The sequence below is a fragment of the Pseudomonas palmensis genome (genome assembly GCF_017848315.1).
GTDB lineage: Bacteria > Pseudomonadota > Gammaproteobacteria > Pseudomonadales > Pseudomonadaceae > Aquipseudomonas > Aquipseudomonas palmensis.
In genome coordinates this window covers 113,601-159,327 of record NZ_JAFKEC010000006.1, presented here as the reverse complement: position 1 = coordinate 159,327, position 45,727 = coordinate 113,601, and the positions used below count along the sequence as shown (strand labels likewise).

The window sequence follows — 45,727 nt, the reverse complement described above, 5'->3', positions numbered from 1 at the left end:
TGCTTGGCTCCTTGCCGGGTGGTATGCCTGCAGGACTCTTCGCCGGCAATGCCGGCTCCTACGTAGGAGCCGGCATTGCCGGCGAAGGGCGCTGCCCGCTTCAGCGCTGCGTCGCCCAATACCCCTGCAACGCCCGCGCCGCCGGCTCGATGGCGGCCACGCGCTGGCGATGCAGCACCACATCCAGGTCGGCAGGCAGTTCGAAGTTGTCCTGTGCGGCACAGGTCTCGATCACATCCAGTGCCACCTGCTGCGCCGCCGGCAAGGCCGGCCAGTTGGCCAGGCCTGCACCGCGCAGGTAGCCAAAGCACCACTCTTCGGCCAGCGTCAGCGGCTGGCCGTTGTGCTCGGTCTCTTCGAAGCGCGGCGAGAAACGCTCGGCCAGGTTGTTCGCGTGCAGGGTCACCAGCTCGACGAAGCGCTGGCAGTCTGCAGCGCTTTCCCATTCCGGCTGGCGACCACCGAAGATCCCCGGGAACCATTCGTCGATAGCCACAGGCGCCGGGCCGGACACCAGCGCGGTGAGGTAGCCGTCCAGTTCCGAGGCGTTGAGCACCGAATGGTCATCGCCATACTGCAGCAGGATGTCTTCGATGAACTCGAAGTCGGTGTCGTTGAGCGTCTGCATGAAAAAGGTCCTTCACATAACGGTGGGCGCAGCCAGGCTGCGCGTCAAAGGCGGGAAGGATGGCGCTTTCGCCGGTTTTTATCCAGCGTGCTCATCAGCGCTCAGAAGCGCTCGTCGAGCAGGGCCGGCAAGGTCAGCTCCTTGACGTAGCTGGCCGACGACAGGCTCAGTGCCATGCGCACCACCTGCACCACGTCGTGCACGGGGATCAGCTGGCCTTCGCCGCGTTGCTCGGCCACGTCGCGGGGCGTGCTGAGCGGGTCTTCGGTGTTGAGGTAACCCAGGTTCAGGCAGGTCACGGCCAGGCGTTGCTCGCGGTAGCCTTCGCGCAGCGCATCGGCGATGCCACGCAGGGCGAACTTGGAGGCGCCGAAGGCCACCTCGGGGCGCCCGCTCTGGGGCAGGCCGGAGGTGGAACCGGTGAGGATGATGCGCGGGGTGGCGCTGCGCAGCAGGGTGGGCAGCAGGCGCTTGATCAGCAGCAGGGTGGCGGTGATGTTGCAACTGACGATGGCCTGTACCTGCGCGTCGCTGTCGCCGAGAAAGTCGTAGGCCGGGTCGAAGGCCAGCTCTTCCCAGATGCCGAGGTTGTAGATCAGCGTGTCGAGGCCGTGCTCTGCCACAGCCTGGGCGATGGCTTGCGCGGCGCTGGCCGGCTCGGCCAGGTTGGCTTCGACCCAGTTCAACTGCACGCCGGCCTTGGCGGCGATGCCGTCGGGGCGCGTGCGCGACACGCCGACCAGCGTGTCGCCCGCCTCGCCGAGGCCTTCGATCAGGGCCTTGCCCAGCCCTTTGCTGGCACCGACTACCAGGGTTTTCATGGGGTGATTTCCTTGTCTGCACGGGGAGAGAGCGCGGATGCAAACAGAGGGCGAGGGGAATGGCAAATGGCCGGATGTATCCAGATGTGAATCTACTTGAGCGCTTAGCCTGAGCAGCCGGCTGCCGGCGATGGGCTGCGCAGCAGCCGCGAAACTCGCCATAATGCGCCCCCCGCCAAGGAGAACGCTGTGAACAACCCCGTACAAGGAAGTCCCGTTACCACCCCTTACATCGCCAGCACCACCGGCAAGCGCATCGGCCTCGCGCTGCTGGGCCTGCTGCTGTACTTCACCGCGCAGTTCGCCGGCGCCTTTCTGTTCGGCAGTGGCCTGGACTTCACCCTGGCTTTGTTCGGCGCCCACCTGGTGGCGTGTGCAGCCATCGGCGGGCTTTACCTGTTGCTGCGGCGCAACCCGCTGGCCGGGCATGCCTTCAGGGGGGCCAACTTCAGCTACAAGGCCCTCTGGCTTGGCCTGACCAGCGTGGTGGTGGTCTACCTGCTGGCCTACAACTACGCCGCCCTGGTCGACCAGCCCGCCGAGCCGTTCATGCTGCAGTTCATGACCCTGCTCGGTGCCGGTTCGCTGGCCGATCGCGTGCTGCTGACCAGCATGGTCATCGTGCTCGCCCCCCTGGGCGAAGAGCTGGCATTCCGGCATTTTCTGCTCAACCTGTTCCCGTTCCGCAAGCCGCTGTGGGCGGTGGTGGCGATCGTGGTCAGCGCCCTGGCGTTTGCCGCCATCCACCTGCAGTACACCTTCAGGTCGACCGTGGTGCTGTTGTTCATCCTCGCCCTGATGCTGGCCTATGCGCGGATCAGAACCGGCGGCCTGCTGGTGCCCATGGCGATGCATGCCTGCGCCTCGACCCTGGCACTGGCGATGTACCCGCTGTTCTATCCGTGAGCCCGCACGGTGGCTGGTGACGGTATACTCGCGGCCTGTTCCGTCTATATCCGAGTATCGTCATGGGTCTTTCTCTCTCCGCGGCGCCTGAGCGCCGTCTCGGCGCGCCACTGGTTGCGCTGTCATTGCTGGTGGTCGGCGCCGTCTTCCTGAATGCCAGCGTGGGCATCAAACAGGTGCTGCTGCTGATCGTCGGCGCCGCCCTGGGCCTCACGCTGTACCACGCCGCGTTCGGCTTCACGTCCGCCTGGCGGGTGTTCATCAATGAGCGCCGTGGCGCCGGCCTGCGCGCGCAGATGGTGATGCTGGCTATCGCCGTGCTGCTGTTCTTTCCGGCCCTGGGCGCCGGCACGCTGTTCGGCCAGCCGGTGACCGGGCTGGTGGCGCCGGCCGGGGTGTCGGTGGTGTTCGGTGCGTTCATCTTCGGCATCGGCATGCAGATGGGCGGCGGCTGTGCCTCGGGCACACTGTTCACGGTGGGCGGTGGCAACGCGCGCATGCTGGTGACGCTGCTGTTCTTCATCATCGGTTCGGTAACCGCAACCCACCACGCCGACTGGTGGTTCGCGCTGCCGTCGTTCCCGGCCACCTCCGTGGTGCAGACCTTTGGCGTGGCCCCCGCGCTGGTGCTTAACCTGGTGGTGTTCGGCCTGATCGCCTGGGGCACGGTGGTGCTGGAGAAGCGTCGCCACGGCGCCCTCGAGGCCCCGGCAGGCAGCCAGCATGAGGGCCTGCGTCGCTTCCTGCGTGGCCCGTGGCCGCTGGTGTGGGGCGCGATCGGCCTGGCGCTGCTGAACTACGCGACCTTGGCACTGGCGGGCCGGCCGTGGGGCATCACCTCGGCGTTCGCCCTGTGGGGCGCCAAGACCCTGAGCGGGCTGGGCGTGGACGTGGGCAGCTGGGCGTTCTGGCAGATGCCGGGCAACGCCAAGGCCCTGGCTGCACCGCTGTGGGAGGACGTGACCACGGTGATGGACATCGGCATCGTGCTGGGTGCGTTGCTGGCAGCAGGCCTGGCCGGGCGCTTCGCGCCGAGCCTGAGGATTCCGATGCGCTCGCTGCTGGCCGCGGTGATCGGCGGCCTGCTGCTGGGCTACGGCTCGCGGCTGGCGTATGGCTGCAACATCGGCGCGTACTTCAGCGGCATCGCCTCGGGCAGCGTGCATGGCTGGCTGTGGCTGGTGGCGGCGTATGCCGGCAACGTGGTGGGGGTGCGGATTCGCCCACTGTTCTTCGTGGCTGAACGCAAGAGCGTGGCAGCCAGCGGCGGCTGAGGCTGGCGGTACTGCATGGGAACCGGCTCGCAGTAGCCGGTTTTTTCATGCCCGCCCTTTACTGCGAATAGGCGCGCGGTGTACGGGGAGCAACTGACCGCTGTCGTACTGTTGCACTACGAACAGTTGGCCAACACTTTGTTGCCGTGCATCCAGCCATGCCGCTTTCTGTTGTGCGTAACTCATTGATTTATAGGTGAAATTCAAGTGGCATGGGTTGTGCTATCTCACGGGGGACTCTGTGTACTCATCGAGATAGATCATGACTGCCACCCCTGTTTCTGCCCACTACGACATCCGCCAGCCGGATGCCCACGTCATCCGTGACGATGCCGAAGCCATCGCCATTGCCCATCGGGTTGCCGCGCTGCTGCGCGAAGGCGCGTCCGAGCGCGACCGCAGCCGCCAGGTCCCGGCCGACGTGGTGGATGCGTTCTCCAACAGCGGCCTGTGGGGCATCACCGTACCGAAACAATACGGCGGGGCGCAGGTGTCCTTCGCCACCCTGGCCGAGGTGATCGCGATCATCTCCGCCGCCGACCCTTCGCTGGGGCAGATACCGCAGAACCACTACTGCCTGCTCGAAGACATCCGCCTGCAGGGTAGCGAAGAGCAGAAGCGCTTCTTCTTCGACCTGGTGCTGGCCGGCCACCGCTTTGCCAATGCGCTGTCGGAAACCGGCGGCAAGAACGTCAAGGAGATCCAGACCCGCATCGTGCCCCATGCCGATGGCTACCGCATCGACGGGCGCAAGGGCTACTGCACCGGCTCGTTGTACGCGCACTGGCTGGGGGTGCTGGCGCTGGACGCGCAGGACCGCTCGCAACTGGCCTTCGTGCGCCGCGATACCCCGGGCCTGGTGATCGTCGATGACTGGGACAACATCGGCCAGCGCACCACCTCCAGCGGCACGGTGCTGGCGCAGCAACTGATCGTACCGGCCTTCAACCTGTTTCCCACCTACCGCTCGTACGAAACCCCGACCCTGGCCGGCCCCTTCGCGCAACTGACCACCGCCGCCATCGACGCCGGCATCGGCCGTGCGGCGCTGGACGACGCCATCACCTTCATCCGCGAGCAGGCCCGCCCGTGGATCGATGCGGGCGTGGAGCAGGCCAGCCAGGACCCGCTGACCATCGTGCAGATCGGCGCGCTGGAGATTCGCCAGGAAGCCGCCGAGGCCCTGCTGGAGCGCGCCGGCAAGGTGCTCGACCGGGCCAGCCTGGCCCCCGACGAGGACTCGGTGGCCCAGGCCTCGGTGGCCGTGGCCAAGGCCAAGGTGCTGACCACCGAAGCGGCGATCGAGGCCAGCAACCGCCTGTTCGAGCTGGGCGGCACGCGCTCCACCCAGGTGCGCCACAACCTCGACCGGCACTGGCGCAACGCCCGCGTGCACACCCTGCACGACCCGGTGCGCTGGAAGTACCACCTGGTGGGCAACTGGGCCTTGAACGGAGCCAAGCCACAGCGTCACGACTGGAACTAGGCCGCCACCATGCCCAAGCAGATACGCCTCAATGCCTTTGCCATGAACACCGTCGGCCACCTGTCGCCGGGCTTGTGGCGCCATCCGCGTGACCAGGCCACGCGCTACACCGACATCCACTACTGGACCGAGCTGGCCAGGACCCTGGAGCGCGGCAAGATCGACGGGTTGTTCATCGCCGATGTGCTGGGCGCCTACGACGTGTACGGCGGCAACGCCGACGAGGCGCTGCGTACGGCTGCGCAGGTGCCGGTCAACGACCCGCTGCAGCTGGTGCCGGCCATGGCCGCCGTCACCGAGCACCTGGGGTTTGGCGTGACCGCCTCGGTGTCGTTCGAGCACCCGTACCCGTTTGCCCGGCGCATGTCCACGCTCGACCACCTGACCCGTGGCCGCGCCGGCTGGAACATCGTCACCTCGTACCTGTCCAGCGGGGCGCGCAACCTTGGCCAGCGCGAACAGCTGTCGCATGACCAGCGCTACGCCCTGGCCGAGGAGTACCTGCAGGTCTGCTACAAGCTGTGGGAGGCCAGCTGGGAAGACGACGCCGTGCGCGCCGACCGCGCCAGCGGGGTGTATGCCGACCCGGCCAAGGTGCACGGCATCGGCCACCAGGGCGAGTTCTTCCAGGTGCCGGGCTTTCACCTGTGCGAGCCCTCGCCCCAGCGCACCCCGGTGCTGTACCAGGCCGGTGCCTCGACGCGCGGCAGGGCGTTTGCGGCGGCCAACGCCGAGTGCGTGTTCGTTGCTGCGCCGAGCAAGACGGTGCTCAAGAACCAGGTGGCGCAGGTGCGCGCTGCGGCGGTGGCGGCCGGCCGCGCACCGGGCGATATCCTGGTGCTGGAGCAGCTTACGGTGATTGTCGCCCCCACCGATGAACAGGCCCTGGCGCGCCTGCGCGAGTACCGCGAGTACGCCAGCGCCAGCGGTGCGCTGACGCTGATGTCGGGCTGGACCGGCATCGACTTCGCCCAGTACCAGAGCGACCAGGTGCTGCGCGAAGTGCAGAGCGATGCGATCCAGTCGGCGGTGGAAGCCTTCACCCGTGCCGACCCCAGCCGCACCTGGACCACCGCCGAAATTGCCGACTATTGCGCCATCGGTGGCGACGGCCCGGTGCTGGTGGGCTCGGCGCAGACGGTGGCCGACCAGTTGCAGGAATGGGTGCAAGAGACCGACGTGGACGGCTTCAACCTGGCCAGCGTGGTGGCCCCGGAAACCTTCGAGGCGGTGGTCGACCTGCTGGTGCCCGAGTTGCAGGCCCGTGGCCTGTTCAAGCGCGATTACGCCCAGGGCACGCTGCGCAACAAGCTGTTCGACGCAGGTGACCGGCTGGGCGCGCCGCACCCGGCCGCCGCGCTGCGCAGGGGCGCTGGGCAATGAGCGAGCTGCTGGCCCATGTCAACTGGCCCGAGGTGGGCCAGGCCTGCCTCGACACCTTGAGCATGCTCGGCGTAGCGCTGGGTTTCACGGTGCTGATGGGGCTGCCGCTGGGGGTGCTGCTGTACCTCACCGGCCAGCGCCAGTTGCTGGCCTCGCCGCTGGTGTACCGCGTGCTGTCGGTGGTGGTGAACGTGCTGCGTTCGATGCCGTTCATCATCCTGCTGATTGTGCTGATCCCGCTCACCCAGGTGGTGGCCGGTACTTCGCTGGGCGTGCCCGGCGCCATACCTCCGCTGGTGATCGGCTGTACGCCGTTCTTTGCGCGGCTGGTGGAGATCGCCCTGCGCGAGGTCGACCGCGGCCTGGTGGAGGCCACCCAGTCGATGGGTGGCAGCACCTGGCAGATCGTGTGGCACACCGTGCTGCCCGAGGCGCGCACCGGCCTGATTGCGGCGGTGACGGTGACCGCCATCGTGCTGGTGGACTACACGGCGATGGCCGGGGTGGTCGGCGGCGGCGGCCTGGGCGACCTGGCGATCCGCTTCGGCTACCAGCGCTTTCAGACCGACGTGATGGTGGTGACCGTGCTGCTGCTGATCGTGCTGGTACAGGTGCTGCAGGTGAGTGGCGACCGGCTGGTGCGGCGCTTCACCCGGCGTTGAATTGTGTTTCCCGTCAGCGGCAGCCGGGTTTCGCTGCCGCCGGCCCACGTATCCCACGGCGGCCAATGTTCTACCTGTTCAGGAGCAAGCCCATGAAGAAGACCCTGGCCGTACTGGCCGCCGTGCTGTCGCTGTCGGCGCACGCCAACGAGAAACTGGTGGTGGGTGCCACCCCGGTGCCGCATGCCGAGATCCTCGAGTTCGTCAAACCGGCGCTGGCGGCCGAAGGCGTGGACCTGGACATCAAGGTGTTCAGCGATTTCATCCAGCCCAACCTGCAACTGGCCGAGAAGAACCTGGACGCCAACTACTACCAGTACCGGCCGTTCCTCGACGAATTCAACGCCACCCGCAAGACCGACCTGGTGCCGGTGGTGGGCGTGCACATCGAGCCTTTCGGTGCGTACTCCACCCGCATCAGGAGCATCGCCGAGCTCAAGGACGGTGCCAGCGTCGCCATCCCCAACGACCCGGTCAACGCCGGGCGTGCCCTGGTGCTGCTGCACGAAGCCGGGCTGCTCACCCTCAAGGACCCGAGCAACACCCTGGCGACCCAGCGCGACATCGCGGCCAACCCAAGGCACCTGAAGATTCGCGAACTCGAAGGCGCGCTGCTGGCCCGTGCGGTGAACCAGGTGGACCTGGCGTTCGTCTTCGCCAACTACGCGCTGGAGGCGGGCATCGATACCAGCAGCGCGCTGATCGTGGAGAAGGGCAAGGACCTGTACGTGGAGTACCTGGTCGCACGCCCCGACAACATCGATGACCCGCGCATCCAGAAGCTGGCCAAGGCGCTGAACTCGCCACAGGTGCGCGACTTCATCCTGACCCGCTACAAGGGCCAGATAGTGCCCGGCTTCTGAGCCCCGGTGGCCCGCGCTGGCGACAGCGCGGGCCTTGGTCGAATCGCATCCTTCGCAGGGCAGGCCTTGATCCATGGTCAGTTTCAATCAACAGCCGCTGGCAGGCGCCGTGCATATCCGCCTGGTGGGGCTCGGCAAGCAGTACCCGGGGCGCGAGCGCACTGTGCATGCGCTGCGCGACATCAACCTGGAGATACGCCGGGGCGAGGTGTTCGGCATCATCGGGCGCAGCGGCGCGGGCAAGTCGTCGCTGCTGCGTTCGCTCAACCGCCTGGAGCAACCCAGCAACGGCCAGGTGCTGATCGACGGCGAGGACATCGCCGGCTACGACACCGCGCAACTGGCCCGCCAGCGCCAGCGCACCGGCATGATCTTCCAGCACTTCAACCTGATGTCGGTGAAAACCGTCGGCGAGAACATCGGCCTGCCGCTCAAGCTGGCCGGCATTGGCCGCGCCGAGCGCGAGCGGCGGGTGAGCGAGATGCTGCAACTGGTGGGCCTGGAGGACAAGCGCGATGCCTTCCCCGCACAGCTGTCCGGTGGCCAGAAGCAGCGCGTCGGCATCGCCCGGGCGCTGGTGCTGCAGCCCGACCTGCTGCTGTGCGACGAGGCGACCTCGGCGCTGGACCCGCAAAGCACCCAGTCGATTCTGGCGCTGCTACGCGATATCAACCGGCGCCTGAACCTGACCATCGTGCTGATTACCCACGAGATGGAAGTGATCCGCGAGCTGTGCGACCGCGTGGTGGTGCTGGAGGCGGGCGAGGTGGTGGAGCAGGGCGAGGTGTGGCGGGTGTTCGGCTGCCCGTGCCACGAGGTGACCCGCACCCTGCTGCGCACCCTGCACCCTGGCGGCGCCCATGACCTGGCCCCAGCCAGCGCCGGCGACTGGCTGCTCGACCTGCATTACACCGGGGCCCGTGGCCAGGCGCCGGAGCTGAGCGCGATCAGCGCGGCACTGGGGTACCCGACCCACCTGGTGCAGGCCAATATCGAGCGTATCCAGGGGCGTATCCTTGGCCGTCTGCGCGTGCGCGTGGAGGCCCCTGAACAGGTGTGTGCGCAGGTGCTGCAGCAGGCCCGCACAGTGGCCGACAGCGTCGAGCGGGTGGCCGCACGGGCCTGAGCCGACCGGCCTGCACCGGGTAGCCCGGGCCCTGCCCGTTACTGGCTGGCGGCGGGCCTGGCCTGGCCGGCACGCACGTCGAAGGCGCCCCCGGTGAAGGCGCCATCCACCGTCACCTTGCTTTTGCCGGGCAGCAGCGGGAACACCAGTTCGGCGAAGCGGTAGGCTTCCTCCAGGTGCGGGTAGCCCGACAGCACGAAGCGGTCCACGCCCAGGGCGACGTACTCCTGCAGCCGTGCCGCCACCGTGGCCGGGTCGCCGACCAGTGCGGTGCCGGCGCCGCCACGCACCAGGCCGACCCCGGCCCACAGGTTGGGCGAGACTTCCAGCCGGTCGCGGCGCCCGCCGTGCAGCGCGGCCATGCGCCGCTGGCCTTCGGAATCCATGCTGGCGTAGTTGGCCTGTGCGGCGGCGATGGTGGCCTCGTCCAGGTGGCTGATCAGTTCCTCGGCCGCCGCCCAGGCCTGTTCACTGGTTTCACGCACGATCACATGCAGGCGCACGCCAAACTGCACCGTGCGCCCGTGGCGGGTGGCACGGGCGCGCACGTCGGCGATCTTTTCGGCCACCGCGGCGGGTGGCTCGCCCCAGGTCAGGTAGGCGTCCACATGCCTGGCCGCCAGCTCGTGCGCGGCGGCTGACGAGCCACCGAAGTACAGCGGCGGGTAGGGCGTCTGCACCGGCGCGAAGAAGTTCTGCGCGCCTTCCACCCGCAGGTGCTCGCCGTGAAAGTCGACCCGTTCGCCACTGAGCAGCTGGCGCCACACGGTGAGGAATTCGTCGGCGGCGTCGTAGCGCTGGTCGTGCGCGAGAAACACGCCATCGGCGGCCAGCTCGGTGGCATCGCCGCCGGGCACCACGTTGAGCAGCAGGCGTCCGCCGCTGGCCTGGTCGAGGGTGGCGGCCTGGCGCGCCGACGCGGTGGGGTTGCCCAGCGAGGTGCGCAGGGCCACCAGCAGCTTGAGGCGGTGGGTCACCGGCACCAGGCTGGCGGCGGTGACCCAGGGGTCGAGGCAGCTGCTGCCGGTGGGGATGAGAATGCCGTCATAGCCGAGGTTCTCGGCGGCCACGGCAATCTGGCGCATGTAGGCGTTGGTGGCCGGGCGCCCGCTGGCGGAGTGGCCGAGGTAGCGGGTGTCGCCGGAGGTGGGCAGAAACCAGAAGATATCGAGGCTCATGGTGGGGTGCTCGTTGCAGGAAGAATGGGCCACCGTCCCGGCCGGGACGGCGTGCAACGCAAGGTGGGTGAAGTCGCTGCTTGCTTGGGCAAGTCTGGGTCAGATCGACAGGTTGATGACGCGTGTGGCGTTCGGCTCCGGTGGCGGCTGGCGCTTGTTCACCACCAGTTCGCCGATGCGGATCAGCAGGGCACGGGTGACGTTGCGGCTCAGGCCGAGCAGGCGCGCGGTGTGCACCTGGTTGTAGTGGCAGAAGCGGTAGGCACTGCGCAGCAGCGCCTCCTCGACCTTTTCATGCAGCGCGCCGTGCTCTTCTTCGAACAGCTTCTGAAACGCGCGCTGCAACAGGGCGTTGGCGGATGTGTCCGGGGCGGGTGTGCCCTCGGGCCGCTCGATGCGCAGGTTGGACAGGCGCAGGTCGTCCTGCTGGATCACGCCGTCATGGCAGATCAGCAGGGTGTGGTGGATGACGTTTTCCAGCTCGCGGATGTTGCCCGGCCAGTCGTAGCTGGCCAGCTTGTGCTCGGCCTCGCTGCTCAACTGCACATCGCCATAGCCCAGGCGGGCGCTGTAGCTGGCCATGAAGTGGCGGGTCAGCGGCAGGATATCGCCGGGGCGCTCGCGCAGCGGGTGCAGCTGCAGGCTGACCACGTTGAGGCGGTAGAACAGGTCTTCGCGAAAGTGCCCGGCGTTGATCGCCTTTTCCAGCTGCACATTGGTGGCGGCCAGCACGCGCACGTTGATCGGGATGCTCTTGCGCGACCCCAGGCGCACCACTTCGCGCTCCTGCAGCACACGCAGCAGCTTGACCTGGATGGCCATCGGCAGGTCGCCGATCTCGTCGAGAAACAGCGTGCCGCCGTCGGCTTCCTCGAACCAGCCGGCCTTGGACGCCAGGGCGCCGGTGAAGGCGCCCTTTTCGTGTCCGAACAGTTCGGCCTCGACCAGCGACTCGGAGAACGCCCCGCAGTTGACCGCCACGAACGGCCCTTGGTGGCGCCGGCTGAGGTTGTGGATATGTCGCGCCACCAGCTCCTTGCCCGTACCGGTTTCGCCAATGATCAGCACGCTGGCCTCACTCGGCGCGACCTGCTGCAGGTGGGCGAGCAGCGCCTGCGACCTCGGGTCTTCGAACACCTGTGCGGTGGCCCTGATCGAGGTGGCCAGGGTTGGCGATGGCGGGAGCGTCAACAGGTGCATGGGCAGCCCTCAGGAGTAGAAGGACGGGGCGGGCACCGTCCGGTTCAGGGCCCAGTCACCCAGCTCGTGGACCTTGTAGTCCACCGGGTCGTGCAGGGTCTGGGTGCGCAGGTTGCGCCAGTAGCGATCGAAGCGCAGCGAGGCATGCGTGGCGCGCGCGCCGGTCACTTCGAACAGGCGGTTGCACAGGTCCAGGCCGGTGCGGGTGGCCGCCACCTTGGCCGCGGCGATGGACAGCGCCAGCTGCCCGCGCTCGTCGCTGCTCAGCGTGGGGCCCTTGTGCCAGGCTTCGTCGAGCTGGTTGCAGGCGCGTTCGGCCAGCAGCCGAACGCCTTCCAGGCCCACCCAGAAGTCGCCGTAGTGGCGCAGGATGTACGGGTCTTCGCTGACGTGCCGGGCGTTGGACTTGAACCACGGTCGCCCTTCCTTGAGCGTGTACTGGCGCGCCTCTTCCAGCGCCCCTTCGGCGATGCCGAGGAAGATGTGCGCAAAGTGCAGTTGCGCGATCAGCGGGCGCAGGCAGGCGAACGGAGTGCTCAGCGGGCCGGGGTCGAGCAGCAGTTCGGATTCCTCGACGCGCACGCGCTCGAAGGTGGCGCTGCCGCTGTCGGTCTGGCGCTGGCCCATGTTGTTCCAGTCGCCATGCAGGGTGATGCCGGTACGTGCCGTGGGGATGGCGGCGATCAGCAACTTGCCGCCGGCGCTTTCATCCACCGCCGAGGCGATCAGCATTTCCGAGTCGCTGGCGCCGGAGCAGAAGCTCTTCTTGCCCGAGAATTCGCGCCAGCCGTCGTACTTCTTGACCACGGTGCGGGTGTCGAGCGGGTTCAGGGCGTTGCCCCAGAACCAGTTCTTGCGGGCGGTCTGCTCGAACCAGGGCTGCCACTGGTCGGGGCTGGAGAACAGGCGCACGGTGGCCAGCATCAGGTGCTGGAAGCCGAACACGTGGGCGATGGAGCTGTCGACCCGGGCGAACTCGCGCACGATGTTCAGGGTTTCGCCCCAGCTGGCGCCCATGCCGCCGAACTGCGTGGGAATGCTCAGGGCCAAGAGGCCGCTGTGGCGAATGGCGTCACGCTCGGCCTTGGGTGTGCCGCCACGCTCGTCGCGTTCGGCGGCGGTCAGTGCGAACTCGGCGGCCAGGGCGCGCGCGGCCTGCAGCGGGCTGAGCAGGTTGGGTTCCGGTTGCTTGGCACTCATGCGGTCTGCGCCTTGGGCAGCACATCGTTGGCGATCATTTCGCCGAACGGCCCGGTCAGGTTGGTGACGCCGCGCCCGGCCAGGCTGGCGTAGGGTTCTGGCAGCAGCGGGAACACCAGCTCGGCGAAGCGGTAGGCTTCCTCCAGATGGGGGTAGCCGGAGAAGATGAAGCTTTCGATGCCCAGGTCGGCGTATTCCTTGATGCGCGCGGCCACCTGTTGCGGGTCGCCCACCAGCGCGGTGCCGGCGCCGCCCCGTACCAGGCCCACACCGGCCCACAGGTTGGGGGCGATCTCCAGCTGGTCGCGGCGACCGCCGTGCAGGGCAGCCATGCGCCGTTGGCCTTCGGAGTCGAAGCGCGCGAAGGACTGTTGCGCCGCGGCGATGGTGTCGTCGCTGATGTGCGCGATCAGGCGGTCGGCGGCCTGCCAGGCCTCTTCGGCGGTTTCGCGCACGATCACGTGCAGGCGGATGCCGAATTTCACCGTGCGCCCGTGCCTGGCGGCGCGGGCGCGCACATCTGCGATCTTCTCGGCGACGGCGGCGGGCGGTTCGCCCCAGGTGAGGTAGACGTCCAGCTGTTCGGCGGCCAGGTCATGGGCGGCGTCGGACGAGCCACCGAAGTACAGCGGCGGGTAGGGCTTTTGTACCGGTGGGTAGAGCGCCTTGGCGTTCTCGACCTTGAAGTGCTTGCCCTCGAAATCCACCGACTCGCCTTGCAGTACGCGGCGCCAGATACGCAGGAACTCGTCGGTGACCTCGTAGCGTTCGCTATGGCTGAGGTGGATGCCGTCGCCGCGGTTCTCGTCGGGGTCGCCGCCGGTGACCACGTTGATCAGCAGGCGCCCGCCGGACAGGCGGTCCAGGGTGGCGGTCATGCGCGCCGACACGGTGGGCGAGATGATGCCGGGGCGTATCGCCACCAGGTAGCGCAGGCGTTCGGTCAGCGGCGCCAGGGCCGAGGCGACCACCCAGGAGTCCTCGCACGAGCGGCCGGTGGGGATCAGCACGCCGTGGTAGCCCAGGCCATCGGCGGCCTGGGCGATCTGCTTGAGGTAGTTGAGGGTGACCGGGCGCGCGCCGTCGCTGGTGCCGAGGAAATGACCGTCGCCGTGGGTGGGCAGGAACCAGAACACGTTCACCGTTCGGCCCCGCTGGCGAGCTTGCGCTGGCTGTGGGCGTGGGCGGCGAAGAACGGTGCGGCACGCTCGGCGGCCAGGCTGACACGGGCTTGCAGCACCGGGCTGCTGACCTGGTAGTTCTGCAGGTCGCCTTCGCTGCCATACACGCCGATGGGCAGGGTCAGCGCCTGGAAGAAGCTGAACAGCGGGCGCAGCTGGTGGTCGATCACCAGCGCATGCAGCGGGCTGCCACCGGTGGCGGCCAGCAGCACCGGGGTGTCGATCAGGCTGTCCTGGCCCACCAGGTCGAACAGGTGCTTGAGCAGGCCGGGGTACGAGCCGCGGTAAACCGGCGAGGCGACGATCAGCAGGTCGGCATGCTCGATGGCCTGCAGCTGCTGTTCGACCGTGGCCGGCAGTTCGGCGCGCGACAGGGCGCCGCCTACCGGGCGGGCGATCTCGCTCAGCTCGATGAGCTGGGCGTCGATGTGCAGGTGCTTGCCCAGCTCGGCGACGATCGCCTCGGTCAGTGCCAGGGTGCGTGAGGGGCGATAGGCGCCGCCGGAAACGGCGACGACCTTGAGTGCTGCGGTCATGTGTGCGTCCTGTGGTGTGGCCCTGCGCTCAGAGCGTTACCCAGGCTTGAGCAAGAGCCGTACCACAGTCGCAGGCCCCGTTTTTGCTGGGCCTGGCGCGGTAGTGAGGTGGCAATGGTGTTGGTGCGGGAGGTTTTTGTTGGCTGGCTGTTGCTGGGGCAACAGTTGCTGGGCAGACAGTTGGCTATCTGTGTAGGCCTGGCGCGCTACTGCTTGGGTTGCAGCGAATCGTGTTGCATCAACTTGCCGCGTTGGCGAAGTACTGGCTGGGCGCCGCGCCCAGCACGCGCCGGAACACACTGGTGAACGCACTGGGGCTGCTGTAGCCAAGGTCCGTCGCCACCCGCGTGATCGCCTCGCCATTGCCCAGGCGCACCACCGCCGCCATCAGGCATGCCTGCTGTCGCCATGCCACGAAGCTGATGCCGGTGTGCTGGCGAAACAGCCGGGTGAAGGTGCGCCGGCTCATGCCCACCTGGCGGGCCATGTCATCGATCCCTGTATCCAGCGAGGGCTGTGCCAGCAAGTGCTGGCAGGCCCGGGCGAGCCTGGGTTCGCTGGGCAGCGGTGCATTCAGCGACAGCGCCGGCATGTCGGCAATCTCGTGCAGCAGCAGGTTCATCAGGTAGCCCTCGCGGCTGCCTTCGGCATACAGCGCCGGCACATCCCGGGCGCGCAGCAGCAGTTGGCGCAGCAGTGTCGACACACCGAACACCTGGCAGTGTGCGGGCAGGCCCAGGCGGGTGGCGGCAGGCTGGCGCACATAGGTGTTCAGCATCGTCACCGGGCCGTTCATGCTCATCTCGTGGGGCACGCCTGCGGGCACCCAGATGGCCCGCTGCGGCGGCACCACCCAGTTGCCCTGGCGGGTGAACACCGTGATCACCCCGCAGGCCGCATACGCGAACTGCCCACGCTGATGGGTATGCAAGGCAAAGTGCTGCCCGTCGCCATAGTCGTTGGCCGTGACCACGGCGTCGCGGGGGGTGTGTTCATAGGGGTCGATGTCGATTTCGCGCATGGCCCGAATTTAATGATCTATGACCTGATAGTGCAAGCGAGCCAGTGTGCTCATTGCGCATAGTGGCGCCCTGACTTTCGGGATAGGTACGCCATGCAAAAGAAACATCTGGCCCTGGCCGTGCTGGTGACGGCGGTGTGGGGGTTCAACTTTCCCATCACCAAGCTCGGCCTGGCCGCAATTGACCCGCTGCTGTTGACGGCGTTGCGATTCACCCTGGCGGCGTTGCCGTGGGTGTTCTTCATCCGGCGCCCGGCGGTCGGCCTGGGCTGGGTGGTGGCATACGGGTTGATCTTTGGCGTGGCGATGTGGGCGTTGATCAACCTGGGTATCGAGCTGGGCGTGCCGCCGGGCACGGCGGCGTTGCTGGTGCAGTTCAGTGCGTTTTTCACCCTGGGTTGGGGCGTGTTGCTGTTTCGCGAACGCCTTGGCGTGGAGCAGGGCGTCGGGGTGGGGCTGGCAGTGCTGGGGCTGGTGTCCATCATCAATGGCAGGCCCGGCGATGGCTCGGTGGTGGGTTATGGCTTGTTGCTGGTGAGTGCGTTCAGCTGGAGTGTGGGCAACGTCATCATCAAGCGCTCGAAGGTGCGCGAGATGTTTGCCTTTGTGGTGTGGGCGAGCCTGTTCGCACCGCTGCCTCTGGTGTTGCTCACCTGGCTGATGCATGGCACCGCGCCGTTCTCCGGTGTGGCTGCGCAGGTGGGGTGGGTGGCGGTGTTTTCGCTGGTGTTCCAGGTGTATGCGGCGACGCACTTCTGTTACTGGGGGTGGAACCTGCTGCTGCGTGAGTACCCGGTGTCGAAGGTGGCGCCGTTGTCGTTGCTGATCCCGGTATTCGGGGTGGCAGGGTCGATGGTGCTGCTGGGGCACCGGGTGGATGCGCACGAGGCGGTTTCGATCGGGTTGATTCTGGCGGCGCTGGGGGCGGGGTTCGTGAAGTGGCCTGGGCGGGCGCATTCGCCAGCAAGGCTGGCGCTTACAGGGGAGCGCGAGACGGTGTAGGCGCCAGCGTTGCTGGCGAAGGGAGGTGACATGCTCTTGCAGCTGCAATAGCTGGAGGTTTTTTAACCTTGGGAAATGTACCGCTTCAAATAAGGAATTGTCTTGTTCCAGAGGCATGCGCAAGCGCCCATCGTATTCCAGTTGCTCGTTCGAAAGGCGAGCGATTCACCGGCAGTCTGGTAAGCATCCAAACGTGATGTTGCTTGCCAGCCTGTATCCGTAGGGATACATTCAGGGCCTGATGTGATCTATTCCATAGAACAGACTTTGGCATTCAGCGGCTGGCTTCTGGCGCTACGCGATGTACGAGCGAGGATCGCCATTGGTCGACGCATCGAACGTGCGCTTGCGGGCAACTTGGGGGATACGAAGGCGGTTGGTGATGGTGTTTCAGAGATGCGCATCGATTCCGGCCCAGGCTATCGGGTGTACTTCACCGTGCGTAGCGGCGTAGCAATCTTGTTGCTGACAGGCGGGGACAAGTCTTCTCAAGCAGCAGATATCCGGATGGCCAAGCGGTTGGCCAAAGAGGTTTGACCATGAGCGTTACATTGATTCCATTCGACATGGCGGCACTGCTTGATAGTGATGAAGCCATCAGCGAGTACTTGTCTCAGGTGCTGGCAGAGGGCGACAGCGACGAGCTTTTACGTGCAATAGGGTACGTGGCCAAAGCGCGCGGAATGTCGCTGGTTGCCAAAGAGACTGGATTGGGAAGAGAGAGCCTTTACAAGGCCTTCGCGCCAGGCGCAAAGCCTCGTTTCGATACGGTGCTGAAGGTGATGCATGCGCTGGGAATCGAACTCTGTGCGCGCTCGCATCGAGGGGCTTCGGTGTAGGTTGATTCTGGAATGCTTCAGCGACTTTTTTGTCTGGAAACAACTTCTGAGCTGCCTGTATGGCAGCCCAGAAAAATCACCGTGTCCTCAGTGAATCGCCTCAGAGTGAACGCTGAAGAACTCAGCGGAACACTGCTGCTCGACCTACCGTTTGGGGGATAGCAATCCCCAAGCCCTGGTGGCGGGTAGCCCGCGCCAACCGGTGAGGGCACTGATCGCTACTGCACCGGATCACTCACCGGCTTGGCAATGATCGCCTTGAGTTCACTGGTCATCGGGAACTCGAGGTTCAAGCCTTTTGGCGGGATCGGCTGCTCAAACCAGCGCTGGTAGATCCCGTTGATCTCCCCCGAGCTGTACAGCTCGCCCAGTGTCGAATTCACCAGTGCGAGGAATTGCGGATCGTCCTTGCGCACCATACAGCTGTAGATTTCCCGCGACTGCTCCTCCCCAACCACTACCCACTTGTGTGGATCGCGAGCCTTGGCGCGCTCGCCGTAGAGCAACGCATCGTCCATGTAGAACGCCGCTGCCCGACCGGACTGCAACAGCTGGAAGGCTTCGCCGTGGTCCTTGGCGCTGATCACGAACATGTCGATCTTGTTATCGATGTTGTAGCTCTTCAGATAGCGCTCGTTGGTGGTGCCGGCGGTGGTCACCACGTTCTTGCCGCGCAGGTCGGCGAAGCTCTTGATCCCACTGTCGTTGGCGGTCAACAACTGGCCTTTGACGTAGATGAAGCCGTAGGAAAACGCCACCTGTTTTTGCCGCTCAGCGGTCACGCCGGTCGAGCCACATTCCAGGTCGACCGTGCCGTTCTGCACCAGCGGAATGCGGGTTTGCGAAGTCACCAGGTTGTACTTGACCTTGAGCTGGGGCGCCGCGAGCTTTTGCTGCACGCGCTCGACGATCTTGTTCGCCAGGTCCACCGAGTAACCCATCGGTTGACCCGAGTGATCGCCCACGTAGGAGAAGGGTACCGACGCATCGCGATAGCCCAGGGTAATGCTGTTGGTACTGGCAATCTTGCTCAGGGTCGGCCCCAGCGAGGTTTCTTCAGCCTGCACTTGAGTGCCGAGCAATACGCCCAGGGTGCAGCCGAGCAACGTGATTTTTTGCATTGTTATTCTCCGTTGTGGGTGATGGATTGCTTAGCGGCGGGCCGCGATAACGCTGATTTCGACTCGCACCTGCGGGCGGGCCAGCTCGGCCTGCAAGGTCGTGCGACTCGGTGCCTGGCCAGGCGACAACCAGTCCGACCATACGTAGTTCATCGCCGCGAAATCCTCACCAATGTCCTTCAGGTAAATGGTCGCGCTGAGCAGGTGATCCTTGTCGCTGCCCGCCTCGGCCAACAGCGCGTCGATTTTTGCCAGCACCTGGCGAGTCTGGCCAGCGGCGTCGGTGGCATCACCCGGTACTTGGCCGGAGAGAAACACCAGGTCGCCAAAGGTCACGGCAGCGGACAAGCGTGGATTGGTCTGGATGCGGCTGATGGTCATCGGATAGTCCTTCTCTTGGGTAATTTCAGGCCACACGGGGCGCAAAGCCCTGCAGATCAATGGAGGGGCGGCGCTGGCCGATCAGCTCGCCGAGCAACTGCGCACTGCCGCAGGCCAGGGTGAAGCCCAGGGCACCATGGCCGAGGTTGAGCCACAGGTTGCGATACGCCGTTGCGCCCAGCAGCGGCACGCCGCTAGGGGTCGCCGGGCGCATACCGGCCCACTCGATGGCCTGCTCGTAGTCGCCGGCATTGGCGAAGGTGTCACGCGCCTGGCGCTTGATCAGGGCCAGCCGCTTGGGGTCCAGCGCCGGTTCAAAGCCGACGATGTCGACCATGGCCGCTACCCGCAGTTGCTCGCCGATGCGGGCGTAGACGATCTTGCGGTCATAGTCAGTGATGCTCAGATCCGGGGCCCGGTGGTGGGCGCCGATCGGCACGGTGAGGCTATAGCCCTTGAGCGGGTACAGGGGCAGGTGCACCCCTGGCAACGTCAGCAGTGGGCTGCGATGGCCGGCGGCAATCACCAGATGCTCCACTGGCAGCACTTCATCCCCCAGTTCAATTGCGCTCACCATGCCATTGGCCTGGCGAATACCGGTCACGGCCTGGCCCAGGCGGAACTCGCAACGGCCCGAGGCCCGCAAACGCGCCGCCAGTTGCTGGCAGAAGCCGTGGCAGTCACCGACCTCTTCATCGGGGGTGTAGATCGCGCCAACAAAGGGGGCATCGGCCAGCGCCGGGTCCAGGCGGGCGCAGTCGGCAGACGACAGCACCTGCTGTTGCTGGGGGGCGGCCAGCCTGTGGCGGGCGTGCTCGAAGCTCGCGGTGTTGCGAAAGGTCACCAGCTTGCCATTGCGCCGCCAGTGGAAACCGTCCAGGGCATCGTCCTCGCGCCAGGCCTGCAGGGTGGCCTGGCTGAACAACGCCAGGCGCAGCAGGTGGGCTGCATTGGTGCGGTTGACGGAGGAGCGGCAGGCCCCCAGAAAGGACGCCATCCAGCGCCACTGCGCCGGGTCCAGGCGGGGGCGCAGCTTCAACGGTGAGTCACCGCGCAGCATCCAGCCGATGGCCTGCAATGGCACGCCGGCATCGGCCAGGGGCGCTACGTAGCGATAGGACAACTGGCCGCCATTGGCAAAGCTGGTTTCACTGCCCAGCGAATCCCGCGCCTCGACCAGGGTCACCTCAACGCCATCGCGCACCAGTGCGTAAGCCGTTGCCAGGCCAATGACGCCGCCGCCGATGATGCATACACGCTGAGCCATGTCATTCCTTAGCCGTGGTTGAGACGAGACCGAGGTTAGAGCCAGGTGACAGGCGCCGAACAATGAATAAAGATGGTCATCCCATAAACAAAGGTTATGGACTCGCCATGCGCCTTCGCCACATCGAGATCTTCCAGGCCATCCGCCAGACCGGTTCGGTCAGCGCTGCCGCGCAGTTACTGCATGTCTCCCAACCCGCCGTGACCAAAGTGCTGCAACACGCTGAGCAGCATCTGGGGTTCCCGCTGTTTCTACGGGTGCGCGGCAAACTCCAGGCCACCCCGGAAGCGCTGGAGCTGGAGCGTGAGGTCGACAAGGTCACCGAAAGCCTGCAAGGGGTGCGACGCCTGGCCCAGAGCCTGCGCCGCGAGCCGGGCCACAGCCTGCGGATCGGCGCGACCCCGGCACTGGCCCTGTCGTTGTTGCCGCCGGCCATTCATGAATGGACGCAACGCTATCCGGAGATCGCCTGCGAGCTGTCCAGTGCCCATAGCCGCGAGCTGGTGCAGAACCTGCTGATGCGCGAAATCGATGTCGCCCTGACCCTGCAACTACCCGATCACCCGGGGCTCAAGGCCCAGGCGCTGGCCAGTGGGGTGTTGGTGGCGTTGGCGCCGGCCGGTTACTGGCCCCAGGAGGAAGAAGGCCAGCCGCTGTCGCTGCAGGCCCTGGCCGACGCGCCGCTGATCGGGCTGTCCAGTGCCGATCCGCTGTCGGCCCGCCTCGACAGCTATCTCGAGGCGGTAGAGCCGCCGCCACGGGTGAGCATCGCGGTGCAAACCTATTCACTGGCCAGGGCGATGGTCGAATCCGGTGCAGGGCTGGCGGTGATCGATCCCTTCACCGCCCTCAGCGCGTCGCCTGGGGCCACCGCCATTCGCCCCCTGGCTCCAGCGTTGCCGATCACCCTGTACGCGGTGACCCGCGCTGCCGAACCGCCACCGCATACACTGGGCGAGCTGCTGACGATCTTCAGCACTCGTGCGCAGGGGCAATTGGATTGTTGGCGCTGAAGCGTTGACTTGCCAGGGAAGGGGATGAAACCCCAGAGACTAAAAAGCCCGCAGTCAGTGGGCTTTATGGGTGTTGCGTAGTCGTCGTTGGACGGCTATGTACATCGAAATAGTAATGGGTTTGGAAGCCATTCGGTAAGCACATCCAAAACAGAGTTGGGCTGTGATAAGCGATGTGTTTTCCACCGCATACGAAAAACCGTAATTGCTACATTAGAGCGTGCAGATGTAAAAAACCTTGTCATCATTTCATGGGTAGGTCATAAAGCAGAGGGTTTGTTGCGGATGACTGTTGACAGGTATTCCGAAGGAAAGCACTTGAAAAACTCGCATACAAGTTCCAGTCTTAAATATATTGCATCCCCGCGATGTTGGAATGCTGGCGTTTAACTATTGCTCAAATGGTGATAGCATTTTGCCTTGCCAGCAAGACTTGGCTCTCGCGATTCAACTGAATGGATAAGGAAAAAATGGAAAAAATTAAAAGCTTTGTGCTGGCATCGTTGGTTGCCGCTTTTGCGTGCACAGCATCAGCAGAAACCTTTGAACACGTCGAGCTTGATAAAGACAGAAGAAGCGTTGAGTATTCTGGACCTATCAATAAGACAATCAGTGCGATTAAAGAACGTAAATGGCTAGGACAAACCAAGGCTATGGATGGTGGGGTCGTGTTCACCCCTTATGTCAATCCCCAATTCGGTAAGAACAATACGGAATCCGGGGGTGCCATTATGGTGACTGCTACATTCTATCTCTATGACAAGCCAGTCAAAGAAGCGTTGATGGTTGCACGTCAAAGTCAAATTCCCGGTTTTGTTGAGTTTTATGGCTATGATTCAAGGGAGCTTCAAATGCATATAAGAATGGTTGACGATGACACCTTTCAATCGTTCGCAAGTGATACGCAATATCGCTCTCCTGAAAAGCTGAATACTTACAAGAAAGTCGACAGTTTTAATAAGAGTAATTACAAGAGCGAGTTGAAGTCTGCCTTGGATGATGGCACTGTTTTTTGAAATGTGTAAACGACAATAAAGCACATCAGTGTTTTTGTTGATTTGAGGTCGATGAAGAGAAGATAGACCGCGTTCGTATAATGGTCGATAACTATCAGGCTGCCCTTCAAGGTGGCCTTTTCAATGCCTGCTATACAGTTGCCAAGCATTGTTGAATGCTTGATTTGTTCGGTCTTTTAATTTCGATGACAGTCAAATAATTGCTTAATGCAACGAAATATTGTGTCAATGGTAGATTGAAAATATATGTAGGGTTGGATGGTAGCTGTCAAAAATTAAAAGTTAGGGTTAGACCCGTGCTCAATTTTCATGCTTGAACACGTTCAACCACAAAAAACGACCTTGCCGGAGACGCGAAGGTTTTTGAATACCCATAAAATCTATTGATTTTTGTGGGTTTGTATGATCTTGACTTCGCGTGATGTGACGCTTTGGGGCCGCATTTTCCGAGGGAAATGGATTATGAGAAGAACAGATTTTCTGGATAGAAAAAGGGGTAGAAATTTCTTTCTACCCCTTCTCTAAGTCCTTGATTTACAAGGATTTGTATGGTGCCCCGAGGGAGACTCGAACTCCCACTCCTTTCGAAAACGGATTTTGAATCCGCCGCGTCTACCAATTCCGCCATCAGGGCTTGTGGCGGCGAAGTATAGTGAGGCGCCTACCGTTGGTCAATCAGCTTTCATGGTCAATTTTGCCGCTTTCCGCTAAACTTTGCGGCCCTGTCAAACCGATCACCATCATGCGCGTCGCCGATTTCTCCTTTGAGCTTCCAGATTCCCTGATCGCCCGCCATCCACTGGCTGAACGGCGCAGCAGCCGGCTGTTGACCCTCGACGGGCCCACCGGCGCGCTCGCGCATCGCCAGTTCACCGACCTGCTCGAGCACCTGCGCCCGGGCGATCTGATGGTGTTCAACAACACCCGGGTGATCCCGGCCCGACTGTTCGGCCAGAAGGCCTCCGGCGGCAAGCTGGAGATCCTCATCGAGCGCGTGCTCGACAGCCATCGCGTGCTCGCCCACGTGCGCTCGAGCAAGTCGCCCAAGCCAGGCACCCAGCTGCTGATCGACGGCGGCGGCGAAGCCGAGATGGTCGCGCGCCACGACGCGCTGTTCGAGCTGCGCTTCACCGAAGAGGTGCTGCCACTGCTCGACCGCGTCGGCCACATGCCGTTGCCTCCTTATATAGACCGCCCCGACGAAGGCGCCGACCGCGAGCGCTATCAGACGGTCTATGCGCAGCGCTCCGGCGCCGTGGCCGCGCCCACCGCCGGCCTGCACTTCGATGAAGAGCTGATGGGCAAGATCGCCGAAAAGGGCGTGAGCACCGCCTTCGTCACCCTGCACGTGGGCGCCGGCACCTTCCAGCCGGTGCGCGTGGAGCGCATCGAAGATCACCACATGCATAAAGAGTGGCTCGAAGTGGGCCAGGACGTGGTGGACGCCGTGGCCGAATGCCGGGCGCGCGGCGGGCGGGTGATCGCGGTCGGCACCACCAGCGTGCGCTCGCTGGAAAGCGCGGCGCGCGACGGTACGCTCAAGCCGTTCAGCGGCGATACCGACATCTTTATTTTCCCGGGCCGCCCGTTCCACGTGGTCGACGCCCTGGTGACCAACTTCCATTTGCCCGAATCCACGCTGCTGATGCTGGTTTCGGCCTTCGCCGGTTACCCCGAGACCATGGCTGCCTACGCCGCAGCGGTGGAAAACGGCTACCGCTTCTTCAGTTACGGTGATGCCATGTTCATCACCCGCAATCCGGCGCCACGCGGGCCCGAGGATCAAGCATGAGTCGCACCTGTCGTATGTCCTTCGAGTTGCTGGCCACCGACGGCAAGGCCCGTCGCGGCCGCCTGACATTCCCCCGGGGCGTGGTCGAAACCCCGGCCTTCATGCCGGTGGGCACCTATGGCACGGTCAAGGGCATGCTGCCGCGCGACATCGAGGCCATCGGCGCGCAGATGATCCTGGGCAACACCTTCCACCTGTGGCTGCGCCCGGGCACCGAGGTGATCAAGGCCCACGGCGACCTGCACGACTTCATGAAGTGGCAGGGCCCGATCCTCACCGACTCCGGCGGCTTCCAGGTGTTCAGCCTGGGTGCGATGCGCAAGATCAAGGAGGAGGGCGTGACCTTCGCCTCCCCGGTGGACGGCTCCAAGGTGTTCATGGGCCCGGAAGAGTCGATGCAGGTGCAGCGCGACCTGGGCTCGGACGTGGTTATGATTTTCGACGAGTGCACCCCGTACCCGGCCGATGAAGATGTGGCGCGCATCTCCATGGAGCTGTCGCTGCGCTGGGCCCAGCGCTCCAAGAACGCCCACGGCGACAGCACTGCGGCGCTGTTCGGCATCGTGCAGGGCGGCATGCACCGCAACCTGCGCGAGCGTTCGCTCGAGGGCCTGGACAAGATCGGCTTCGACGGCCTGGCCATTGGCGGGCTGTCGGTGGGCGAGCCCAAGCACGAGATGATCAAGGTGCTGGACTACCTGCCGGGCATGATGCCGGCTGACAAACCTCGTTACCTTATGGGGGTAGGCAAGCCGGAAGATCTCGTTGAGGGTGTGCGCCGCGGCGTCGACATGTTCGATTGCGTGATGCCCACGCGCAATGCGCGCAACGGTCATCTGTTTGTCGATACCGGCGTGCTTAAAATCCGTAACGCGTTCCATCGCCATGATGATTCGCCACTGGATCCGACCTGTGACTGCTACACCTGCCAGAACTTCTCCCGCGCTTATCTGCATCACCTGGATAAATGCGGCGAAATGTTGGGCAGCATGTTGAATACCATCCACAACTTGCGTCATTACCAGCGCCTGATGGCTGGTTTGCGCGAGGCTATTCAACAGGGTACATTGGCCGCCTTTGTCGATGCCTTTTACGCCAAGCGCGGGCTGCCTGTGCCGCCCTTGGATTGATGTTCTGTCGAACCTGACACACGTACAACAACTTGCAACTTGGAGTGCTAAATGAGCTTTCTGATTCCTGCCGCTTACGCGGACGCAGCAGCCCCGGCAGCTGCCGCCGGCCCAGCCGGTACCGGCTTCGAGTGGATTTTCCTGGTCGGCTTCCTGGTCATCTTCTACCTGATGATCTGGCGTCCGCAGGCCAAGCGCGCCAAAGAGCAGAAGAACCTGCTGAGCAACCTGCAGAAAGGTGACGAAGTTGTCACCAACGGCGGTATTGCCGGCAAGATCGTCAAAGTGGCCGATGACTTCGTGGTGCTGGAAGTGTCCGACACCGTGGAACTGAAGTTCCAGAAGGGTGCTATTGCCGCGACCCTGCCCAAGGGCACGCTCAAAGCGATCTAAGTTTCAGATTTTCTACAATCGACGGGGCGCGCAAGGCGCCCCGCGTCTTGAACGGGCGGCGTGATGCTGAACAAATATCCTCTATGGAAATACGCACTGATCCTGGCGGTACTGGCGATCGGTTTTATTTATTCCGCTCCCAACCTCTACCCTGACGACGCGGCTATTCAGGTCAGCGGTGCCAGCACGGCGCTGCAGGTCAGCCAGGCCGACCTGGACCGTGCCACCAAGGCACTGGCCGACGCCGGTATCGCGGTCAAGGGTGCAAGCCTGGGCGAGAAGGGCAAGGGCGCACTGGTGCGTCTGGCCAAACAGGACGACCAACTGCCTGCCAAGGACGTTGTGCGCAAGGCGCTGGGTGACGACTACGTCGTTGCACTGAACCTGGCCCCGACCACTCCGCAATGGCTGCGCAACCTGGGTGCAAGCCCGATGAAGCTGGGCCTGGACCTGTCCGGTGGTGTGCACTTCCTACTTGAAGTGGACATGGACAAGGCCATGGCGGCACGTCTGAAGGTGTACGAAGGCGAAGTCAAAAGCCTGCTGCGCAAGGAGCGTGTGCGCTACCGCAGCCTGCCGCAGCAAGATGGCGGCATTCAACTGGGCTTCTCCGATGACCAGTCCCGCGAACAGGCTCGCAGCCTGATCCGCAAGAATTTCAACGATTTCGAGCTGACCACCACCGAGCGTAACGGCCTGTCGGTGCTGCGTCTGGCGATTACCCCGGCCAAGGTCGCGGAAATCCGTGAATACTCGATCAAGCAGAACCTGACCACGGTACGTAACCGCGTCAACGAACTGGGTGTGGCCGAGCCACTGGTTCAGCGCCAGGGTGCCAACCGCATCGTGGTCGAGCTGCCAGGCGTGCAGGACACCGCCGAAGCCAAGCGTATCCTGGGCAAGACCGCGAACCTGGAGTTCCGTCTGGGTGCCGAGCCGGGTGCGTCCAAGGCCACTACCGAGACCTTCGAGTTCCGTGAGGGCGGTCGCCCACCGGCAGCGGTCGAGCGTGGCCTGATCATCACCGGTGACCAGGTCACCGACGCCCAGGCCAGCTTCGACGAGCAGGGTCGCCCGCAGGTGAACATCCGCCTGGATGGCCACGGCGGCGAACTGATGAGCCGCGCCACGCGCAGCAACGTCGGGCGCAGCATGGCGGTGATCTTCATCGAACAGCGTCCGGTTACCCGCTACGTCAAGCAGATGGTCGACGGTGTCGAGAAAGACGTGCCGGTGCAGTCGTTCGTGGAAGAGAAGCGCATCATCAGCCTGGCGACCATCCAGTCGCCGCTGGGCAGCCAGTTCCGCATCACCGGCCTGAACGGCCAGGGTGAGTCGTCCGAGCTGGCCCTGCTGCTGCGTGCCGGTGGTCTGGCGGCGCCGATGTACTTCGCCGAAGAACGTACCATTGGCCCAAGCCTGGGTGCCGACAACATCACCAAGGGTATCGATGCATCGCTGTGGGGCATGCTGTTCGTGTCGCTGTTCATCATGGCCATCTACCGTGCCTTCGGCCTGATCGCCACCATCGCCCTGGCGGGCAACATGGTGCTGCTGCTGGCGCTGATGTCGCTGCTGGGGGCTACGCTAACCCTGCCGGGCATTGCCGGTATCGTGCTGACCATGGGTATGGCGGTCGATGCCAACGTACTGATCTTCTCGCGCATACGTGAAGAACTGGCCAATGGCATGTCGGTGCAGCGCGCCATCCACGAAGGCTTCAATCGTGCCTACACCGCGATCGTCGATGCCAACCTGACCACCCTGCTGGTGGGCGGCATCCTGTTCGCCATGGGTACCGGTCCGGTCAAGGGCTTCGCGGTTACCATGTCCCTCGGGATTTTCACCTCGATGTTCACGGCCGTCATGGTCACCCGCGCAATGGTCAACCTGACCTGCGGTGGGCGGGATATCAAGAAGTTGTGGGTATAAGGGGCTGCCATGTTACGTACCATTAACTTCATGGGTGTGCGGAACGTCGCGTTCGGCGTCACCCTGCTGCTGACTGTGCTGGCACTGTTCAGCTGGTTCTACAAAGGGCTCAACTTCGGCCTGGACTTCACCGGCGGTACGCTCATCGAGCTGACCTACGAGCGCCCGGCCAACCTTGGCGAGGTTCGTGAAGAGCTGGTCAGGTCCGGCTTCCACGATGCCGTGGTGCAGAGCTTCGGTGCTACCACCGACCTGCTGGTGCGCATGCCGGGCGACGACCCGATGCTGGGCAACAAGGTGGCCGAGGCGCTGCAGAAGATCAGCACCGACAACCCGGCCACGGTCAAGCGTGTCGAGTTCGTCGGCCCGCAGGTGGGCGAGGAACTGCGTGACCAGGGCGGCCTGGGCATGCTGCTGGCGCTGGGCGGCATCCTGGTCTACCTGGCCTTCCGCTTCCAGTGGAAGTTTGCGGTGGGCGCCATCCTGTCGCTGGTGCACGACGTGATCGTGACCATGGGCATCCTGTCGTTCTTCCAGATCACCTTCGACCTGACGGTGCTGGCGGCGGTGCTGGCGATCATCGGCTACTCGCTCAACGACACCATCGTGGTGTTCGACCGGGTACGGGAAAACTTCCGCGTGATGCGCAAGGCTTCGCTGATCGAGAACATCAACGTCTCGACCACCCAGACCCTGCTGCGTACCGTGGCCACCTCGGTGTCCACCTTGCTGGCGATCGCGGCACTGCTGTTCTTCGGTGGTGACAACCTGTGGGGCTTCTCGCTGGCACTGTTCATCGGTGTAATGGCCGGTACCTACTCGTCGATCTACATCGCCAACGTGGTGCTGATCTGGCTGAACCTGAACAGTGAAGACCTGATCCCGCCGGTGAAAACCGAGGGTGTGGACGAGCGTCCATAAGGCTTTTTGCCACTGTCCTGAGCGGTACAAGAAGGCGCGAGTATTGAACTCGCGCCTTTTTTTATGCTCCAAGGCTGGGAGAAGCGCGGGCGTGTTCCCGCAGGTAAATCAGGAGGTTCACGTGAACAAGTCAATGCTGGTGGGTGCGGTGCTGGGTGCTGTCGGTGTCACTGCCGGAGGTGCCGTGGCTACCTACAGCTTGGTCAAGGGCGGGCCGCAATACGCGCAGGTGACGTCGGTGCAGCCGGTCAAGCAGACCGTCAAGACGCCACGGGAAGTCTGCAAGGATGTCACGGTGACCCGTCAGGCGCCGGTGAAGGATCAACACCAGATCGCCGGTACCGTGCTGGGCGCCGTGGCAGGTGGGTTGCTGGGTAACCAGATCGGCGGCGGCAATGGCAAGAAGATCGCGACCGTGGCCGGTGCCGTCGGTGGTGGCTATGCCGGCAACAAGGTGCAGGAAGGCATGCAGAACCGCGATACCTACACCACCACGCAAACCCGCTGCAACACGGTCAATGACCTGAGCGAGAAGGTGGTGGGGTACGACGTGAAGTATTCGATTGGCGACAAGGCCGGGCAGGTGCGCATGGAGCGCGACCCGGGTTCGCAGATCCCGCTGGACGAGAATGGCAAGCTGGTACTGACGCAGGCACAGCCTGGGCAGTGATGGCCCTTTCGCCGGCCTTGCCGGCGAAGAGGCCCGAAAGCCAGCCACAAAAAAGCACCCCGAAGGGTGCTTTTTTATTGCCCGGCTGAAACTCAGCGCTTCAGCGAGGCCGGCAGGTGCGGCTGGATCGCCGTCAACACCGCCTTGAAGCACTTGATGTTGCCGGCAACGATGTGGCCCTTCTCGAGGAAGTCATGACCACCGGTGAAGTCGCTCACCAGGCCGCCCGCTTCCTGGATCAGCAGTGCGCCTGCCGCCATGTCCCACTCGCTCAGGCCCGACTCCCAGAACGCATCGAAGCGGCCGGCGGCCACATAGGCCAGGTCCAGGCTCGCGGCGCCGGCGCGGCGGATGCCGGCGGTCTGGCCGACCAGGGCACGGAACATGCCCAGGTAGTTGTCCAGGCCATCCATCTGGTTGTCACGGAACGGGAAGCCGGTACCCAGCAGGGCGCCGTCCAGGCTGGTGCGACCGCTGACGCGCAGGCGGCGACCATTGAGCTGGGCGCCACGGCCACGGCTGGCGGTGAATTCTTCCTGGCGTACCGGGTCGAGGACCACGGCGTGTTCCAGGCGGCCGCGGTACTTGCACGCGATGCTCACGGCAAAGTGAGGAACGCCACGCAGGAAGTTGGTGGTACCGTCGAGCGGGTCGATGACCCACAGGTAGTCCTTGCCTTCTTCGCCGTTGCCAGCGTGCAGGCCGGTTTCTTCACCGTAGATGGAGTGGTTGGGGTACGCCTTGCGCAGGGCGTCGACGATGACTTTTTCCGCCGCGCGGTCGACTTCGGAGACGTAATCCTTGGCGTCTTTCTCATCTACCTTGATGGTATCCAGGCGCTCGATGGAGCGGAAAATCAATTCACTGGCGCTGCGGGCGGCGCGCAGCGCGATATTCAGCATGGGCTGCATGGACGTTTCACCTGGGTCGTTAAAGAAAGCCGAACATTCTAGCAGAAAACTTTGAACGAAGAAGGGCGACATTTGCTTTCATAGCGTAATGCCGGTCGCTTCTGTAAGATTTGCTCCCTTCCTTCCGTGTCTGTGAGCCGTGCCCGTGCTGCCAAGAATTCGTGTCGTCCTGGTCAATACCAGTCACCCCGGCAATATCGGCGGGGCTGCGCGCGCCATGAAAAACATGGGCCTGTCGCGCCTGGTGCTGGTCGAGCCGAACGACTTTCCTTCCCACGAGGCCAGTGCCCGTGCCTCCGGCGCTGATGACGTGCTGGCGGGTGCCGAGGTGGTGGCCACGCTCGAGGATGCGCTGGTGGGCTGCACCCTGGTGGTGGGCACCAGTGCCCGCGACCGGCGCATCCCGTGGCCCCTGCTCGATCCGCGCGAATGCGGCGCCAAGGTCGTCGAGCAGGCAGGCGAGGGTGCCGAGGTGGCGCTGGTGTTCGGCCGTGAACATGCCGGCCTGACCAACGACGAGCTGCAGCGATGTCATTATCACGTGCATATCCCGTCCAACCCGGATTTCAGTTCGCTGAATCTGGCGGCTGCGGTCCAGGTCCTGGCCTATGAAGTGCGCATGGCCTGGCTGGCAGCCGACGGGCAGGCGTCGAAAGTCGAGAAGGTCGAAGTGGCCTCGGTGCGCAGCGCAGAGCTGGCGACCATGGACGAAATGGAGCTGTTCTACCAGCACCTGGAGTCCGCGCTGGTGGACATCGGCTTTCTCGACCCGACCAAGCCCAAGCACCTGATGCCGCGTTTGCGTCGCCTGTACGGGCGCAGCGCGGTGAGTCGATCGGAAATAAGCATTTTGCGCGGCATCCTCACCGAAACCCAGAAAGCGGCCCGGGGCGATGCGCACAAGCGGAAGGATCAGTAAATGTTCGAGCGTCTGCGTGAAGATATCCAAAGCGTTTTCCACCGTGACCCGGCGGCGCGCAATGCCTTTGAAGTGCTGACCTGCTACCCGGGCATGCATGCGATCTGGCTGCACCGCGCGGCGCATGCCCTGTGGGTACGGGACTGGAAGTGGCTGGCGCGGCTGGTGTCCAACTTCGGTCGCTGGATGACCGGCATCGAGATTCACCCCGGTGCAAAGGTAGGCCGGCGCTTCTTCATCGACCACGGCATGGGCATCGTGATCGGCGAAACCGCCGAGATCGGCGATGACGTGACCCTGTACCAGGGCGTGACCCTGGGCGGCACCAGCTGGAACAAGGGCAAGCGCCACCCGACCCTGGAGGACGGCGTGGTGGTGGGGGCCGGCGCCAAGGTGCTGGGCCCGTTCACCGTGGGCGCGGGGGCCAAGATCGGCTCCAATGCGGTGGTCACCAAGGCGGTGCCGGCCGGCGCCACGGCGGTGGGCATCCCGGGGCGTATCATCGTCAAGTCCGACGCCGAGCAGGAGGCCCGGCGCAAGGCCATGGCCGAGAAGATCGGCTTCGACGCCTACGGCGTGAGCGAAGACATGCCCGACCCGGTGGCCCGCGCCATCGGCCAGTTGCTCGACCACCTGCAAGCGGTGGACGGGCGCCTGGAGGACATGTGCGGTGCGCTCAAGAACCTGGGCAGCGACTACTGCGCCAAGGAACTGCCGGCCCTGCGTGACGAAGACTTCGCGGATGTGAAGGCCGACGCCCGCAGCGACGCGTCGACGCATTGACAGAAGGGCGTGCGCTGGCGCGCCCGACTTTGCTACACTCTGCGCCGCCTCTCAGGCGCAATCCCGACTAAAGCAGTAGGTCTTATAGTTGACTTAAATGCTCGGGAATCGCATACTCGCACACATCCCGTAACTCCCGTGGTACCAAATAGCCATGCGACTGACTACAAAAGGCCGATACGCCGTGACTGCCATGCTTGACCTGGCGTTGCACGCGCAAAACGGGCCGGTGTCCCTGGCCGACATTTCCGAGCGCCAAGGCATCTCCCTTTCCTATCTGGAGCAGCTGTTTGCCAAGCTGCGTCGCAGCAGTCTGGTCTCCAGTGTGCGCGGTCCAGGCGGCGGCTACCAGCTGTCGCGCGTGATGGAAAGCATCCAGGTAGCCCAGGTGATCGATGCGGTCAACGAATCGGTCGACGCTACACGCTGCCAGGGCCTGGGTGATTGCCACGCTGGCGATACCTGCCTGACCCACCACTTGTGGTGTGATCTCAGCCAGCAGATTCACGAATTTCTGAGCGGTATCAGCCTGGCTGACCTTGTTACTCGCCGTGAGGTGCAAGAAGTCGCCCAGCGTCAGGACCTGCGCCGCATGGCGGGCCGGACACCGCATCTGGACAAGATTGAGACATCCGCCGTCGAATGACCGTTTCGACTGCGCGATGAGCCCGCCTGATAGGAGATATTCAATGAAGTTGCCGATCTACCTCGATTACTCCGCGACCACCCCGGTCGACCCACGTGTCGCCCAGAAGATGAGCGATTGCCTGCTGGTCGACGGGAACTTCGGTAACCCGGCCTCGCGCTCCCACGTCTTTGGCTGGAAAGCCGAAGAAGCGGTCGAGAACGCTCGCCGCCAGGTCGCCGACCTGGTCAACGCCGACCCGCGGGAAATTGTCTGGACCAGTGGCGCCACCGAGTCCGACAACCTGGCAATCAAGGGCGTCGCGCACTTCTACGGCACCAAGGGCAAGCACCTGATCACCTCCAAGATCGAGCACAAGGCCGTTCTGGACAGCACCCGTCAGCTGGAGCGTGAAGGCTTCGAAGTCACCTATATCGAGCCGGGCGCCGATGGCCTGATCACCCCGGCCATGGTCGAGGCAGCCCTGCGTGAAGACACCATCCTGGTGTCGATCATGCATGTGAACAACGAAATCGGCACCATCAACGACATCGCCGCCATTGGCGAACTGACCCGCTCGCGTGGCGTCATGTTCCACGTCGATGCCGCGCAGTCCACCGGCAAGGTCGAGATCGACCTGCAGAAGCTGAAGGTCGACCTGATGTCGTTCTCGGCGCACAAGACCTACGGCCCCAAAGGCATCGGCGCGCTGTACGTCAGCCGCAAGCCGCGCGTGCGTCTTGAGGCCACCATGCACGGCGGCGGTCACGAGCGCGGCATGCGTTCGGGCACCCTGGCTACCCACCAGATCGTCGGCATGGGCGAAGCCTTCGCCATCGCCAAGGAGCTGATGGCCAGCGAGAACCTGCGCATCAAGGCCCTGAGCGACCGCTTCTACAAGCAGGTCGAGAACCTTGAAGAGCTGTACATCAACGGCAGCATGACCGCGCGTATTCCGCACAACCTGAACCTGAGCTTCAACTACGTCGAAGGCGAGTCGCTGATCATGGCCCTCAAGGACCTGGCAGTGTCTTCGGGTTCGGCGTGCACCTCGGCATCGCTCGAGCCGTCCTACGTGCTGCGCGCCCTGGGCCGCAACGACGAACTGGCGCACAGCTCGATCCGCTTCACCTTCGGTCGCTTCACCACCGAAGAAGAAATCGACTACGCCGCGCAGAAGGTCTGCGAGGCCGTGACCAAGCTGCGCGAATTGTCGCCGCTGTGGGATATGTACAAAGACGGCGTCGACATCTCCAAGATCGAGTGGGCTGCGCACTAAGTAGTCGCCAGCAAGAGCGGCTCTCTGATGAGGAAGGAATAGCACCATGGCTTACAGTGAAAAGGTCATCGACCACTACGAAAACCCACGCAACGTCGGCAAGATGAATGCCGAGGACCCGGATGTCGGTACCGGCATGGTCGGCGCGCCTGCGTGCGGCGACGTGATGCGCCTGCAGATCAAGGTCAACGAGCAGGGCGTCATCGAAGATGCCAAGTTCAAGACCTACGGCTGTGGTTCGGCCATCGCTTCCAGCTCCCTCGCTACCGAGTGGATGAAGGGCAAGACCCTGGACGAAGCCGAAACCATCAAGAACACCCAGCTGGCCGAAGAACTGGCGTTGCCGCCGGTGAAGATCCACTGCTCGGTACTCGCCGAGGACGCCATCAAGGCGGCCGTGCGCGATTACAAGCAGAAGAAAGGTTTGCTCTAAGTTCGCCTGTTGCAGGTAAGGAGTCTCGATGGCTATCAGCATGACAGAAGCCGCCGCCAACCACGTGCGGCGCTCCCTCGAAGGACGCGGCAAGGGTGACGGCATTCGCCTGGGCGTTCGCACCACCGGCTGCTCGGGCCTGGCCTACGTGCTGGAGTTCGTCGACGCGCCGGACAGCGAGGACCAGGTGTTCGAAAGTCACGGCGTCAAGGTGATCATCGACCCGAAAAGCCTGGTGTACCTGGACGGAACCGAACTGGATTTCGTCAAGGAAGGGTTGAACGAAGGCTTCAAGTTCAACAATCCCAACGTGCGCGGTGAGTGTGGCTGCGGCGAAAGCTTCAACGTCTGAGGCTGCGCGTGGGTACTCCTTGTCATTTCGCCCTGTTTGACCTGCAGCCGGGCTTTCGCCTGGACCTCGACAAGCTGGCCGCGCGCTATCGCGAGCTGGCCCGCGAGGTTCACCCGGACCGCTTCGCCGATGCCCCCGAGCGTGAACAGCGCCTGGCGCTGGAGCGCTCGGCCGGCCTCAACGACGCCTACCAGACCCTCAGGAGTGCGCCCAAGCGGGCGCGCTACCTGTTGGCGATGGGGGGGCACGAAGTGCCGCAGGAAGTCACTGTCCACGACCCCGAGTTCCTCTTCCAGCAGATGCAATGGCGAGAAGAGCTCGAAGACCTGCAGGACAGTGCCGACCTTGATGGCGTGGCCGCGTTCAAGCGCCGCCTGAAGGTCGCCCAGGAAGCACTCAACGAGGACTTCGCCGCCTGCTGGGAGGATGCTGCGCAGCGTGAACAGGCCGAGCGCCTGATGCGCCGCATGCAGTTCCTCGACAAGCTCGCCTATGAAGTGCGCCAGCTGGAAGAGCGCCTCGACGATTAACCCGGTGGCGCCGTTGGCGACACCCCTGGTATCAGATAAGCATGGCCCTACTGCAGATCGCCGAACCCGGTCAGACGCCACAGCCCCATCAGCGCCGCCTGGCCGTGGGCATTGACCTTGGCACCACCAATTCGCTGGTCGCTGCATTGCGCAGCGGCATTTCCGAACCGCTGCCAGACGCCGAGGGCCGGGTCATCCTGCCGTCGGCGGTGCGCTATCACGCCAACCATGTCGACGTGGGCTACAGTGCCCGTGACGCGGCCTCCAGCGACCCGCTGAACACCGTGCTGTCGGTCAAGCGCCTGATGGGGCGCGGCCTGGCCGACGTCAAGCAACTGGGCGAGCAACTGCCCTACCGCTTTGTCGGCGGCGAGTCGCACATGCCGTTCATCGACACGGTGCAGGGCCCGAAAAGCCCGGTGGAAGTCTCGGCCGACATTCTCAAGGTGCTGCGCCAGCGCGCCGAAGCCACCCTGGGTGGCGAGCTGGTCGGCGCGGTGATCACCGTGCCGGCGTACTTCGACGACGCTCAGCGCCAGGCCACCAAGGACGCTGCGCGCCTGGCCGGGCTGAACGTGCTGCGCCTGCTCAACGAACCGACCGCTGCGGCTGTGGCCTATGGCCTGGACCAGAACGCCGAAGGCGTGGTGGCCATCTATGACCTGGGCGGCGGCACCTTCGACATTTCCATCCTGCGCCTGACCGGCGGTGTGTTCGAGGTGATGGCCACCGGCGGCGACAGCGCCCTGGGCGGCGATGACTTCGACCATGCGGTGGCCGGCTGGATCATCGAGCAGGCGGGCCTGTCTGCCGACCTCGACCCCGGCACCCAGCGTCAACTGCTGCAAGCTGCCTGTGCGGCCAAGGAAGCGTTGACCAACAGCGATGTCGTGTCCGTGAGCCATGGCGCCTGGCAGGGCGAGTTGACCCGTGCCGGCTTCGACGCGCTGATCGAACCGATGGTGGCGCGCAGCCTCAAGGCCTGTCGCCGCGCCGTGCGCGACAGTGGCATCGAGCTGGATGAAGTCGAAGCCGTGGTCATGGTCGGTGGTTCCACTCGCGTGCCGCGTGTGCGCGAGGCGGTGGGCGCGCTGTTCGGGCGTACCCCGCTGACCGAGATCGACCCCGATCAGGTGGTGGCCATCGGCGCCGCGATCCAGGCCGATACCCTGGCCGGCAACAAGCGCGACGGCGGCGAACTGCTGCTGCTCGACGTGATTCCGCTGTCCCTGGGGCTGGAAACCATGGGCGGGTTGATGGAGAAGGTGATCCCGCGCAACACCACCATCCCGGTTGCCCGTGCCCAGGAATTCACCACGTACAAGGACGGCCAGTCGGCCATGATGATCCACGTGCTGCAGGGTGAGCGTGAGCTGATCAGCGACTGCCGCTCCCTGGCGCGCTTCGAACTGCGCGGCATCCCGGCCATGGTGGCCGGTGCGGCGAAGATTCGCGTCACCTTCCAGGTCGACGCCGACGGCCTGCTCAGCGTTTCGGCGCGCGAGCTGGGCTCGGGTGTGGAATCGAGCATTCAGGTCAAGCCGTCCTACGGCCTGACCGACGGCGAGATCACTCGCATGCTCAAGGACTCCTTCGAACATGCCGGCTACGACAAGGTGGCGCGCCAGCTGCGCGAGCACCAGGTCGACGCCGAGCGTCTGCTCGAAGCGGTGCAGGGCGCGCTGGACGCCGATGGCGAGCGCCTGCTGGACGCCGAAGAGCGCCTGGCGATCGAACAACAGATGCAAGACTTGCGTGATTTGATGAACGGTACCGATGGCGCCGCCATCGAGCAGCAGACCAAGCGTCTGTCGCAAGTGACCGATGCCTTTGCCGCCCGTCGCCTTGATTCGACGGTAAAAGCCGCTTTGGCCGGGCGCAACCTGAATGAGATCGAGGAATAACTGATGCCGCAGGTGATTTTTCTGCCCCACGAGAAGTTCTGTCCGGACGGAATGGTGGTGGAGGCCGAAACCGGTAAGTCCATCCTTGAAGTGGCCCATGACAACCACATCGAGATCGAAAGCGCCTGCGGCGGCGTCTGCGCCTGCACCACGTGCCACTGCGTGATCCGCGAGGGTTTCAACTCGCTGAACGAGGCCGACGAGCTGGAAGAGGACTACCTCGACCGCGCCTGGGGCCTGGAGCCCACGTCGCGCCTGACCTGCCAGGCCAAGGTCGGCACCGAGGACGTGACCGTCGAGATCCCGAAATACTCGCTCAACCACGCCGCCGAAGCGCCGCACTGACCGTTGGAGTCATCATGAGCCTGAAATGGGTTGATGTACTTGAAATTGCAATTCAGCTTGCCGAAAGCAAGCCGGAAGTCGATCCTCGCTACGTGAATTTCGTCGAACTGAGCCGCTGGGTGCAGGCCCTGCCCGACTTCAGCGACGATCCGAACCGTGGCGGAGAGAAGGTGCTTGAAGCCATTCAGGCCGCCTGGATCGAAGAAGCCGACTGAGCGCACTCGGCAGGTTAGGCAATCCCCCGGAACCCGCGTATAATTCGCGGGTTTAATTTTTCGCTTCACTTACTGTTTCTGGAGTTACACCATGGCTGTTCAACGTACTTTCTCCATCATCAAGCCTGACGCCGTTGCCAAGAACGTGATCGGCGAGATCACCACCCGTTTCGAAAAAGCCGGCCTGCGCGTCGTTGCCTCGAAACTCAAGCAACTGTCCAAAGCCGAAGCCGAAGGCTTCTACGCCGAGCACAAAGAGCGCGGCTTCTTCGGTGACCTGGTTGCCTTCATGATCTCCGGCCCGGTCGTTGTACAGGTTCTGGAAGGCGAAAACGCCATCGCTCTGAACCGTGAGCTGATGGGCGCCACCAACCCTAAAGAAGCTGCTGCCGGTACCATCCGTGCCGACTTCGCCGAGTCGATCGACGCCAACGCCGTTCACGGTTCGGACTCCGAAGCCGCTGCTGCTCGCGAAATCTCGTACTTCTTCGCAGCTACCGAGGTAACCGCTCGCTAAGCGACAGCTTACGAGTGAGGGTGAATCCATGACGACATCGACTGGTAAAACTAACCTGTTGGGCCTGACCCAGCCGGAAATGGAAAAATTCTTCGAGTCCATCGGGGAGAAGCGTTTCCGTGCCGGCCAGGTAATGAAATGGATTCACCACTTTGGCGTCGATGATTTCGACGCCATGACGAATGTCGGCAAGGCCCTGCGCGAGAAGCTCAAGGCCGTTGCCGAGATTCGCGGCCCCGAAGTGGTCAGCGAGGACATCTCCAGCGACGGCACCCGCAAGTGGGTGGTGCGCGTGGCGTCCGGCAGCTGCGTCGAGACCGTGTACATCCCCCAGGGCAAGCGTGGCACCCTGTGTGTCTCGTCCCAGGCCGGTTGCGCCCTGGACTGCAGTTTCTGCTCCACCGGCAAGCAAGGATTCAACAGCAACCTCACCGCCGCCGAAGTGATCGGCCAGGTGTGGATTGCCAACAAGTCGTTCGGCAGCATTCCCGCCACCATCGACCGCGCCATCACCAACGTGGTGATGATGGGCATGGGTGAGCCGCTGCTCAACTTCGACAACGTGGTCGCCGCCATGCACCTGATGATGGACGACCTGGGCTACGGCATTTCCAAGCGCCGTGTGACCCTGTCCACCTCCGGCGTGGTGCCGATGATCGACCAGCTGGCCAAGCACATCGACGTGTCCCTGGCGCTGTCGCTGCACGCACCCAACGACGCCCTGCGCAACGAGCTGGTACCGATCAACAAGAAGTACCCGCTCAAGATGCTGCTCGAGTCGTGCATGCGCTACATGGCCGAACTCGGCGAGAAGCGTGTGCTGACCATCGAGTACACCCTGCTCAAGGACGTCAACGACAAGCTCGAGCACGCGGTCGAGATGGTCGAGCTGCTCAAGAACATCCCGTGCAAGATCAACCTGATTCCGTTCAACCCGTTCCCGCACTCCGGCTACGAGCGTCCGAGCAACAACGCGATCCGCCGCTTCCAGGACCACCTGCACCAGGCCGGCTACAACGTTACCGTGCGCACCACCCGTGGCGAGGACATCGACGCGGCCTGTGGTCAGCTGGTGGGGCAGGTGATGGACCGCACGCGCCGCAGTGAGCGCTATATCGCGGTACGGCAGCTCAATGCCGACGCCGATATGCCGCAAACCGGCGCGGCGGGCAACTGAGGCCGACATGGGCCTGCGCGCCGCGCTGCCAACCCTGTTGCTGACGCTGCTTGCCGGCTGCGTCGGCAGCGGCAGTTCCGACCCGCTGCAAAGCGGCAAGGGGCGCGAAGAGGCACGCCAGGCCTATGTGCAATTGGGCCTGGGTTATTTGCAACAAGGTTTGACCGAACGCGCCAAGGTGCCGCTGAAAAAGGCCCTTGAACTGGACGCTCGCGACCCGGCAGCCAATGCCGCGCTGGCCCTGGTGTTCCAGCGCGAGGACGAGCCGGCGCTGGCCGAGGGGTATTACCGCAAGGCCCTGGCTGCCAACCCCGACGACCCCCGTATTCGCAACAATTTCGGCAGTTTCCTGTATGCACAGGGGCGCTATGCCCAGGCGCAGCAGATGTTTCGCCAAGCGGCGGCCGATACCCTGTATCCTGAACGCTCCCGGGTTTTCGAGAACCTTGGCCTGACCGCCATCAAGCTGGGTCAGCGCGAGCAGGCGCGTGAACACCTGCAAAAGGCTTTACGGCTCAACCAGCAGCAACCGCGCGCGTTGCTCGAAATGGCTGAGTTGTCTTACGAAGACAGGCATTATGTGCCGGCGCGCGACTACTACGATCGTTTCAGCCAGCTGAGCGATCACGGCCCCCGCAGCCTGCTGCTGGGTTCGCGCCTGGCAACTGTATTCGAAGAACCTGACAAGGCCGCCGAACTGGGCGTGCAATTACAACGACTTTATCCCGGTACGCCGGAATATCAGCAATACCTGTCGGAGCAATGATGAAAGCGGCGCATCCCGAAGTAGCAGCAGCGACTCGCCAGAATCCCGGTGAGACCTTGCGTCAGGCCCGTGAAAGCAAGGGCTTGTCGCAGGCCGAAGTGGCCCGCAAGCTCAACCTGACCGTGAGTTCCCTGAACAACCTTGAAACCGGCGCGTTCGACAAGCTGCCAGGGCATACCTTCGCCCGCGGCTATATCCGCGCCTACGCCAAGCTGTTCGAGATGGACCAGGCCGAACTGGTGCTGGCCTTCGACCAGGCCACCGGCAGCAATTCCCAGGGCAGCGACGTGCATGCGCTGGGGCGTATCGAAGAGCCGGTACGCCTGTCGCACAACATCCTGCGCATCGTCAGCCTGTTGCTGCTGATCCTGGTGATCGGCGGTGGCTTCTTCTGGTGGCAGGACCAGACCAGCCTGCGCGGCAAGGACCTGGCCAGCCTGGCCATGGAACACGTCGAGGTCGAGAGCGCCGACGGTACCACCCAGATCCACCCGCTGGACGAGCCTGAAGACCAGGCCGTGGCCCAAAGCCAGGAAGCGCCGGCTGCCAGCGCACCGGCCGAGCAGGCCCAGCCTGCCACCGACGAGGCTGCCGCACAGGCCCCGGCCGCCAGCAACCCGGCGCCAGCTGCGCCTGCCGCACCCGTAGCCCCGGCTCCCGTAGCGCCGGCCCCTGCGGCCAGCGCCCCGGCTGTGGCTGCCGCCCTTGCGCCTGCCACCCCCGCTGCGCCAGCGGCTGCACCGGCTGCCGGCAGCGCCTCGTTGCACATGCAGTTCGTTGCCGATTGCTGGACTTCGGTCACCGACGGCAACGGCAAGGTGCTGGTCAATGCCACCAAGCGCAAGGGCGAGACCCTCGAGCTCACCGGCAAGCCGCCGTTCGCGGTACGCCTGGGCTTTGCCCGTGGCGCACAGATCAGTTTCAACGGCCAGCCCGTCGACGTGGCGCCGTTCACCAGTGGCGAGACTGCTCGCCTGAAGTTGGGACAATAAGTCATGCACGGCGAATCTCCGATCAAACGTCGCGAATCGCGCAAAATCTGGGTAGGTAATGTGCCTGTCGGCGGCGATGCACCCATCGCCGTCCAGAGCATGACCAACACCGACACCAACGACGTCGATGCCACCGTCGCACAGATCACCCGCCTGGTGGATGCCGGCGTCGACATCGTGCGCGTCTCGGTACCGGACATGGACGCGGCCGAAGCCTTCGGCCGCATCAAGCAGCGGGTCAGCGTGCCGCTGGTGGCCGATATCCACTTCGACTACCGCATCGCCTTGCGCGTGGCCGAGCTGGGTGTGGACTGCCTGCGCATCAACCCCGGCAACATCGGCCGTGAAGACCGCGTGCGCGCGGTGGTGGATGCCGCGCGTGATCGCGGCATCCCTATCCGTATCGGCGTCAACGCCGGCTCCCTGGAAAAGGACCTGCAGAAGAAGTACGGCGAGCCCACCCCGGCGGCCCTGGTCGAGTCGGCCATGCGTCACGTGGAGCACCTCGATCGCCTGGACTTCCAGGACTTCAAGGTCAGCGTGAAGGCCTCCGACGTGTTCATGGCCGTCGAGGCCTATCGCCTGCTGGCCAAGCAGATCGTGCAGCCGCTGCACCTGGGCATCACCGAAGCCGGCGGCCTGCGCTCGGGCACGGTGAAATCGGCCGTGGGCCTCGGTATGCTGCTTGCCGAAGGGATTGGCGATACTATCCGCATCTCGCTTGCCGCCGACCCGGTCGAGGAAGTGAAGGTCGGCTACGACATCCTCAAGTCGCTGCACCTGCGTTCGCGTGGCATCAACTTCATCGCCTGCCCGAGCTGCTCGCGGCAGAACTTCGATGTGGTCAAGACCATGAACGAGCTAGAAGGGCGCCTCGAAGACCTGCTGGTACCGCTGGACGTGGCGGTGATCGGCTGTGTGGTCAACGGCCCCGGCGAAGCCAAGGAAGCCCACGTGGGGCTCACCGGCGGCACGCCGAACCTGATCTACATCGATGGCAAGCCGGCGCAGAAGCTGACCAATGACAACCTGGTGGATGAGCTGGAAAAACTCATCCGCCAGAAAGCGGCCGAGAAGGCCGAGGCCGACGCGGCAGTGATTGCCCGCGGTTGACCGACACCGATTTCGTTAAGGATTTACCGTGAGCAAATCGCTGCAAGCCATTCGTGGCATGAACGACATCCTGCCCGAGCAGACCCCGCTGTGGCGCTATTTCGAGAGCACCGTGGCCGGCCTGCTGGACACCTACGGCTATCGCCAGATCCGCACCCCGATCGTCGAGCCGACCGAGCTGTTCAAGCGTTCCATCGGTGAAGTGACCGACATCGTCGAAAAAGAGATGTACACCTTCGCCGACCGCAACGGCGACTCCCTGACCCTGCGCCCCGAAGGCACCGCCGCCTGTGTGCGCGCCGTGCTCGAACACGGCATCAGCGGTGGTGGCCAGGTGCAGAAGCTCTGGTACATCGGCCAGATGTTCCGCCACGAGCGCCCGCAGAAGGGCCGCTATCGCCAGTTCCACCAGATCGGCCTGGAGGTGTTCAACCTCGATGGCCCGGACATCGACGCCGAGCTGATCGTGCTCACCTGGCGCCTGTGGGGCCTGCTGGGCATCCGCGATGCGGTCAAGCTCGAACTCAACAGCCTGGGTACCAGCGAAGCCCGCGGCCGTTACCGTGACGCGCTGGTCGAGTTCCTCTCGGCGCGCCTGGAGCAACTGGACGAAGACAGCCAACGTCGCCTCAAGACCAACCCGCTGCGCATCCTCGACAGCAAGGACGCCAACACCCAGGCGGCGCTGGTGGGTGCACCGAAGCTCGAAGACTACCTGGACGAAGAATCGCGCGTGCACTTCGAGGGCCTCAAGGCTCGTCTGGACGCCGCCGGCATTCCGTTCGTGATCAACACCAAGCTGGTGCGTGGCCTGGACTACTACAGCAAGACCGTGTTCGAGTGGGTCACCGACAAGCTCGGGTCCCAGGGCACCGTATGTGCCGGTGGCCGCTACGACGGCCTGGTCGAGCAGATGGGCGGCAAGCCGACCCCGGGCGTGGGTTTTGCCATGGGCATCGAGCGTCTGCTGCTGCTGATCGAGACCCTGGGCCAGGTGCCCGAGTCGATTTCGCGTCAGATCGACGTCTACCTGTGCGCCTTTGGCGAACAGGCCGAACTCGCCGGGCTGGCCCTGAGCGAGCGTCTGCGTGACCGCCTGCCGGGCTTGCGCCTGCAGGTCAATGCCGGTGGCGGCAGCTTCAAGAGCCAGTTCAAGAAGGCCGACAAGAGCAACGCTCTGTATGCCTTGATCCTGGGGGACGACGAACTGGCGCAACAAGTGGTAGGTTTCAAACCCCTGCGTGGTCAGGGCGAACAACAAAACATTGCCTGGGATGCTCTGGCCGAGCACCTGGAAGCTTCCCTCGCGCAGGCGTGAAGCGGGTCAACAGCCGATTTGGTGAAAAGGAGTATTGGGGTGTCGAGTAGCGATGATGAACAACTGGCCGCATTCAAGGATTGGTGGCAGCGCAACGGCAAACCACTGCTGACCGGTGGCCTGTTGGCGCTGGTGGTAGTGTTGGGCTGGCAGACCTGGCAGAAGTACCAGGGCAACCAGTCCCAAGGTGCTTCGAACCTTTATCAGGCCCTGCTTGAAACCACCCTGACGCCAACCGGCCAGCCGGACATGGCCCAGGTCGCGGACCTGTCGGGCAAGCTCAAGAGCGAGTTCGGCGGCACGGCCTACGCGCAGTACGCCAGCCTGTTCGTGGCCAAGGTCGCGGTCGAGAGCGGCAAGCTCGACGACGCCGCCAGCGAACTGAAAAGCGTGCTCGACAAGCCGGCCGACGCCACCCTGGGCGAAATTGCCCGTCAGCGCCTGGCCCGTGTACTGGCCGCGCAGAACAAGGTCGATGACGCCCTGAAGCTGCTCGATGGCGATGCCGACAAGGCCTTCCTGGCCAGCCGTGAAGAACTCAAGGGCGACCTGCTGGTACAGCTGGGTCGCGCCGATGATGCTCACGCCGCGTATCAGAAGGCCAAGGCCGCGCTGTCGGATGACGCCGCGATCGGTGGCCTGCAACTCAAGCTCGACGACCTTGCCAAAGGGGATGCGTGACGTGATCGGTTGGAAACATGCAGCAGTGCTGGCCGTGGCCCTTCTGGCCGTTGGTTGCAGCAGCAACAGCAAAAAGGAACTGCCGCCGGCCGAGCTGACCAAGTTCACCGAAGAGGTGGTACTGAAGAAGCAGTGGAGCCGTTCGATCGGTGACGGCCAGGGCGAGAGCTTCAACATGCTCGTCCCGGCCATCGAGAACGACCGCATCTACGCCGCCGATGTGACCGGCGTGGTGATGGCGCTGGACCGCATGAACGGCGACGTGATCTGGAAGAAAGACCTCGACCTGCCGGTATCCGGTGCGGTGGGTGTCGGCTACGGCCTGGTCATGCTCGGCACCCTCAAGGGTGAAGTGATCGCCATGGATGCCAGCACCGGCGAAGAAAAGTGGCGTGCGCGGGTCACCAGTGAAGTACTGGCGCCCCCGGCGACCAACGGTGACGTGGTGGTGGTGCAGACCCAGGACGATCGCGTGATCGGCCTGGATGCCAGCACCGGCGACCGCCGCTGGATCTACGAAAGCACCCCGGCCGTACTGACCCTGCGCGGTACCGGTGCGCCGATCGTGACCAACCGCCTGGCCGTGGCCGGCCTCTCGACCGGCAAGGTCGTGGCGCTGGACACCCAGAACGGCGTGCCGGTCTGGGAGCAACGTGTTGCCGTTCCGCAAGGGCGTTCCGAGCTGGACCGCGTGGTGGATATCGACGGCGGCCTGCTGCTGTCGGGCGGTGTGCTGTACGTGGCCAGCTACCAGGGGCGCGTCGCCGGCCTCGAGCTGGAAAGCGGTCGCGTGCTGTGGCAGCGCGATGCCTCCAGCTACGCCGGTGTGGCCCAGGGCTTTGGCAACGTCTACGTGAGCCTGGCGTCCGGTACGGTCGAAGGCATCGACGAGCGTTCTTCGTCGGCGCTGTGGAGCAACGACTCGCTGGCCCGTCGCCAGCTGTCGGCACCGGAAGTGTTCTCCAGCTACGTGGCCGTGGGTGACCTGGAAGGTTACCTGCACCTGCTGAGCCAGGTGGACGGCCGCTTCGTGGGTCGCGAGCGCATCGACAGCGATGGCCTGCGTGCACGCCCGCTGGTGGTAGGTGACATGATTTATGTGTTTGGCAACAGCGGCAAACTCGAGGCGCTGACCATTCGCTGAGTCTATGCTTGAGGCCTGCGGGCCTCGGGCTGCGGCGCCTTCGGGGCGCCGCCCGAACTCCGGCCGCTGCACTGCAGCGGCCTTTGTATTTTTTGAATTCAAGCAGTGGAGAGCCGCATGGTTCCCGTAATCGCCCTGGTGGGCCGACCGAACGTCGGCAAATCTACAATGTTCAACCGCCTGACCAGGACCCGCGATGCCATCGTTGGCGACCTGTCTGGCCTGACCCGTGACCGTCAATATGGCGAGGCGCGCTGGCAAGGGCGCTCCTACATCCTGGTCGACACCGGTGGTATCTCCGGTGACGAACATGGCATGGACGAAAAAATGGCCGAGCAGTCGCTGCTGGCCATCGAAGAAGCCGATGTGGTGCTGTTCCTGGTCGATGCCCGTGCCGGTCTGACCGCTGCCGACCAGATGATTTCCGAGCACCTGCGCAAGCGCAACAAGCGCTCGTTCCTGGTGGCCAACAAGATCGACAACATCGACCCGAACACCGCCATTGCCGAGTTCGCACCGTTGGGTATGGGCAACGCCATCGGCGTGGCCGGCGCCCAGGGCCGTGGCGTGAACAACCTGCTCGAGGCTGTGCTCAGCGACTTCCCGCGGGACAAGGAAGAAGAAGAGATCGACATGAACGTCGCCGAGGGCGAGGAAGCCGTGCGCATTCCTGGCCCCAGCGAGAAGGATGGCATCAAGATCGCCATCATCGGTCGCCCCAACGTCGGCAAGTCGACCTTGGTCAACCGCATGCTCGGTGAAGACCGTGTGATCGTGTACG

The 45,727-nt window shown here is 64.1% G+C and carries 49 protein-coding genes and 1 tRNA gene (1 of these 50 running past the window's edge); 37 read left to right on the top strand and 13 right to left on the bottom strand.

All coding sequences use genetic code 11. The features are described from left to right. Window positions 1–100: 100 nt before the first annotated feature. Entirely contained in the window at window positions 101–628 is a 528-nt protein-coding gene (locus tag JZZ72_RS06185) for a UPF0149 family protein (protein WP_100633012.1), read from the bottom strand. Between the two features lie 101 nt (window positions 629–729). Then, window positions 730–1,449 (bottom strand): SDR family oxidoreductase, encoded by a 720-nt coding sequence (locus tag JZZ72_RS06180; RefSeq protein WP_210014184.1) that lies wholly within the window; start codon window positions 1,447–1,449, stop codon window positions 730–732. Between the two features lie 189 nt (window positions 1,450–1,638). On the opposite strand from JZZ72_RS06180, the gene JZZ72_RS28070 reads away from it, so the two are divergent. The 7 genes from JZZ72_RS28070 to JZZ72_RS06145 all read left to right on the top strand — a co-directional run bounded on the left by JZZ72_RS28070 (window position 1,639) and on the right by JZZ72_RS06145 (window position 9,149). Continuing rightward, window positions 1,639–2,355, top strand: a complete 717-nt coding sequence (locus JZZ72_RS28070) for a CPBP family intramembrane glutamic endopeptidase (protein ID WP_210014183.1) — start codon at window positions 1,639–1,641, stop codon at window positions 2,353–2,355. 62 nt (window positions 2,356–2,417) lie between these two features. Continuing rightward, window positions 2,418–3,629 carry a YeeE/YedE family protein gene (locus JZZ72_RS06170; protein WP_054916313.1) on the top strand — a complete coding sequence of 404 codons (1,212 nt, stop codon included), beginning with the start codon at window positions 2,418–2,420 and terminating at the stop codon, window positions 3,627–3,629. 262 nt (window positions 3,630–3,891) lie between these two features. Continuing rightward, window positions 3,892–5,115, top strand: a complete 1,224-nt coding sequence (locus tag JZZ72_RS06165; RefSeq protein ID WP_054916314.1) for an SfnB family sulfur acquisition oxidoreductase — start codon at window positions 3,892–3,894, stop codon at window positions 5,113–5,115. Between the two features lie 9 nt (window positions 5,116–5,124). Then, on the top strand, window positions 5,125–6,498 hold the full coding sequence (locus JZZ72_RS06160; RefSeq protein WP_058541399.1) for an LLM class flavin-dependent oxidoreductase: 1,374 nt from the start codon (window positions 5,125–5,127) through the stop codon (window positions 6,496–6,498). After that, window positions 6,495–7,160 carry a methionine ABC transporter permease gene (locus JZZ72_RS06155; protein ID WP_054916316.1) on the top strand — a complete coding sequence of 222 codons (666 nt, stop codon included), beginning with the start codon at window positions 6,495–6,497 and terminating at the stop codon, window positions 7,158–7,160. Before JZZ72_RS06160 ends, JZZ72_RS06155 begins: the two co-directional genes overlap by 4 nt. A 92-nt stretch (window positions 7,161–7,252) precedes the next feature. Next, complete coding sequence (locus tag JZZ72_RS06150; protein WP_043864437.1) at window positions 7,253–8,023, top strand: MetQ/NlpA family ABC transporter substrate-binding protein; 771 nt, start codon at window positions 7,253–7,255, stop codon at window positions 8,021–8,023. Between the two features lie 73 nt (window positions 8,024–8,096). Then, window positions 8,097–9,149 (top strand): methionine ABC transporter ATP-binding protein, encoded by a 1,053-nt coding sequence (locus JZZ72_RS06145; RefSeq protein WP_058541401.1) that lies wholly within the window; start codon window positions 8,097–8,099, stop codon window positions 9,147–9,149. Window positions 9,150–9,187: 38 nt separating this feature from the next. Here JZZ72_RS06145 and ssuD (JZZ72_RS06140) read toward each other — a convergent pair whose 3' ends face one another. From ssuD (JZZ72_RS06140) to JZZ72_RS06115, 6 genes are all read right to left on the bottom strand, one after another. After that, window positions 9,188–10,327, bottom strand: coding sequence for an FMNH2-dependent alkanesulfonate monooxygenase (ssuD, locus tag JZZ72_RS06140; protein WP_210014182.1), 1,140 nt, complete (start codon window positions 10,325–10,327; stop codon window positions 9,188–9,190). Between the two features lie 99 nt (window positions 10,328–10,426). Further along, window positions 10,427–11,527: a sigma-54 interaction domain-containing protein gene (locus JZZ72_RS06135; RefSeq protein WP_210014181.1), complete on the bottom strand. Its 1,101-nt coding sequence runs from the start codon at window positions 11,525–11,527 to the stop codon at window positions 10,427–10,429. Between the two features lie 9 nt (window positions 11,528–11,536). Further along, the gene (locus JZZ72_RS06130; protein WP_210014180.1) at window positions 11,537–12,727 is read right to left on the bottom strand and encodes an acyl-CoA dehydrogenase family protein; all 1,191 of its coding nucleotides are present in this window, start codon (window positions 12,725–12,727) and stop codon (window positions 11,537–11,539) included. Beyond that, window positions 12,724–13,869 carry an FMNH2-dependent alkanesulfonate monooxygenase gene (ssuD, locus tag JZZ72_RS06125; RefSeq protein WP_043864442.1) on the bottom strand — a complete coding sequence of 382 codons (1,146 nt, stop codon included), beginning with the start codon at window positions 13,867–13,869 and terminating at the stop codon, window positions 12,724–12,726. The genes JZZ72_RS06130 and ssuD (JZZ72_RS06125) overlap by 4 nt, the downstream gene beginning before the upstream one ends. After that, the gene (gene msuE, locus JZZ72_RS06120) at window positions 13,866–14,444 is read right to left on the bottom strand and encodes an FMN reductase (protein ID WP_043864443.1); all 579 of its coding nucleotides are present in this window, start codon (window positions 14,442–14,444) and stop codon (window positions 13,866–13,868) included. The genes ssuD (JZZ72_RS06125) and msuE overlap by 4 nt, the downstream gene beginning before the upstream one ends. A 238-nt stretch (window positions 14,445–14,682) precedes the next feature. Continuing rightward, complete coding sequence (locus JZZ72_RS06115) at window positions 14,683–15,465, bottom strand: AraC family transcriptional regulator (RefSeq protein WP_210014179.1); 783 nt, start codon at window positions 15,463–15,465, stop codon at window positions 14,683–14,685. 93 nt (window positions 15,466–15,558) lie between these two features. On the opposite strand from JZZ72_RS06115, the gene JZZ72_RS06110 reads away from it, so the two are divergent. The 3 genes from JZZ72_RS06110 to JZZ72_RS06100 all read left to right on the top strand — a co-directional run bounded on the left by JZZ72_RS06110 (window position 15,559) and on the right by JZZ72_RS06100 (window position 17,306). Continuing rightward, window positions 15,559–16,467 carry an EamA family transporter gene (locus tag JZZ72_RS06110; protein WP_210014178.1) on the top strand — a complete coding sequence of 303 codons (909 nt, stop codon included), beginning with the start codon at window positions 15,559–15,561 and terminating at the stop codon, window positions 16,465–16,467. Between the two features lie 246 nt (window positions 16,468–16,713). Further along, a complete protein-coding gene (locus JZZ72_RS06105) occupies window positions 16,714–17,004 on the top strand; it encodes a type II toxin-antitoxin system RelE/ParE family toxin (RefSeq protein ID WP_371917311.1) in 291 nt (96 codons plus the stop codon). 2 nt (window positions 17,005–17,006) lie between these two features. Beyond that, window positions 17,007–17,306, top strand: a complete 300-nt coding sequence (locus JZZ72_RS06100; RefSeq protein ID WP_043864447.1) for an addiction module antidote protein — start codon at window positions 17,007–17,009, stop codon at window positions 17,304–17,306. Window positions 17,307–17,524: 218 nt separating this feature from the next. On the opposite strand, the gene JZZ72_RS06095 is transcribed toward JZZ72_RS06100, so the two are convergent. The 3 genes from JZZ72_RS06095 to JZZ72_RS06085 are packed head-to-tail and all read right to left on the bottom strand — an operon-like array spanning window position 17,525 to window position 20,075. Continuing rightward, window positions 17,525–18,427 carry a transporter substrate-binding domain-containing protein gene (locus JZZ72_RS06095; protein WP_043864448.1) on the bottom strand — a complete coding sequence of 301 codons (903 nt, stop codon included), beginning with the start codon at window positions 18,425–18,427 and terminating at the stop codon, window positions 17,525–17,527. A gap of 30 nt (window positions 18,428–18,457) precedes the next feature. After that, entirely contained in the window at window positions 18,458–18,808 is a 351-nt protein-coding gene (locus JZZ72_RS06090) for a RidA family protein (RefSeq protein WP_043864449.1), read from the bottom strand. A 25-nt stretch (window positions 18,809–18,833) separates the two neighbouring features. Beyond that, window positions 18,834–20,075: a D-amino acid dehydrogenase gene (locus tag JZZ72_RS06085; RefSeq protein WP_210014177.1), complete on the bottom strand. Its 1,242-nt coding sequence runs from the start codon at window positions 20,073–20,075 to the stop codon at window positions 18,834–18,836. Window positions 20,076–20,182: 107 nt separating this feature from the next. Here JZZ72_RS06085 and JZZ72_RS06080 point away from each other — a divergent pair, with 107 nt between their 5' ends. Beyond that, window positions 20,183–21,088 carry a LysR family transcriptional regulator gene (locus JZZ72_RS06080; RefSeq protein WP_210014176.1) on the top strand — a complete coding sequence of 302 codons (906 nt, stop codon included), beginning with the start codon at window positions 20,183–20,185 and terminating at the stop codon, window positions 21,086–21,088. A 455-nt stretch (window positions 21,089–21,543) separates the two neighbouring features. Next, window positions 21,544–22,104, top strand: coding sequence for a hypothetical protein (locus tag JZZ72_RS06075; protein ID WP_143516664.1), 561 nt, complete (start codon window positions 21,544–21,546; stop codon window positions 22,102–22,104). Between the two features lie 549 nt (window positions 22,105–22,653). Here JZZ72_RS06075 and JZZ72_RS06070 read toward each other — a convergent pair. Continuing rightward, window positions 22,654–22,738 (bottom strand) — tRNA-Leu (locus JZZ72_RS06070). Window positions 22,739–22,846: 108 nt separating this feature from the next. On the opposite strand from JZZ72_RS06070, the gene queA reads away from it, so the two are divergent. From queA to JZZ72_RS06040, 6 genes are all read left to right on the top strand, one after another. Then, the gene (gene queA / locus JZZ72_RS06065; protein WP_043864453.1) at window positions 22,847–23,896 is read left to right on the top strand and encodes a tRNA preQ1(34) S-adenosylmethionine ribosyltransferase-isomerase QueA; all 1,050 of its coding nucleotides are present in this window, start codon (window positions 22,847–22,849) and stop codon (window positions 23,894–23,896) included. A 14-nt stretch (window positions 23,897–23,910) separates the two neighbouring features. Next, complete coding sequence (tgt, locus tag JZZ72_RS06060; protein ID WP_162484886.1) at window positions 23,911–25,026, top strand: tRNA guanosine(34) transglycosylase Tgt; 1,116 nt, start codon at window positions 23,911–23,913, stop codon at window positions 25,024–25,026. Between the two features lie 51 nt (window positions 25,027–25,077). Continuing rightward, complete coding sequence (gene yajC, locus JZZ72_RS06055; RefSeq protein WP_043864455.1) at window positions 25,078–25,419, top strand: preprotein translocase subunit YajC; 342 nt, start codon at window positions 25,078–25,080, stop codon at window positions 25,417–25,419. A gap of 63 nt (window positions 25,420–25,482) precedes the next feature. Then, the gene (gene secD / locus JZZ72_RS06050; protein WP_054916607.1) at window positions 25,483–27,351 is read left to right on the top strand and encodes a protein translocase subunit SecD; all 1,869 of its coding nucleotides are present in this window, start codon (window positions 25,483–25,485) and stop codon (window positions 27,349–27,351) included. Window positions 27,352–27,360: 9 nt separating this feature from the next. Continuing rightward, window positions 27,361–28,272, top strand: a complete 912-nt coding sequence (gene secF, locus JZZ72_RS06045; protein WP_043864457.1) for a protein translocase subunit SecF — start codon at window positions 27,361–27,363, stop codon at window positions 28,270–28,272. A 121-nt stretch (window positions 28,273–28,393) separates the two neighbouring features. Next, window positions 28,394–28,942 (top strand): glycine zipper 2TM domain-containing protein, encoded by a 549-nt coding sequence (locus JZZ72_RS06040; protein WP_043864458.1) that lies wholly within the window; start codon window positions 28,394–28,396, stop codon window positions 28,940–28,942. A 92-nt stretch (window positions 28,943–29,034) separates the two neighbouring features. Here JZZ72_RS06040 and suhB read toward each other — a convergent pair whose 3' ends face one another. Continuing rightward, entirely contained in the window at window positions 29,035–29,853 is an 819-nt protein-coding gene (gene suhB / locus JZZ72_RS06035) for a type III secretion system regulator SuhB (RefSeq protein WP_043864459.1), read from the bottom strand. Window positions 29,854–29,998: 145 nt separating this feature from the next. On the opposite strand from suhB, the gene trmJ reads away from it, so the two are divergent. From trmJ to der, 19 genes are all read left to right on the top strand, one after another. After that, window positions 29,999–30,772 carry a tRNA (cytosine(32)/uridine(32)-2'-O)-methyltransferase TrmJ gene (gene trmJ / locus JZZ72_RS06030; protein WP_043864460.1) on the top strand — a complete coding sequence of 258 codons (774 nt, stop codon included), beginning with the start codon at window positions 29,999–30,001 and terminating at the stop codon, window positions 30,770–30,772. Continuing rightward, window positions 30,773–31,555: a serine O-acetyltransferase gene (gene cysE, locus JZZ72_RS06025; RefSeq protein WP_054916605.1), complete on the top strand. Its 783-nt coding sequence runs from the start codon at window positions 30,773–30,775 to the stop codon at window positions 31,553–31,555. It abuts the gene before it with no gap. A gap of 154 nt (window positions 31,556–31,709) precedes the next feature. After that, a complete protein-coding gene (gene iscR, locus JZZ72_RS06020; protein WP_043864462.1) occupies window positions 31,710–32,201 on the top strand; it encodes a Fe-S cluster assembly transcriptional regulator IscR in 492 nt (163 codons plus the stop codon). 43 nt (window positions 32,202–32,244) lie between these two features. Then, a complete protein-coding gene (locus JZZ72_RS06015) occupies window positions 32,245–33,459 on the top strand; it encodes an IscS subfamily cysteine desulfurase (RefSeq protein WP_043864463.1) in 1,215 nt (404 codons plus the stop codon). Window positions 33,460–33,505: 46 nt separating this feature from the next. Then, a complete protein-coding gene (gene iscU / locus JZZ72_RS06010; RefSeq protein WP_002552476.1) occupies window positions 33,506–33,892 on the top strand; it encodes a Fe-S cluster assembly scaffold IscU in 387 nt (128 codons plus the stop codon). 28 nt (window positions 33,893–33,920) lie between these two features. Further along, complete coding sequence (gene iscA / locus JZZ72_RS06005) at window positions 33,921–34,244, top strand: iron-sulfur cluster assembly protein IscA (protein WP_043864464.1); 324 nt, start codon at window positions 33,921–33,923, stop codon at window positions 34,242–34,244. An 8-nt stretch (window positions 34,245–34,252) separates the two neighbouring features. Further along, complete coding sequence (gene hscB / locus JZZ72_RS06000) at window positions 34,253–34,774, top strand: co-chaperone HscB (RefSeq protein ID WP_043864465.1); 522 nt, start codon at window positions 34,253–34,255, stop codon at window positions 34,772–34,774. A gap of 41 nt (window positions 34,775–34,815) precedes the next feature. Next, window positions 34,816–36,678: a Fe-S protein assembly chaperone HscA gene (gene hscA, locus JZZ72_RS05995; protein ID WP_043864466.1), complete on the top strand. Its 1,863-nt coding sequence runs from the start codon at window positions 34,816–34,818 to the stop codon at window positions 36,676–36,678. Window positions 36,679–36,681: 3 nt separating this feature from the next. Further along, window positions 36,682–37,023, top strand: a complete 342-nt coding sequence (fdx, locus tag JZZ72_RS05990; RefSeq protein WP_043864467.1) for an ISC system 2Fe-2S type ferredoxin — start codon at window positions 36,682–36,684, stop codon at window positions 37,021–37,023. A gap of 14 nt (window positions 37,024–37,037) precedes the next feature. Then, window positions 37,038–37,238: a Fe-S cluster assembly protein IscX gene (gene iscX / locus JZZ72_RS05985; RefSeq protein ID WP_043864468.1), complete on the top strand. Its 201-nt coding sequence runs from the start codon at window positions 37,038–37,040 to the stop codon at window positions 37,236–37,238. 91 nt (window positions 37,239–37,329) lie between these two features. Beyond that, entirely contained in the window at window positions 37,330–37,755 is a 426-nt protein-coding gene (gene ndk / locus JZZ72_RS05980; RefSeq protein ID WP_043864469.1) for a nucleoside-diphosphate kinase, read from the top strand. 28 nt (window positions 37,756–37,783) lie between these two features. Next, window positions 37,784–38,932 carry a 23S rRNA (adenine(2503)-C(2))-methyltransferase RlmN gene (rlmN, locus tag JZZ72_RS05975; protein ID WP_054916603.1) on the top strand — a complete coding sequence of 383 codons (1,149 nt, stop codon included), beginning with the start codon at window positions 37,784–37,786 and terminating at the stop codon, window positions 38,930–38,932. A 7-nt stretch (window positions 38,933–38,939) separates the two neighbouring features. After that, on the top strand, window positions 38,940–39,698 hold the full coding sequence (gene pilW / locus JZZ72_RS05970; protein ID WP_043864471.1) for a type IV pilus biogenesis/stability protein PilW: 759 nt from the start codon (window positions 38,940–38,942) through the stop codon (window positions 39,696–39,698). Next, a complete protein-coding gene (locus JZZ72_RS05965) occupies window positions 39,698–40,690 on the top strand; it encodes a RodZ domain-containing protein (RefSeq protein ID WP_210014175.1) in 993 nt (330 codons plus the stop codon). The genes pilW and JZZ72_RS05965 overlap by 1 nt, the downstream gene beginning before the upstream one ends. A gap of 3 nt (window positions 40,691–40,693) precedes the next feature. Next, window positions 40,694–41,803, top strand: a complete 1,110-nt coding sequence (ispG, locus tag JZZ72_RS05960; RefSeq protein WP_043862521.1) for a flavodoxin-dependent (E)-4-hydroxy-3-methylbut-2-enyl-diphosphate synthase — start codon at window positions 40,694–40,696, stop codon at window positions 41,801–41,803. Between the two features lie 28 nt (window positions 41,804–41,831). Continuing rightward, a complete protein-coding gene (hisS, locus tag JZZ72_RS05955) occupies window positions 41,832–43,121 on the top strand; it encodes a histidine--tRNA ligase (protein WP_054916601.1) in 1,290 nt (429 codons plus the stop codon). Between the two features lie 39 nt (window positions 43,122–43,160). After that, window positions 43,161–43,802: a YfgM family protein gene (locus tag JZZ72_RS05950; RefSeq protein ID WP_043862519.1), complete on the top strand. Its 642-nt coding sequence runs from the start codon at window positions 43,161–43,163 to the stop codon at window positions 43,800–43,802. Beyond that, entirely contained in the window at window positions 43,795–44,946 is a 1,152-nt protein-coding gene (bamB, locus tag JZZ72_RS05945; protein WP_054916600.1) for an outer membrane protein assembly factor BamB, read from the top strand. Before JZZ72_RS05950 ends, bamB begins: the two co-directional genes overlap by 8 nt. A gap of 117 nt (window positions 44,947–45,063) precedes the next feature. After that, window positions 45,064–45,727, top strand: the beginning of a protein-coding gene (gene der, locus JZZ72_RS05940) for a ribosome biogenesis GTPase Der (RefSeq protein ID WP_043862517.1). Its footprint extends 800 nt past the window's final position; only the first 664 of its 1,464 coding nucleotides appear in the window; it begins with the start codon at window positions 45,064–45,066; its stop codon lies beyond the right edge, outside the window.

Coding starts and splice junctions, on each gene's coding strand:
- JZZ72_RS06185 (WP_100633012.1), bottom strand. CDS start 628: ATGCAGACGCTCAACGACACCGACTTCGAGTTCATCGAAGACATCCTG.
- JZZ72_RS06180 (WP_210014184.1), bottom strand. CDS start 1,449: ATGAAAACCCTGGTAGTCGGTGCCAGCAAAGGGCTGGGCAAGGCCCTG.
- JZZ72_RS06170 (WP_054916313.1), top strand. CDS start 2,418: ATGGGTCTTTCTCTCTCCGCGGCGCCTGAGCGCCGTCTCGGCGCGCCA.
- JZZ72_RS06165 (WP_054916314.1), top strand. CDS start 3,892: ATGACTGCCACCCCTGTTTCTGCCCACTACGACATCCGCCAGCCGGAT.
- JZZ72_RS06160 (WP_058541399.1), top strand. CDS start 5,125: ATGCCCAAGCAGATACGCCTCAATGCCTTTGCCATGAACACCGTCGGC.
- JZZ72_RS06155 (WP_054916316.1), top strand. CDS start 6,495: ATGAGCGAGCTGCTGGCCCATGTCAACTGGCCCGAGGTGGGCCAGGCC.
- JZZ72_RS06150 (WP_043864437.1), top strand. CDS start 7,253: ATGAAGAAGACCCTGGCCGTACTGGCCGCCGTGCTGTCGCTGTCGGCG.
- JZZ72_RS06145 (WP_058541401.1), top strand. CDS start 8,097: ATGGTCAGTTTCAATCAACAGCCGCTGGCAGGCGCCGTGCATATCCGC.
- ssuD (WP_210014182.1), bottom strand. CDS start 10,327: ATGAGCCTCGATATCTTCTGGTTTCTGCCCACCTCCGGCGACACCCGC.
- JZZ72_RS06135 (WP_210014181.1), bottom strand. CDS start 11,527: ATGCACCTGTTGACGCTCCCGCCATCGCCAACCCTGGCCACCTCGATC.
- JZZ72_RS06130 (WP_210014180.1), bottom strand. CDS start 12,727: ATGAGTGCCAAGCAACCGGAACCCAACCTGCTCAGCCCGCTGCAGGCC.
- msuE (WP_043864443.1), bottom strand. CDS start 14,444: ATGACCGCAGCACTCAAGGTCGTCGCCGTTTCCGGCGGCGCCTATCGC.
- JZZ72_RS06115 (WP_210014179.1), bottom strand. CDS start 15,465: ATGCGCGAAATCGACATCGACCCCTATGAACACACCCCCCGCGACGCC.
- JZZ72_RS06110 (WP_210014178.1), top strand. CDS start 15,559: ATGCAAAAGAAACATCTGGCCCTGGCCGTGCTGGTGACGGCGGTGTGG.
- JZZ72_RS06100 (WP_043864447.1), top strand. CDS start 17,007: ATGAGCGTTACATTGATTCCATTCGACATGGCGGCACTGCTTGATAGT.
- JZZ72_RS06095 (WP_043864448.1), bottom strand. CDS start 18,427: ATGCAAAAAATCACGTTGCTCGGCTGCACCCTGGGCGTATTGCTCGGC.
- JZZ72_RS06090 (WP_043864449.1), bottom strand. CDS start 18,808: ATGACCATCAGCCGCATCCAGACCAATCCACGCTTGTCCGCTGCCGTG.
- JZZ72_RS06085 (WP_210014177.1), bottom strand. CDS start 20,075: ATGGCTCAGCGTGTATGCATCATCGGCGGCGGCGTCATTGGCCTGGCA.
- JZZ72_RS06080 (WP_210014176.1), top strand. CDS start 20,183: ATGCGCCTTCGCCACATCGAGATCTTCCAGGCCATCCGCCAGACCGGT.
- JZZ72_RS06075 (WP_143516664.1), top strand. CDS start 21,544: ATGGATAAGGAAAAAATGGAAAAAATTAAAAGCTTTGTGCTGGCATCG.
- queA (WP_043864453.1), top strand. CDS start 22,847: ATGCGCGTCGCCGATTTCTCCTTTGAGCTTCCAGATTCCCTGATCGCC.
- tgt (WP_162484886.1), top strand. CDS start 23,911: ATGTCCTTCGAGTTGCTGGCCACCGACGGCAAGGCCCGTCGCGGCCGC.
- yajC (WP_043864455.1), top strand. CDS start 25,078: ATGAGCTTTCTGATTCCTGCCGCTTACGCGGACGCAGCAGCCCCGGCA.
- secD (WP_054916607.1), top strand. CDS start 25,483: ATGCTGAACAAATATCCTCTATGGAAATACGCACTGATCCTGGCGGTA.
- secF (WP_043864457.1), top strand. CDS start 27,361: ATGTTACGTACCATTAACTTCATGGGTGTGCGGAACGTCGCGTTCGGC.
- suhB (WP_043864459.1), bottom strand. CDS start 29,853: ATGCAGCCCATGCTGAATATCGCGCTGCGCGCCGCCCGCAGCGCCAGT.
- cysE (WP_054916605.1), top strand. CDS start 30,773: ATGTTCGAGCGTCTGCGTGAAGATATCCAAAGCGTTTTCCACCGTGAC.
- iscR (WP_043864462.1), top strand. CDS start 31,710: ATGCGACTGACTACAAAAGGCCGATACGCCGTGACTGCCATGCTTGAC.
- JZZ72_RS06015 (WP_043864463.1), top strand. CDS start 32,245: ATGAAGTTGCCGATCTACCTCGATTACTCCGCGACCACCCCGGTCGAC.
- iscU (WP_002552476.1), top strand. CDS start 33,506: ATGGCTTACAGTGAAAAGGTCATCGACCACTACGAAAACCCACGCAAC.
- iscA (WP_043864464.1), top strand. CDS start 33,921: ATGGCTATCAGCATGACAGAAGCCGCCGCCAACCACGTGCGGCGCTCC.
- hscA (WP_043864466.1), top strand. CDS start 34,816: ATGGCCCTACTGCAGATCGCCGAACCCGGTCAGACGCCACAGCCCCAT.
- fdx (WP_043864467.1), top strand. CDS start 36,682: ATGCCGCAGGTGATTTTTCTGCCCCACGAGAAGTTCTGTCCGGACGGA.
- iscX (WP_043864468.1), top strand. CDS start 37,038: ATGAGCCTGAAATGGGTTGATGTACTTGAAATTGCAATTCAGCTTGCC.
- ndk (WP_043864469.1), top strand. CDS start 37,330: ATGGCTGTTCAACGTACTTTCTCCATCATCAAGCCTGACGCCGTTGCC.
- rlmN (WP_054916603.1), top strand. CDS start 37,784: ATGACGACATCGACTGGTAAAACTAACCTGTTGGGCCTGACCCAGCCG.
- pilW (WP_043864471.1), top strand. CDS start 38,940: ATGGGCCTGCGCGCCGCGCTGCCAACCCTGTTGCTGACGCTGCTTGCC.
- JZZ72_RS05965 (WP_210014175.1), top strand. CDS start 39,698: ATGAAAGCGGCGCATCCCGAAGTAGCAGCAGCGACTCGCCAGAATCCC.
- ispG (WP_043862521.1), top strand. CDS start 40,694: ATGCACGGCGAATCTCCGATCAAACGTCGCGAATCGCGCAAAATCTGG.
- bamB (WP_054916600.1), top strand. CDS start 43,795: ATGCGTGACGTGATCGGTTGGAAACATGCAGCAGTGCTGGCCGTGGCC.